Annotated in this window: 55 protein-coding genes and 1 tRNA gene (2 of these 56 running past the window's edge); 30 read left to right on the plus strand and 26 right to left on the minus strand. The window is 70.6% G+C overall.

Features of this window, described 5'->3' with window-relative positions:
• Positions 1-1,379 carry the 5' portion of an SUKH-4 family immunity protein gene (locus ACF1DX_RS18545; protein ID WP_391792232.1) on the minus strand. 1,342 nt of this gene lie to the left of the window's left edge, so the window shows 1,379 of its 2,721 coding nt (coding positions 1-1,379); its start codon is at positions 1,377-1,379; the stop codon falls past the left edge of the window.
• A 9-nt stretch (positions 1,380-1,388) separates the two neighbouring features.
• Positions 1,389-2,378 (minus strand): SMI1/KNR4 family protein, encoded by a 990-nt coding sequence (locus tag ACF1DX_RS18550; protein WP_391792233.1) that lies wholly within the window; start codon positions 2,376-2,378, stop codon positions 1,389-1,391.
• A 343-nt stretch (positions 2,379-2,721) separates the two neighbouring features.
• Between ACF1DX_RS18550 and ACF1DX_RS18555 the strand changes: the two genes are divergently transcribed.
• Together ACF1DX_RS18555 and ACF1DX_RS18560 are read left to right on the plus strand one after the other, a co-directional pair.
• The gene (locus ACF1DX_RS18555; protein ID WP_391792234.1) at positions 2,722-3,246 is read left to right on the plus strand and encodes a YwqJ-related putative deaminase; all 525 of its coding nucleotides are present in this window, start codon (positions 2,722-2,724) and stop codon (positions 3,244-3,246) included.
• A 44-nt stretch (positions 3,247-3,290) separates the two neighbouring features.
• Positions 3,291-3,785, plus strand: a complete 495-nt coding sequence (locus tag ACF1DX_RS18560; protein WP_391792235.1) for an SUKH-3 domain-containing protein — start codon at positions 3,291-3,293, stop codon at positions 3,783-3,785.
• 52 nt (positions 3,786-3,837) lie between these two features.
• Here ACF1DX_RS18560 and ACF1DX_RS18565 read toward each other — a convergent pair whose 3' ends face one another.
• Positions 3,838-5,148, minus strand: coding sequence for a sensor histidine kinase (locus ACF1DX_RS18565; protein ID WP_391792236.1), 1,311 nt, complete (start codon positions 5,146-5,148; stop codon positions 3,838-3,840).
• 167 nt (positions 5,149-5,315) lie between these two features.
• Between ACF1DX_RS18565 and ACF1DX_RS18570 the strand changes: the two genes are divergently transcribed.
• From ACF1DX_RS18570 to ACF1DX_RS18600, 7 genes are all read left to right on the plus strand, one after another.
• A complete protein-coding gene (locus ACF1DX_RS18570) occupies positions 5,316-6,188 on the plus strand; it encodes a hypothetical protein (protein ID WP_391792237.1) in 873 nt (290 codons plus the stop codon).
• An 8-nt stretch (positions 6,189-6,196) separates the two neighbouring features.
• A tRNA-Gln gene (locus ACF1DX_RS18575) sits at positions 6,197-6,269 on the plus strand.
• Between the two features lie 116 nt (positions 6,270-6,385).
• Positions 6,386-7,831 carry a bifunctional UDP-N-acetylglucosamine diphosphorylase/glucosamine-1-phosphate N-acetyltransferase GlmU gene (glmU, locus tag ACF1DX_RS18580; protein WP_391792238.1) on the plus strand — a complete coding sequence of 482 codons (1,446 nt, stop codon included), beginning with the start codon at positions 6,386-6,388 and terminating at the stop codon, positions 7,829-7,831.
• 88 nt (positions 7,832-7,919) lie between these two features.
• Entirely contained in the window at positions 7,920-8,900 is a 981-nt protein-coding gene (locus tag ACF1DX_RS18585; protein ID WP_391792239.1) for a ribose-phosphate diphosphokinase, read from the plus strand.
• Positions 8,901-9,118: 218 nt separating this feature from the next.
• On the plus strand, positions 9,119-9,709 hold the full coding sequence (locus ACF1DX_RS18590; protein ID WP_391792240.1) for a 50S ribosomal protein L25/general stress protein Ctc: 591 nt from the start codon (positions 9,119-9,121) through the stop codon (positions 9,707-9,709).
• A 72-nt stretch (positions 9,710-9,781) separates the two neighbouring features.
• Positions 9,782-10,384 carry an aminoacyl-tRNA hydrolase gene (gene pth, locus ACF1DX_RS18595; RefSeq protein ID WP_391792241.1) on the plus strand — a complete coding sequence of 201 codons (603 nt, stop codon included), beginning with the start codon at positions 9,782-9,784 and terminating at the stop codon, positions 10,382-10,384.
• A gap of 123 nt (positions 10,385-10,507) precedes the next feature.
• On the plus strand, positions 10,508-10,993 hold the full coding sequence (locus tag ACF1DX_RS18600) for a hypothetical protein (protein ID WP_391792242.1): 486 nt from the start codon (positions 10,508-10,510) through the stop codon (positions 10,991-10,993).
• Between the two features lie 77 nt (positions 10,994-11,070).
• Here ACF1DX_RS18600 and ppc read toward each other — a convergent pair whose 3' ends face one another.
• The gene (ppc, locus tag ACF1DX_RS18605; RefSeq protein ID WP_391792243.1) at positions 11,071-13,803 is read right to left on the minus strand and encodes a phosphoenolpyruvate carboxylase; all 2,733 of its coding nucleotides are present in this window, start codon (positions 13,801-13,803) and stop codon (positions 11,071-11,073) included.
• Positions 13,804-14,094: 291 nt separating this feature from the next.
• Here ppc and ACF1DX_RS18610 point away from each other — a divergent pair, with 291 nt between their 5' ends.
• From ACF1DX_RS18610 to ACF1DX_RS18620, 3 genes are read left to right on the plus strand one after another with little or no spacing between them, the layout of a single operon-like run.
• Positions 14,095-15,108 carry an acyl-CoA desaturase gene (locus ACF1DX_RS18610; protein ID WP_391792244.1) on the plus strand — a complete coding sequence of 338 codons (1,014 nt, stop codon included), beginning with the start codon at positions 14,095-14,097 and terminating at the stop codon, positions 15,106-15,108.
• Positions 15,105-15,782, plus strand: coding sequence for a TetR family transcriptional regulator (locus tag ACF1DX_RS18615; protein ID WP_391792245.1), 678 nt, complete (start codon positions 15,105-15,107; stop codon positions 15,780-15,782). Before ACF1DX_RS18610 ends, ACF1DX_RS18615 begins: the two co-directional genes overlap by 4 nt.
• 41 nt (positions 15,783-15,823) lie before the next feature.
• Positions 15,824-16,066, plus strand: a complete 243-nt coding sequence (locus ACF1DX_RS18620; protein WP_391792246.1) for a type II toxin-antitoxin system prevent-host-death family antitoxin — start codon at positions 15,824-15,826, stop codon at positions 16,064-16,066.
• A gap of 14 nt (positions 16,067-16,080) precedes the next feature.
• On the opposite strand, the gene ACF1DX_RS18625 is transcribed toward ACF1DX_RS18620, so the two are convergent.
• Positions 16,081-16,443, minus strand: coding sequence for a VOC family protein (locus ACF1DX_RS18625; RefSeq protein WP_391792247.1), 363 nt, complete (start codon positions 16,441-16,443; stop codon positions 16,081-16,083).
• Complete coding sequence (locus ACF1DX_RS18630) at positions 16,443-17,246, minus strand: trans-aconitate 2-methyltransferase (RefSeq protein ID WP_391792248.1); 804 nt, start codon at positions 17,244-17,246, stop codon at positions 16,443-16,445. The genes ACF1DX_RS18625 and ACF1DX_RS18630 overlap by 1 nt, the downstream gene beginning before the upstream one ends.
• A gap of 114 nt (positions 17,247-17,360) precedes the next feature.
• On the opposite strand from ACF1DX_RS18630, the gene tamR reads away from it, so the two are divergent.
• Positions 17,361-17,858 (plus strand): MarR family transcriptional regulator TamR, encoded by a 498-nt coding sequence (gene tamR, locus ACF1DX_RS18635; RefSeq protein WP_391792249.1) that lies wholly within the window; start codon positions 17,361-17,363, stop codon positions 17,856-17,858.
• Here tamR and ACF1DX_RS18640 read toward each other — a convergent pair.
• Complete coding sequence (locus ACF1DX_RS18640) at positions 17,817-18,584, minus strand: response regulator transcription factor (protein ID WP_030870331.1); 768 nt, start codon at positions 18,582-18,584, stop codon at positions 17,817-17,819. The genes tamR and ACF1DX_RS18640 overlap by 42 nt on opposite strands.
• Positions 18,585-18,886: 302 nt before the next feature.
• On the opposite strand from ACF1DX_RS18640, the gene ACF1DX_RS18645 reads away from it, so the two are divergent.
• Complete coding sequence (locus tag ACF1DX_RS18645) at positions 18,887-19,327, plus strand: GNAT family N-acetyltransferase (protein ID WP_391792250.1); 441 nt, start codon at positions 18,887-18,889, stop codon at positions 19,325-19,327.
• A gap of 7 nt (positions 19,328-19,334) precedes the next feature.
• Here ACF1DX_RS18645 and ACF1DX_RS18650 read toward each other — a convergent pair whose 3' ends face one another.
• Both ACF1DX_RS18650 and ACF1DX_RS18655 read right to left on the minus strand, forming a co-directional pair.
• Positions 19,335-19,940, minus strand: coding sequence for a Uma2 family endonuclease (locus tag ACF1DX_RS18650; protein ID WP_391792251.1), 606 nt, complete (start codon positions 19,938-19,940; stop codon positions 19,335-19,337).
• Positions 19,941-20,044: 104 nt separating this feature from the next.
• Positions 20,045-20,743, minus strand: coding sequence for an ATP-binding protein (locus ACF1DX_RS18655; protein ID WP_391792252.1), 699 nt, complete (start codon positions 20,741-20,743; stop codon positions 20,045-20,047).
• A 671-nt stretch (positions 20,744-21,414) separates the two neighbouring features.
• Here ACF1DX_RS18655 and ACF1DX_RS18660 point away from each other — a divergent pair.
• The 3 genes from ACF1DX_RS18660 (at position 21,415) to ACF1DX_RS18670 (ending at position 22,869) form a co-directional block, all read left to right on the plus strand.
• Complete coding sequence (locus ACF1DX_RS18660; RefSeq protein WP_391792253.1) at positions 21,415-22,275, plus strand: helix-turn-helix transcriptional regulator; 861 nt, start codon at positions 21,415-21,417, stop codon at positions 22,273-22,275.
• Positions 22,253-22,486 (plus strand): DUF397 domain-containing protein, encoded by a 234-nt coding sequence (locus ACF1DX_RS18665; RefSeq protein ID WP_391792254.1) that lies wholly within the window; start codon positions 22,253-22,255, stop codon positions 22,484-22,486. Before ACF1DX_RS18660 ends, ACF1DX_RS18665 begins: the two co-directional genes overlap by 23 nt.
• Before the next feature lie 68 nt (positions 22,487-22,554).
• Positions 22,555-22,869 (plus strand): hypothetical protein, encoded by a 315-nt coding sequence (locus tag ACF1DX_RS18670; RefSeq protein WP_391792255.1) that lies wholly within the window; start codon positions 22,555-22,557, stop codon positions 22,867-22,869.
• Positions 22,870-23,016: 147 nt separating this feature from the next.
• Here the strand turns inward: ACF1DX_RS18670 and galK are convergent, their stop codons facing one another.
• Genes galK through galT form a run of 3 tightly spaced genes read right to left on the minus strand, consistent with a single transcriptional unit; the run spans position 23,017 to position 26,256 of the window.
• Positions 23,017-24,189 (minus strand): galactokinase, encoded by a 1,173-nt coding sequence (gene galK, locus ACF1DX_RS18675; RefSeq protein WP_391792256.1) that lies wholly within the window; start codon positions 24,187-24,189, stop codon positions 23,017-23,019.
• Positions 24,190-24,217: 28 nt separating this feature from the next.
• Entirely contained in the window at positions 24,218-25,198 is a 981-nt protein-coding gene (galE, locus tag ACF1DX_RS18680; RefSeq protein ID WP_391792257.1) for a UDP-glucose 4-epimerase GalE, read from the minus strand.
• Positions 25,195-26,256, minus strand: coding sequence for a galactose-1-phosphate uridylyltransferase (galT, locus tag ACF1DX_RS18685; RefSeq protein ID WP_391792258.1), 1,062 nt, complete (start codon positions 26,254-26,256; stop codon positions 25,195-25,197). The genes galE and galT overlap by 4 nt, the downstream gene beginning before the upstream one ends.
• Positions 26,257-26,432: 176 nt before the next feature.
• On the opposite strand from galT, the gene ACF1DX_RS18690 reads away from it, so the two are divergent.
• The gene (locus ACF1DX_RS18690; protein ID WP_391792259.1) at positions 26,433-28,112 is read left to right on the plus strand and encodes a sodium:solute symporter family protein; all 1,680 of its coding nucleotides are present in this window, start codon (positions 26,433-26,435) and stop codon (positions 28,110-28,112) included.
• A 21-nt stretch (positions 28,113-28,133) separates the two neighbouring features.
• A complete protein-coding gene (locus tag ACF1DX_RS18695; RefSeq protein WP_391792260.1) occupies positions 28,134-28,445 on the plus strand; it encodes a hypothetical protein in 312 nt (103 codons plus the stop codon).
• Positions 28,446-28,570: 125 nt separating this feature from the next.
• On the opposite strand, the gene ACF1DX_RS18700 is transcribed toward ACF1DX_RS18695, so the two are convergent.
• The 4 genes from ACF1DX_RS18700 to ACF1DX_RS18715 form a co-directional block, all read right to left on the minus strand.
• Positions 28,571-29,251 carry a LuxR C-terminal-related transcriptional regulator gene (locus tag ACF1DX_RS18700; protein WP_391792261.1) on the minus strand — a complete coding sequence of 227 codons (681 nt, stop codon included), beginning with the start codon at positions 29,249-29,251 and terminating at the stop codon, positions 28,571-28,573.
• A 206-nt stretch (positions 29,252-29,457) separates the two neighbouring features.
• Positions 29,458-31,311 (minus strand): PQQ-binding-like beta-propeller repeat protein, encoded by a 1,854-nt coding sequence (locus tag ACF1DX_RS18705; RefSeq protein WP_391792262.1) that lies wholly within the window; start codon positions 31,309-31,311, stop codon positions 29,458-29,460.
• A 69-nt stretch (positions 31,312-31,380) separates the two neighbouring features.
• Positions 31,381-33,126, minus strand: a complete 1,746-nt coding sequence (locus tag ACF1DX_RS18710) for a PQQ-binding-like beta-propeller repeat protein (protein WP_391792263.1) — start codon at positions 33,124-33,126, stop codon at positions 31,381-31,383.
• A gap of 237 nt (positions 33,127-33,363) precedes the next feature.
• Entirely contained in the window at positions 33,364-35,178 is a 1,815-nt protein-coding gene (locus tag ACF1DX_RS18715; protein ID WP_391792264.1) for an ABC-F family ATP-binding cassette domain-containing protein, read from the minus strand.
• Between the two features lie 156 nt (positions 35,179-35,334).
• Between ACF1DX_RS18715 and ACF1DX_RS18720 the strand changes: the two genes are divergently transcribed.
• The gene (locus tag ACF1DX_RS18720) at positions 35,335-35,931 is read left to right on the plus strand and encodes a Uma2 family endonuclease (protein ID WP_391792265.1); all 597 of its coding nucleotides are present in this window, start codon (positions 35,335-35,337) and stop codon (positions 35,929-35,931) included.
• A 5-nt stretch (positions 35,932-35,936) separates the two neighbouring features.
• On the opposite strand, the gene ACF1DX_RS18725 is transcribed toward ACF1DX_RS18720, so the two are convergent.
• The 5 genes from ACF1DX_RS18725 to rsmI form a co-directional block, all read right to left on the minus strand.
• On the minus strand, positions 35,937-36,839 hold the full coding sequence (locus ACF1DX_RS18725) for a 4-(cytidine 5'-diphospho)-2-C-methyl-D-erythritol kinase (protein ID WP_391792266.1): 903 nt from the start codon (positions 36,837-36,839) through the stop codon (positions 35,937-35,939).
• Positions 36,836-37,708, minus strand: a complete 873-nt coding sequence (gene rsmA / locus ACF1DX_RS18730) for a 16S rRNA (adenine(1518)-N(6)/adenine(1519)-N(6))-dimethyltransferase RsmA (RefSeq protein ID WP_391792267.1) — start codon at positions 37,706-37,708, stop codon at positions 36,836-36,838. The genes ACF1DX_RS18725 and rsmA overlap by 4 nt, the downstream gene beginning before the upstream one ends.
• 34 nt (positions 37,709-37,742) lie before the next feature.
• A complete protein-coding gene (locus ACF1DX_RS18735; RefSeq protein WP_391792268.1) occupies positions 37,743-38,633 on the minus strand; it encodes a TatD family hydrolase in 891 nt (296 codons plus the stop codon).
• A gap of 30 nt (positions 38,634-38,663) precedes the next feature.
• Entirely contained in the window at positions 38,664-39,071 is a 408-nt protein-coding gene (locus ACF1DX_RS18740; RefSeq protein WP_391792269.1) for a hypothetical protein, read from the minus strand.
• 246 nt (positions 39,072-39,317) lie between these two features.
• A complete protein-coding gene (rsmI, locus tag ACF1DX_RS18745; protein ID WP_391792270.1) occupies positions 39,318-40,166 on the minus strand; it encodes a 16S rRNA (cytidine(1402)-2'-O)-methyltransferase in 849 nt (282 codons plus the stop codon).
• Between the two features lie 85 nt (positions 40,167-40,251).
• Here rsmI and ACF1DX_RS18750 point away from each other — a divergent pair, with 85 nt between their 5' ends.
• The 3 genes from ACF1DX_RS18750 to ACF1DX_RS18760 all read left to right on the plus strand — a co-directional run bounded on the left by ACF1DX_RS18750 (position 40,252) and on the right by ACF1DX_RS18760 (position 45,584).
• A complete protein-coding gene (locus ACF1DX_RS18750; RefSeq protein WP_391792271.1) occupies positions 40,252-42,012 on the plus strand; it encodes a dolichyl-phosphate-mannose--protein mannosyltransferase in 1,761 nt (586 codons plus the stop codon).
• Between the two features lie 148 nt (positions 42,013-42,160).
• On the plus strand, positions 42,161-43,804 hold the full coding sequence (locus ACF1DX_RS18755) for a penicillin-binding transpeptidase domain-containing protein (RefSeq protein ID WP_391792272.1): 1,644 nt from the start codon (positions 42,161-42,163) through the stop codon (positions 43,802-43,804).
• Positions 43,805-43,910: 106 nt separating this feature from the next.
• The gene (locus ACF1DX_RS18760; RefSeq protein ID WP_391792273.1) at positions 43,911-45,584 is read left to right on the plus strand and encodes a penicillin-binding transpeptidase domain-containing protein; all 1,674 of its coding nucleotides are present in this window, start codon (positions 43,911-43,913) and stop codon (positions 45,582-45,584) included.
• Positions 45,585-45,799: 215 nt separating this feature from the next.
• On the opposite strand, the gene ACF1DX_RS18765 is transcribed toward ACF1DX_RS18760, so the two are convergent.
• Entirely contained in the window at positions 45,800-46,156 is a 357-nt protein-coding gene (locus ACF1DX_RS18765; RefSeq protein WP_391792274.1) for an SsgA family sporulation/cell division regulator, read from the minus strand.
• Between the two features lie 189 nt (positions 46,157-46,345).
• On the opposite strand from ACF1DX_RS18765, the gene ACF1DX_RS18770 reads away from it, so the two are divergent.
• The 4 genes from ACF1DX_RS18770 (at position 46,346) to ACF1DX_RS18785 (ending at position 50,192) form a co-directional block, all read left to right on the plus strand.
• Complete coding sequence (locus ACF1DX_RS18770; protein ID WP_391792275.1) at positions 46,346-47,407, plus strand: energy-coupling factor ABC transporter permease; 1,062 nt, start codon at positions 46,346-46,348, stop codon at positions 47,405-47,407.
• Position 47,408: 1 nt separating this feature from the next.
• On the plus strand, positions 47,409-48,170 hold the full coding sequence (cbiQ, locus tag ACF1DX_RS18775; RefSeq protein ID WP_391792276.1) for a cobalt ECF transporter T component CbiQ: 762 nt from the start codon (positions 47,409-47,411) through the stop codon (positions 48,168-48,170).
• Positions 48,158-48,928 (plus strand): energy-coupling factor ABC transporter ATP-binding protein, encoded by a 771-nt coding sequence (locus ACF1DX_RS18780; protein ID WP_391792277.1) that lies wholly within the window; start codon positions 48,158-48,160, stop codon positions 48,926-48,928. Before cbiQ ends, ACF1DX_RS18780 begins: the two co-directional genes overlap by 13 nt.
• A 103-nt stretch (positions 48,929-49,031) precedes the next feature.
• A complete protein-coding gene (locus ACF1DX_RS18785; RefSeq protein ID WP_391792278.1) occupies positions 49,032-50,192 on the plus strand; it encodes a serine hydrolase domain-containing protein in 1,161 nt (386 codons plus the stop codon).
• Here ACF1DX_RS18785 and ACF1DX_RS18790 read toward each other — a convergent pair.
• Positions 50,189-50,464: a DUF1876 domain-containing protein gene (locus ACF1DX_RS18790; RefSeq protein WP_391792279.1), complete on the minus strand. Its 276-nt coding sequence runs from the start codon at positions 50,462-50,464 to the stop codon at positions 50,189-50,191. The two genes, ACF1DX_RS18785 and ACF1DX_RS18790, sit on opposite strands and share 4 nt — an antisense overlap.
• Before the next feature lie 85 nt (positions 50,465-50,549).
• Complete coding sequence (locus tag ACF1DX_RS18795) at positions 50,550-51,395, minus strand: EamA family transporter (RefSeq protein WP_391792280.1); 846 nt, start codon at positions 51,393-51,395, stop codon at positions 50,550-50,552.
• Positions 51,396-51,488: 93 nt separating this feature from the next.
• On the opposite strand from ACF1DX_RS18795, the gene ACF1DX_RS18800 reads away from it, so the two are divergent.
• Positions 51,489-51,755: a type II toxin-antitoxin system Phd/YefM family antitoxin gene (locus ACF1DX_RS18800; protein WP_391792281.1), complete on the plus strand. Its 267-nt coding sequence runs from the start codon at positions 51,489-51,491 to the stop codon at positions 51,753-51,755.
• On the plus strand, positions 51,748-52,014 hold the full coding sequence (locus ACF1DX_RS18805; protein WP_391792282.1) for a type II toxin-antitoxin system RelE/ParE family toxin: 267 nt from the start codon (positions 51,748-51,750) through the stop codon (positions 52,012-52,014). The genes ACF1DX_RS18800 and ACF1DX_RS18805 overlap by 8 nt, the downstream gene beginning before the upstream one ends.
• Positions 52,015-52,109: 95 nt before the next feature.
• On the opposite strand, the gene ACF1DX_RS18810 is transcribed toward ACF1DX_RS18805, so the two are convergent.
• A complete protein-coding gene (locus ACF1DX_RS18810) occupies positions 52,110-54,317 on the minus strand; it encodes an MMPL family transporter (RefSeq protein ID WP_391792283.1) in 2,208 nt (735 codons plus the stop codon).
• A gap of 103 nt (positions 54,318-54,420) precedes the next feature.
• On the minus strand, positions 54,421-55,020 hold the full coding sequence (locus ACF1DX_RS18815) for a TetR/AcrR family transcriptional regulator (protein WP_391792284.1): 600 nt from the start codon (positions 55,018-55,020) through the stop codon (positions 54,421-54,423).
• A gap of 174 nt (positions 55,021-55,194) precedes the next feature.
• Between ACF1DX_RS18815 and ACF1DX_RS18820 the strand changes: the two genes are divergently transcribed.
• Positions 55,195-55,971 carry the beginning of a S41 family peptidase gene (locus tag ACF1DX_RS18820; RefSeq protein ID WP_391792285.1) on the plus strand. 2,478 nt of this gene lie beyond the right edge of the window, so only the first 777 of its 3,255 coding nucleotides appear in the window; it begins with the start codon at positions 55,195-55,197; the stop codon falls past the right edge of the window.

Consider the following 55,971-nt stretch of genomic DNA (forward strand, 5'->3'; position numbering starts at 1 on the left):
GCCGCGTGGTGGGCGCCACCGGGCGGCAAAGGCGGAGCCGGCGTCCCCGGCGGCGGAGTCGGACCAGCCGGCGCCCCCGGCCCGTCGGGACCGAGCGACGACACCATCTGCGTCGGCACGTACCCGCCCGCCGGAGCCGACGGCGGCGCGGGCGTACCACCCGGACGCGCACCCGGAGCCCCCGGAGCGGACGGCGGAGGCGGAGGCGTCGCACCCGAGCCGCGCCGCGGAGGCGGAGCCGCCTTGCTGGTCACGGCGTCCGCGATGTCCCCGGCGTGCGGCGCGAGCGGACGCTCCGGCGCACCCGGACCCGCCGGCGGAGGCGTGGGCACACCACCGGGCCCCTGCGGACGACCGTACGACGCACCACCCTGCGCGGGCGGCGGTGTACCCGGCGCCCCCTGCGGCGCACCGGAATCCTGGACCGCCGGCGCGACAGCCGTCGGCGGAAGCCCGCTGCCACCCGACATCAGCGCCGTCATCGCCTCCGGCGGAGCCGCAGGCGGAGCCGCAGGCGGAGCGCCCTCACCGGACTCGCTCAACTGCGGCGCGAACACGGTCTCCGGCAACGGCACGGAACGGTCCTCACCGGCATCGGCGTTGGTGTCCGTACCGGCCCACGGAGTCGCCCCGACCGGCGCACCGGCCCCCGCGCTCCCCCCGGCGGCGGGCCACACGGCACCGCTCCCCGCACCCGGCGCGGAAGCCCCCGCACCCTCCGACCCCGGAGCGGAACCCGCGGACGGGGCCGAACCCGCACCACCGGCACCCGAAGCCCAGCTCGCGTCCGGAGCCGCGGACGGCCCCGAAGCGGGAACCGCATCCGACACCGCGGACGAACCGGAACCCGGAACCGAACCCGACACCGGATCCGCGGACGAACCCGCACCCGGTCCCGAACCCGACGCCGAAGCCGAACCCGACGCCGACGCCGACGCCGACGCCACAGACGAACCCGAAGCCGCCCCCGCGGACGAACCCGACCCCTCACCCCGCCGATCCGGAATCCCCAGCCGGTCCGCCGCCTCCTGCAACCACTCCGGCGGACTCAGCAAGAACGACGTCTGATTCAGATCCACCCGCGCCGCAGGCGCCGGCACCGGCTCGGGCGCCGAGCCGTCACGGCCGTACTCCTCCTCGTACCGGCGGATCACCTCACCCACCGGCAACGCCGGCCACAACGTCGCCTCACCACTGTCACGGGCGATCACCAACCGCTGCGCGCCCCCGTCCGAACGAGGACCGTCCGCACGGTCCTCCGCCCACACCACGAACCCGAGGCCGAACTCCCGCACCCGCACCTCACGATGCTGGTACGACGGCACATCCCCGTTGACCCACTCCTCCGCACGCTCCTGCGCCTGCGCGAACGTCACCATCGCCGAAGCTCACTCCCCCGCGGAAGAAACCGGAACGGCACGCGCGAACCCGCCGTCCACCATCAGATTCGCCACCGTGTCCAGCTCCGGCGGAGACCCCGCCAGCCGGGACAGGAACACATCGAAATCGTCCCCGCACGGCAACAACAGCCGCTCCACCCGCTCGGCCTGCGACCACGACGGATCCACGTCCCGCGCGTCGTCGTACGCGCAGAACCACACCGAACCCTGCCGCTCCCCCCGCACCTTCACCGCCAGCAGACCACCCTGCACGAAACCGACGCACAGATAGTCCTTGGTCAGATGATCCCGCAGACACTTGTTGACGTACACGAGGTCATTGACCGCCGCCTCGTCCCGCACCGTGAAGAACGGCTGGTCCACCAGCAGCCCCAGCCCCGCGTCCAACGCCGTCCCCACCGGCGCACAACCACCCGCCGCCTTCAGAAACGACCGGTACGCACCCGGCAACCGGTACCCGAGCTCCTCCTCGACCCCCAGCACCTGCGACTCCGTCACCGCCACACCCGACTTCGGCAACCCGAAATGCGCCGGACGCGTCTCCTGCAACGGCCGCGTACCCCGCTTGTCATGATCCACCGCCGACGTCACCACACCACCGTGATGCCGCAACAACGCCTTCACCTCGACCGGCACCAACTCCAGCCGCCGCGACCCCACCACGTGATGCCACGTCCAGCCGTGCGGCGTCGCCACCGCCGGCACCGTGTCCCACAACTCATGACCGCTCGCCGACAACGCCGCGTTCGCCGACACATAATCCGTCAGCCGCAACTCGTCCACGCCGAAACCCTCCGGCGGCTCCGCCACCTCCGCGGCCGCACGCGCATAGGGCGAGAAATCGGGATAACCACCCTCATCCACCCGCACCCCCCTCGGGTGACGGGCCGCCCGCACCGGATCCGGGAAAAACACGACCTGCCCCGCATAGGCCGCGTTCGGCGGCGCGGCCTTCTGCCCGAGCCGACCTGTCGTCATGGCGGTTGCCCCCTGCGGCACTCTGTACGCCCCGCACCGCCCACCTTCGGACCACTACGGAACGTATTCGACTGTCACGTCTGTCTCGACTACTTACCGCCACGACCCCCACGGCGCCCGCACACACCATCACGCGGATCACCGCACGGATCGCGGTGCCGACAGCCTATGCGGTACGACTCCAACGGTCACCGGCACCGGTCATCCACCCCTCCGCTTCCGTGACCAGCCGTCACCCTCCCGTGACAGCCCGCCCGAACCCGGGCGTGTCACCCCGACCCAGCTTCCCCATCAGCCACGCCATTTGGCACCCTGTGACCTCCAGGGGGATGCCGGGGAGGGGATGACGATCATGAACGTGACGCAGCAGACGGGGCCGCACACCGGCCCATCCGGCGACCCCCGCATCGGCTGGAGCGCCACCGACACCCCCCACACCCCCACCCTCCACCACCGCCGCGACGGCATCCTCCCCACCATCGCCGCCGCCCTCTCCGTCCGCGGCGCCACCCTCACCGGCACCGCCGCACGCGGCGACACACCCCCCGCCCTGCACCCCCTCGTCCAGGACTTCCTCGACACCCTCACCAGCGACCAACGCGACCGCTTCACCGGCCGCTGCGCCGAAACCATCCTCATCTCCCGGCACATCACCACCGCCGACGCCGCACGCAGCAAACGCGCCGCACGCCGACCCATGACCAACGGCGAAGCCCGCAAAACCCTCAAACACGCCAAACTCACCACCCGCCGCATCCGCGAGGACGGCGACCCCCTCCACGGCGCCTACGCCACCCCCTGCCGCGCCTGCACCGCCCTCATCGCCCACTTCGGCGTCCGCATGATCGACCCCGCCACCAACGGCTGACCCCCACCCCCGCACCACCCACGACCCCGACGAACAAAAGGCAGATGCACACCGACCGCACCTCCACCACCCGCTTCGCCGTACCCGTCGACGCAGCCCTGCGCACCGCCGGCTGGCAACCCGGCCGCTGGAACATCAAACAAGCCGAAACCTGGGCCGACACCCTCCGCGACCACACCTCACCCGCAGGACACCGCCACACCGTCTTCCCCGCCGCCATCGAAGCCTGGGCCGAATTCGGCGGACTCCACATCACCCCCGGCGGCCCCGGCCGCCAGATCGCCCCCGCCACCCTCCACCTCGACCCCCTCCACGGCCTCCACCTCGCCCGCACCCTCGGCGACCTCGGCCGCGCCCTCGACACCGAGGTCTGCCCCCTCGGCACCGAAACCGACACCCAAGCACTCCTCGCCATCGACGCCCAAGGCCGCACCTACGCCCTCGACCACACCGGCGACTGGTACCTCGGCCCCGACATCGACCACGCCCTCACCACCCTCGTCACCGGCATCCAGCCCACCCGCCTCACCACCGGCTGAACACAACAGGACGACCGGACCGCAACCGCACCGCAACCGGACGACAGCCGGACTACGACGCCGGAATCACCGCCGACACCCGAAAACCCCCCGCATCCGTCGGCCCCGACACAAACACCCCACCCAACGCCGACACCCGCTCCTTCATCCCCACCAGACCATTCCCCCCCGACGGCAACCCCGCCGACGCCCCCGCCCCAGCCTCCGGCGGCGGCTCGTTCTCCACCTGCATCGCGATCTCCGACACCCGGTACGCCAGACGCACATACGTCTTCGCACCCGCCGCATGCTTGTGCACGTTCGTCAACGCCTCCTGCACCACCCGGTACGCCGTCGACTCCACCTCCCGCGCACACGACCGCGCCTCCCCCACCACCGACAGATCCACCACCATCCCCGCAGCCGCCGACTGCCCCACCAACTCCTCGATCTCCGACAGACAAGGCCCCTCCCCCTCATCCACCGCACGAGACGCCGCAGCCGCCGCAGCCACCCCCACCGCCGCCAACGGCACCGACGCCCGCTCCCGCCGCTGCCCCCCATCCCCACCCGAGCGCAACACCCCGAGCATCTCCCGCAACTCCGTCAACGCCTGCCGCCCCATGTCCCCCACCAACGCAGCGTTCCTCACGGCCTTCTCAGGATCCTTCCGCGCCACCGCCTGCAACGCCGCCGCATGCACCACCATCAGACTCACCCGGTGCGCCACCACGTCATGCATCTCACGCGCGATCCGCGTCCGCTCCTCACCCCGCGCCCACTCCGCACGCTCCTCAGCCCGCTCCGCAAGCAGCTGAAGCTCCCGCTCCAGACTGTCCGCCCGCTCCCGCAGACTCTCCATCAACCGCCGCCGCGCCCCCACGTACAGCCCCAGCAACAACGGCGGCGCCGTCACCCCGATCGCCATCGTGACCGACGCGAACGGCACGATCCAGTCCCCGACGTCCAGCTCCCCCCGCGCCAGGTTCTGCCGCATCCGCACGAACATCACGATGAGCACGCCCACCGACTGCATCCCGGCCAGCGACGCGATGATCCGGCGCGGCACCTCGGACGCGGCCAGCGAATACAGACCGACGACACCCATCAGGAAACCCATCGCGGCCGGCGTCACCGCGATCGCCACCAGCACCACCGCGATCGGCCACCGCCTCCGCACCAGCAGCACGGAACCGGCCAGCACACCGAACACGACCCCCACGGCCGCCGGAACCCCCGCCTCCCGCGCGAACGGGACCCCCTCCAGCCCGCACTCCAGCGCGGACACCACCGCGAGGCCCACATCGAACACGGCACTACGCCGTCTGTCCCACCACCACGGCCCTCCCCGGGCCGTCACCAGCTCTTCCCCCGTCGTGGTCATGCGTCCAGCCTACGGGCGCGATGCTCCGCTTTTCCGGCGAGTTTCCGCGTCCGGACCACACCACACAGGGTGACCGTTCGGATGCGATACGGCCCGAAATCCCTCGAACTGCTGAATCGGACACCGTTCGAGAGGGGAACCGACCATTCCGCCCGGACGGTATGCGTGTGACACATGCACCCGGCAAATACGCCGACTTCGAAGGCCTGCGGGAGCAGGCGGTGGCGCTGCGACGGGCGGGACTGAGCCGACGCCAGATCCGCGACCGGCTCCACGTCGACAACAACGACATCCTCAACCGCCTCCTCCAGGGCGAGCCGGCCCCGGAATGGACCAAACGACCGAACGCCAAGGACGACCTACGGGACAAGGCGAGGGAGCTCCGGCTCCAGGGCTGGACGTACGACCAGATCCAGGTCGAGCTCGGCTGCTCGAAGAGCTCTATCTCGCTGTGGGTACGGGATCTGCCGAAGCCGGAGCGACGTGACCCGACGGAACAGGCGCGGCTGGCGAACCGAAAGCGCTGGGAACACGAACTGGCGGTCCGGGATGAGCAGCGACGACGGACCAAGGCGGCCGCCGCCCAAGAGATCGGCGCCATGTCCGACCGCGACCTCTTCCTGGCGGGAGTGGCGCTTTACTGGGCTGAAGGCGCGAAGGACAAACCGTACGCCCGGCGGGAGAACGTCCTCTTCGTCAACAGTGACCCCGGCATCATCAAGCTGTACCTCGCCTGGCTCGACCTGCTCGGCGTAGAACCCGAACGCCTGCGGTACCGCGTCATGATCCACATGACGGCGGATGTGGAGGGCGCGAAGAGGTACTGGGCCGATCTGGCCGGTCTGGACGTCTCCCAATTCCAGAAAACCACGATCAAAAAGCACAATCCGACGACCATCCGCAAGAATGTCGGCGACACCTATCGTGGCTGCCTGGTCATCCGGGTGTCACAAGGTGCCGACCTGTACCGACGCATCGAAGGCTGGTGGACAGGAATGGTCTCCGGGATCACGACACCGCGCACCTCAGGTATGGTCTGACGCAGCCATCCGCCATGGGGTAACTGGTAGCCCGCGGGCCTTTGAAGCCCTGTAGTGCTGGTTCGAATCCAGCTGGCGGAGCTGCTCGGTTCGGGCCCTGACTGCACAGTCAGGGCCCGCTCTCATGTCCCCCCCGAAACCACCCCGGTATCCTGCGGATGTCACCCCCCTCCCCCATCACAGCCGAAGGGCATCCCGTGAGCACCAGTCGCCCGGCAGCCGTCGTCGTTCTCGCAGCGGGTGAGGGCACCCGTATGAAGTCGGCCACACCGAAGGTCCTGCACGACATCTGTGGCCGTTCCCTGGTGGGCCATGTGCTCGCCGCAGCCGGCGAGCTGGAGCCGGAGCATCTGGTCGTCGTCGTGGGTCACGCCCGCGAGAAGGTGACCGCGCATCTCGCCGAGGTCGCCCCGGACGTGCGTACCGCCGTGCAGGCGGAGCAGAACGGCACGGGTCACGCCGTGCGGATGGGGCTGGAGGAGCTGGGCGGTTCCGTGGACGGGACGGTGGTCGTCGTCTGTGGTGACACCCCGTTGCTGACGGGTGAGACGCTGCGGCAACTGTCCGCCACGCACTCCGCCGACGGCAACGCGGTGACGGTGCTGACGGCGGAGGTGCCGGACGCGACCGGTTACGGGCGGATCGTGCGGGACGACGGTGGTGCCGTGACGGCGATCGTGGAGCACAAGGACGCGTCGGAGGCGCAGCGGGCGATCCGGGAGATCAATTCGGGTGTGTTCGCGTTCGACGGGGCGTTGTTGGCGGATGCGTTGAAGAGGGTGCGGACGGACAACAGTCAGGGTGAGGAGTATCTGACGGATGTGCTCGGGATCCTGCGTGAGGCGGGGCATCGGGTGGGTGCGTCGGTGGCGGGGGATCATCGTGAGATCGCGGGGATCAACAACCGGGTGCAGTTGTCGGAGGCGCGGCGGATTCTCAACGACCGGTTGCTGACGGCCGCCATGTTGTCGGGTGTCACGGTGATCGATCCGGCGACGACGTGGGTCGATGTCACCGTGACGTTCGAGCAGGACGTGGTGGTTCATCCGGGGACGCAGTTGCACGGGGTGACGCATCTCGCCGAGGGGTGTGAGGTGGGGCCGAATTCGCGGCTGACGGACACGCGTGTGGGTGCGGGTGCGCGGGTGGACAACACGGTGGCGGTGGGTTCCGAGGTGGGTCCCGAGGCGAGTGTGGGGCCGTACGCGTATCTGCGTCCGGGGTCGCGGCTGGCGCGCAAGGCGAAGATCGGTACGTATGTGGAGACGAAGAACGCGTCGATCGGTGAGGGGTCGAAGGTTCCGCATTTGTCGTATGTGGGGGATGCGACGATCGGCGAGTTTTCGAACATCGGTGCGGCGAGCGTGTTCGTCAATTACGACGGGCAGGACAAACATCACACGACGGTCGGGTCGCACTGCAGGACGGGTTCGGACAACATGTTTGTGGCGCCTGTCACGGTCGGGGACGGTGCTTATACGGCTGCCGGGTCGGTGATCACGAAGGATGTGCCGCCGGGTTCGCTGGCTGTGGCCCGTGGCCAGCAGCGGAATATCGAGGGTTGGGTGGCTCGTAAGCGTCCGGGGAGCGCTGCCGCGAAGGCGGCGGAGGCGGCTTCGCGGGAGCCGGCTGCCGAGGACTGACCGGATTCGCCCCTGTCGGACAGGGCGTACCGTGATAAGTGCGTTTCCGCACCGCCATCAGCTGCGACACCTCTGAGGAGACTGTGCTGTGACCGGGATCAAGACGACCGGCGAGAAGAAGATGATGTTCTTCTCCGGCCGCGCCCACCCCGAGCTTGCCGAGGAGGTCGCCCAACAGCTGGATGTCGGGGTCGTGCCGACGAAGGCGTTCGACTTCGCCAATGGTGAGATCTATGTGCGGTATCAGGAGTCGGCTCGTGGTGCCGACTGTTTCCTGATCCAGAGCCACACTGCTCCGATCAACAAGTGGATCATGGAGCAGTTGATCATGATCGATGCGTTGAAGCGTGCGTCGGCCAGGTCCATCACGGTGATCGTGCCGTTCTACGGTTACGCGCGGCAGGACAAGAAGCACCGGGGTCGTGAACCGATTTCGGCGCGTCTGATCGCGGATCTGATGAAGACGGCGGGTGCGGACCGGCTGCTGGCCGTGGATCTGCACACGGATCAGATCCAGGGTTTCTTCGACGGGCCTGTCGACCATCTCTTCGCGCTGCCGCTTCTCGCGGACTACGTGGGTGCGAAGGTGGACCGTTCGAAGCTGACGGTGGTGTCTCCGGACGCGGGCCGGGTGCGGGTGGCGGACCGTTGGTGCGACCGGCTGGGTGCGCCGCTGGCGATCGTGCACAAGCGGCGTGACAAGGATGTGGCGAACCAGGTCACGGTGCACGAGGTCGTGGGTGACGTGAAGGGCCGTATCTGTGTCCTCGTCGACGACATGATCGACACGGGTGGCACGATCTGTGCCGCGGCGGACGCGTTGTTCGCGCACGGTGCGGAGGATGTGATCGTGACGGCGACGCACGGTGTGCTGTCGGGTCCGGCGGCGGACCGGTTGAAGAACTCGCGGGTGAGTGAGTTCGTGTTCACGAACACGTTGCCGACGCCGGGTGAGCTGAGTGAGTCCCTGGACAAGATCAAGGTGTTGTCGATCGCGCCGACGATCGCGCGTGCGGCGCGTGAGGTGTTCCGGGACGGTTCGGTGACGAGTCTGTTCGACGAGCAGTAGTCCGGTGCGGTCCGTGCAGTAAGGGTTCTGCGCCGGGCCTTCCGGTGATCGTTTTGGGTGCGGCCTCCTGGTCCGAGTAGACTGTCGAAGTTGCTCGGCGAGGGAGGCCGTTCCGCTTTTCGTGAGGCGGGTTCGGTGGTCCGTTATCGACGCGCTCTTCGTAGCAGGCCGTTCGTGGCCGGGTGACCACGTCCGTTTCTGACTTTCGAGGAGTGACCATGTCCGAGGTGAAGATCTCCGCCGCGACGCGCACCGAGTTCGGCAAGGGTGCCGCGCGCCGTATCCGTCGTGACAACAACGTTCCGGGTGTGCTGTACGGGCACGGTTCGGACCCGCTGCACCTGACCCTTCCGGGCCACGAGCTGCTGCTCGCGCTGCGTACGCCGAACGTGCTGATCGCGCTGGACATCGACGGCAAGACGAACGAGCTGGCGATCCCGAAGTCGGTGCAGCGTGACCCGATCAAGGGCTTCCTGGAGCACGTCGACCTGCAGCTGGTGCAGCGCGGCGAGACCGTCACGGTGGAGATCCCGGTCCTCACCGAGGGCGAGCTGGCCGCGGGCGGCAACCTGCTGGAGCACGTGCTGAACACCCTGACGGTCGAGGCCGAGGCCACCCACATCCCCGAGTCCGTCACGGTGTCCGTCGAGGGCCTGGCGGCCGGTTCCTCCATCCTCGCCAAGGACATCACCCTCCCGAAGGGCGCCAAGCTGGCCGTCGACGAGGACGCGGTCGTCATCCAGGTGCTGGCCGCGCAGGCGGAGGAGGCTGCGGAGGGCGAGGAGGCCGCCGAGGCCGCCGAGGCCTGATCCGCACCGACGCCGTTTTTGTCAGCCGCTGCTTCCCTTCGGGGGCAGCGGCTGGCGCGTATCGAGGGAGACATGCAGGTGACGACCGATGCCGGTGCCCCGTGGCTGATCGCGGGGCTGGGCAATCCGGGGCCCGAGTACGCGATGAACCGGCACAACGTGGGGTTCATGGTGGCGGATCTGCTGGCGGAGCGGATGGGGGGCCGGTTCAAGCGGGCCGGCAAGGCTCAGGCGCAGGTCGTGGAGGGCCGGATCGGTCCGCCGGGGCCGGCGAACCGGCGGGTGATCCTGGTGAAGCCGATGTCGTACATGAATCTGTCGGGCGGGCCGGTGAACGCGCTGCGGGAGTTCTACAAGGTGCCGGCGGAGCGGGTGGTCGCGGTCCATGACGAGCTGGACATCGATTACGGGACGCTGCGGTTGAAGCTGGGTGGCGGGGACAACGGTCACAACGGGCTGAAGTCGCTGACGAAGGCGTTCGGGCGGGAGTACCACCGGGCGCGGTTCGGGATCGGGCGGCCGCCGGGGCGGATGCAGGTGGCGGACTTCGTGCTGAAGGACTTCTCGTCGGCGGAGCGCAAGGAGCTGGACTACTTCGTGGACCGGGCGGCGGACGCGGTGGAGTGTCTGGTGATCGAGGGGTTGGAGCGGGCGCAGAGTACGTACAACTCGTGAGGTGCTGAGGGGTGCGTCGGTGGGCTTGTCTCCCCGGCCGAGCCCCGCCGGAGCCCCGCCGGAGCCCCGTCGGAGCCCGCCCGGAGTTGACCGACCGCACGGTCATGGCCAAGGATCTCGGCCATGTCTCGCGCTGCCCGCTCCTCCCGTGGCTCCGCCGCCCTGCGGTTCGGCCGGTTCGCGGCGATGGGCACGGTCGCCGTGCTGATCCTGATCGCGGGTGTGTGGGCGTCGTGGGGCACGGCGCAGCACGCGATGCTGACGAAGGGGCGTGAGCGCGGCACGGTGGCGGTGGCGCGGTGCGGCGCGACGGCGTGTACGGGGCCGTACGCGCCGCTGTCGCAGGGGTCGCAGCCGCGTGCGGAGGTCGTGCTGGAGAAGTCGGTGGCCGTGGCGGAGGGGCGGACGTACACGGTGGTGCTGAAGCCGGGTGGCACGGACGCCGTGCGTGCGGGTCCGGCCGGGATCCTCTACGCGTGGGTTCCGCTGGGCGGTGCGCTGCTGCTGGCGTCGGTCGTCGTGGCCGGTGGTCTGCTGCGGACGCGGGCGGCGTGGGTGCTGGCGCTGTCGGGGACGGCGCTGCTGACGGCGGCTTTCCTGGCCGTGTAGGACGGAGCAGCACAGGACGAGGACGAAAGGGGTGCCCCGGCCGTACGAGGCCGGGGCACCCCTTTCGTCGCGTCGGGTCAGCCGGTGTTGCGCAGTCCGGCCGCGACACCGTTGACGGTGAGCAGCAGGGCGCGGGAGAGGAGCGGGTCGGGTTCCTCGCCGGCGCCGGCGGCGTCGCGCTGGCGCTTGAGGAGGGCCACCTGGAGGTAGGAGATGGGGTCCAGGTAGGCGTCGCGGATGGTGAAGGTCTGCTTGAGGACCGGGTCGGCGTCCAGGAGTTCCTGTTCGCCGGTGACGCGCAGGACCTCGGTGACGGTGAGCTCGTGTTCGGCCTTGATGGCGTCGAAGACGTGCTTGAGCTCGTCGGGGACGAGGGTGTCGACGTAGTGCTGGGCGATGCGCAGGTCGGTCTTGGCGAGGGTCATCTCGACGTTGGAGATGAAGTTGCGGAAGAAGTGCCACTGCTGGTGCATCTCGTCGAGGACGGTGTCGAGGCCGGCCTCGCGCAGTGCCTTGAGGCCGGAGCCGACGCCGTACCAGCCGGGGACGATCTGCCGGGACTGGGTCCAGCCGAACACCCAGGGGATGGCGCGCAGTCCGTCGAGGGAGACGCCGGAGCCGGGGCGGCGGGAGGGCCGTGAGCCGAGGTGGAGGTCGGCGAGCTGGTCGACGGGGGTGGAGGCCAGGAAGTAGGTCGGCAGGTCGGGGTCCTCGACCAGCTTGCGGTAGGCCGTGTGGGCGGCGTCGGAGACGACGTCCATGGCGGCGTCCCAGCGGGCGAGGGCCTCGACGGACTGGCGGGGGGCGGTGTGCAGGGCGGACGCCTGGAGGGTGGCGGCGACGGAGAGTTCCAGGTTCTCGCGGGCGAGGGAGGGGATGAGGTACTTGTCGGAGATGACCTCGCCCTGTTCGGTGACCTTGATCTCGCCTTCGAGGGTGCCCCAGGGCTGGGCGAGGATGGCGTCGTGGGTGGGGCCGCCGCCGCGGCCGACGGTGCCGCCGCGGCCGTGGAAGAGGCGCAGGCGTACGCCGTAGCGGTGGGCGACGTCGCGCAGGCGGCGCTGGGCGCGGTGGATCTCCCACTGGCTGGTGGTGATGCCGCCGAACTTGGAGGAGTCGGAGTAGCCGAGCATGACCTCCTGGACGTCGCCGCGCAGGGAGACGAGGCGCCGGTAGGAGGGGTCGGCGAGCATGTCCTCGAGGATGGTGTCGGCGGACTTGAGCTCGTCGGTGGTCTCCAGGAGGGGGACGATGCCGATCTTCGCCCAGCCGGCGTGCAGGTCGATGAGTCCGGCCTCGCGGGCGAGGACGGCGGCGGCGAAGACGTCGTCGGCGCCCTGGCACATGGAGATGATGTAGGACTCGACGACCTCGGGTCCGAAGACCTCCAGGGCCCGCTTGACGGTCTGGAAGACGCCGAGGGTCTTCTCGCCGGCGGCGTCGACGGGTGCCGGGGTGGGGGCGAGCGGGCGGCGTGACCTGAGTTCCTTGGCGAGGAGCTTGGACCGGTACTCGCGGGGCATGTCGGCGTAGCGCCAGGATTCCTCGCCGAGCCGGTCGAAGAGCTGGCCGAGGGCGTGGTGGTGGGCGTCGGCGTGTTCGCGGACGTCCATGGTGGCGAGCTGGAGGCCGAAGGCGGCGAGGGTGCGGATCGTACGGGCGAGGCGGCCGTCGGCGAAGAGTCCGCCGCGGTGTTCGCGCAGGGAGGCCTGGATGATGCGCAGGTCGGCGAGGAGCTGGCCGGTGCCGAGGTAGTCGCGGCCGGGCTCGTGGGGGGTGCCCTTGGCGAGGCGGAGCTTGGTGTTCTCCAGCTTCTGGCGGATGCAGGTGGCCTTGAGCCGGTAGGGCTCCTCGGCGTTGAGGCGCTTGTAGCGGGGGCTGATCTCGGGGAGGGCGTCGAGGTCGGTCTGGAGGGAGGCCAGCAGCTCCTCCGTCGCACCCGTGTAGCGGATGGAGTTGGAGAGGAAGCCGCGCAGTTCGTCGATCATCTCCAGGGCGTCGTTGATGCCGTGTTCGTGCTGGAGGATGAGGACGTCCCAGGTGACCTGGGGGGTGACGTTGGGGTTGCCGTCGCGGTCGCCGCCGATCCAGGTGCCGAAGGTGAGGGGGCGGGTGTCGTCGGGGAGGTGGACGCCGACGCGCTCCAGCTCCGCCGTGAGGTCCTCCAGGACGTCGCCGACCGCGCCGGCGTGCAGCTCGTCGAGGTAGTAGATGGCGTTGCGGGCCTCGTCGGCGGGTTCGGGGCGGACCACGCGCAGTTCGTCGGTCTGCCAGACGAGGTCGATGTTCTCGGCGAGGCGGGTGTCCAGGCGGCGCCGGTCGGAGGCGATGACCGGGGTGTCGAGGAGGGCGGCGATGCGGCGGAGCTTGTTGAGGACGGAGCGGCGGGCGGCCTCGGTGGGGTGGGCGGTGAAGACGGGCCGGATGTTGAGGTTGCGGACCGTTTCGCGCAGGTGCTCGGGATCGGCGTCCTTGAGGCGGTCGGCGGTGCGGGAGAGCAGTCCGCCCTCGGCGGCGCGGCGGGCGCGCAGTTCGCGGCCGCGGTGCACCTGCTCGGTGACGTTGGCGAGGTGGAAGTAGGTGGAGAACGCGCGGACCAGCTTGGCCGCGGTCTGCAGTTCGGTGCCCCGCAGCAGCTCGGCGGCGGCCTCGCCGTCCTCACGGGTGAGTCGGCGGACCTTCTCGACGAGGTCGAGCAGCTCCGGGCCCTCCTGCCGGACCAGGGTCTCGCCCAGGAGATCACCCAGTCGGCGGATGTCGGCGCGCAGTTCGCTGCTCGTCGTGGTGGTCTGGTCGTCGGCACTGCTCACAGGTGCGGCTCCTTGCAGTGTTGAAGCTCGTCTGGGAGGGAACCCGGACGGCGTCTCGCGCGGCGTACGCCGCTTGCGGGCCGGACGTCCGGGAAGAAATCAGAGCGGACCGCGCTGTCCGACCGACTTCAAGGATAGGTGTCACCCCGGACGCGCAGGCTCACGGGCTCTTGCCGCCGGGCGACGCACTGCCATACTTACGTTGCCGTAGGTTACGGAAGCGTAGGTATACAGTGCGTTTCCGGCGGCCGGGCACCCACCCTCAATCCACATACCCCACAGGGGACACGCATGACCTCAGGCTCCGACGTGCTGCACGAAGCTCCGAAACAACCCGGGTCCGACGACGCGGCGCCCTCCGCCACGCTGGGCGGTGAGCGCAAGCGCTCCATCGAGCAGATCACGCTGCTGCTCTTCATCACCGTCCCGTTCCTCGCGCTGGTGGCGGCGGTGCCGCTGGCGTGGGGGTGGGGGGTGAGCTGGCTGGACCTCGGTCTGCTGGTCTTCTTCTACTACCTCGGCTGCCACGGCATCACCATCGGTTTCCACCGTCACTTCACCCACGGTTCGTTCAAGGCGAAGCGGCCGTTGAAGGTCGCGCTGGCGATCGCCGGGTCGATGGCGGTGGAGGGTCCGCTGGTGCGGTGGGTAGCCGATCACCGCAAGCACCACAAGTTCTCCGACGACGAGGGCGACCCGCATTCGCCGTGGAAGTACGGGGAGACGGTCCCGGCGCTGATGAAGGGCCTGTGGTGGGCGCACATCGGCTGGATGTTCGACGAGGAGCAGACTCCGCAGGACAAGTACGCGCCGGACCTGATCAAGGACCCGACGCTGCGGGCGATCTCCCGGCAGTTCGTCCTGTGGACGGCACTGTCGCTGGCGCTGCCCGCGCTGATCGGCGGTCTGGTCACCCTGTCCTGGTGGGGCGCGTTCACCGGCTTCTTCTGGGGGTCACTCGTCCGGGTGGCGCTGCTGCACCACGTGACGTGGTCGATCAACTCGATCTGCCACGCGGTCGGCAAGCGTCCGTTCAAGTCGCGGGACCGTTCGGGCAACGTGTGGTGGCTGGCGATCCTGTCCTGCGGTGAGTCCTGGCACAACCTGCACCACGCCGACCCGACCTCGGCGCGGCACGGTGTGGAGCGCTGGCAGTTGGACTCCTCCGCCCGGCTGATCCGCTGGTTCGAGCAGCTGGGCTGGGCGTACGACGTGCGGTGGCCGTCACGCTCGCGTATCGATTCGCGCCGCACCACCTCGGAAGGCGGCGCCCGGCGCGGGAAGGAACCCGTCGAGGCGGCATGATGGTCGCCGTGGCGACCGACTCCAGCAGCACCCCGAGCAATGACAAGCCGCGGCGTGCGCGTCGCACCCGGATGACCGGTGCGGAGCGCCGCCAGCAGCTGCTGGAGATCGGCCGCACCCTGTTCGCGGCGAAGGGCTTCGAGGCCACGTCGGTGGAGGAGATCGCGGCGAAGGCCGGGGTCTCCAAGCCGGTGGTGTACGAGCACTTCGGCGGCAAGGAGGGCCTGTACGCGGTGGTGGTGGACCGCGAGATGCGGCGCCTGCTGGACATGGTGACCGGCTCGCTGACGGCCGGCCATCCCCGCGAACTGTGCGAGCAGGCGGCGTTCGCGCTCCTCGACTACATCGAGGAGTACACGGACGGTTTCCGCATCCTGGTCCGTGACTCCCCCATCCCCCAGTCGACGGGCTCCTTCGCCTCGCTGATCTCGGACATCGCCACCCAGGTGGAGTACATCCTGGTCCGTGAGTTCAAGAGCCGCGGCTTCGACCCCAAGCTGGCCCCGCTGTACGCGCAGGCCCTGGTCGGGATGGTGGCGCTGACGGGCCAGTGGTGGCTGGACGTGCGCAAGCCGAAGAAGGCGGAGGTGGCGGCCCACCTGGTCAATCTGGCCTGGCACGGGCTGGACGGGCTGGAGCCGAAGCCGCGGCTGATAGGTCACCGGAAGAGCTGAGGGCACGGACCGCCGTGTGGGATGGCGCGGGTGTGATCGAAATGAGCATCACCGAGGCCGCCGCACAGCTCGATGAGCTGGTCCGTCGGCTGGCCGGCAGCCGCGGGCCCATCGCTCTCACCGACGGAGGCCGCGTGACCGCACTGCTCGCCGCTCCTCAGGTGATCGAGGACTTGGAGGACTCCTCGGCCGTCGCCGGCCACCGGCGCCGCAAGGCCGAGGGAACGCTCGGGGAGGGCATCCCGCGCGCGGAGGTGCGGCGCATCCTGGGCCTGCGTCCGTAGGCCGGCCAGGCGCGTCAGCCGACCGACTCCAGGAACTCCAGCCGGTTGCCCACCGGGTCCTCGGAGTAGAAGCGTCTGTGGTCCGGGAGGTTGTCGTCCCAGGTGACCGGGGCGCCGTGGGCGGCCAGGCGGGCGGCGTAGGCCTCGACGCCGGTCACCCTCAGGCCGGGGTGGGCTTTCCTCGCGGGTCGGAAGCCGTCCTCGATGCCCAGGTGGAGCCGTACGTCCCCGGCCTCGAACCAGCAGCCGCCGCGCGCCGCCAGGGTGGGCGGTTTCGGTGTCTCGATCATGCCGAGGACATCCACGTAGTACGCGCGCAGCCGTTCCTCGGAGCCGGGTGGGGCGGCGAGCTGCACATGGTCGACGGCCGCGAGCATCACGCCTCCCTGACGGCGACCGCGAAGACGCGGCGGAAGGGGAACGGGGTGCCGTGGGGGCCGGGCGGATAGGCGGCGCGCAGGGCGGTGCGGTACTCGGTGACGAAGGCGTCCCGTGCCTCCGGGTCGTCGGCGAGGGCGGTGAGGACGGGACGCAGGCCCGTGCCCTTGACCCAGTCGAGGACGGGGTCCTCCCCGGTCAGCAGGTGGACGTACGTCGTCTCCCAGGCGTCGGTCGTGCAGCCGAGGGCGGTCAGCTGCTCCAGGTAGGCCTCGGGGCGGAGGACGGCGTCGTCGTGGCGCAGGACGCCGGCCAGGCGGGCCCGCCAGCGCGGGGAGGCGGCCAGTTCACGCATCAGTACATGACTGGGGGCGCCGAAGTTGCCGGGCACCTGGAAGGCGAACGTACCGCCGGGGACGAGCCCGTCGATCCAGTCGCGGAACCGCTCCGCGTGCCCCGGGACCCACTGCAGCGTGGCGTTGCTGACGATCAGGTCGTACGGCCCGTCCGGCACCCAGCTACGGACGTCGGCGTGGGCGAAGCCGAGGCTGCCGCCCTCGTGGTCGGCGCGGGCCCTGTCGAGCATCTCGGGCGAGTTGTCGTAGCCGGTGACGCGGGCGGCGGGCCAGCGGTCGGCGAGCAGGGCCGTGACGTTTCCGGCGCCGCAGCCGAGGTCGGCGATGCGGGGCGGATCCCCCGGAAGTTCCGGGACGCGGGCGAGCAGGTCGGTGAAGGGCCGGGTGCGGTGACCGGCGTGACGCAGGTACTGGGCGGGGTCCCAGAGGGGGGTCGCTGCGGACATGGGGCCTCCCGATGGCTGGCGGACGGGTACCCAGCGTCACCCACCACTCATCTCGACGTCAAGAGACTCGACATCAAGAGACTTCACATCGACACAACCACTACACTGATCGTCATGGAGGACGAGGTCGATCGGCTGGTCGCAGCGTGGCGCCGGGAGCGCCCGGACCTCGACGTGGAACCGCTCGAGGTGCTCAGCCGGGTGAGCAGACTGGCCCGGCACCTGGACCGGGCGCGCCGGCTCGCCTTCGCCGAGCACGGCCTGGAGTCCTGGGAGTTCGACGTCCTGACCGCGCTGCGCCGCGCGGGCGCCCCGTACCAGCTCTCACCGGGCCAGCTCCTCACGCAGACGCTGGTCACCTCGGGCACGATGACCAACCGCATCGACCGCCTCGCCAAGAAGGGCCTGGTGGAGCGGCTGCCCGACCCCAGTGACCGGCGCGGTGTCCTGGTCCGGCTCACGGACGAGGGCCGCGACCGCGCCGACCAGGCACTGGCCGGGCTGCTGGCGCAGGAGCGGGCGATCCTCGGGGAGCTCACCCGCGCCCAGCGCAGCGAACTGGCCGGGCTGCTACGCCAGTTGACCGCCCCGTTCGACAACGTCCCTGGTTAGGTCGACGGGTCCGACACCCGCCCGTCGGGCGAGGGCCACCGCGGCGAGGGTGGAGTGCACGCCCAACTTCCCGAGGACGTTCTGCATATGGGTCCGTACGGTGTGCGGGGACAGATACAGGCGCTCGGCGACCGCCTTGCGCCCCAGCCCCGCGACCATGCACCGCAGCACCTCCCGCTCGCGCGGCGTCAGGGACTCCACGAGCCGTTCGCTCTCCGTGCGGTGCCGCCGGGCGGCGGTCAGCTCCCGCAGGACGCCGGTGAGCAGCGCGGGCGGCAGATGCGTCTCGTCGCGCAGCACCCCCCGTATGACGGTGAGCAGCCGGCTCAGCGAGCAGTCCTTGGCCACCCATCCGGAGGCTCCGGCCTGGAGGGCGAGCGCGGCCCGGGCCGGGTCGTCCTTCTCCGCGAGGACGACGATCCGTACCTGCGGCTGTACCGAACGCACCCCGGTGACCAGCGATATCCCGTCGACGAGCCCGTCCTCGTCACCGGCCTGCACGGGCACGGCCGGCCGGCCGCCCGGCACCTTGCCGCCCAGGTCGGCGTCGACGAGCAGCACGTCGAACCGCCGTCCCTCGGCGGCCGCCCGTTCCAGACAGCGCAGCGCGGCCGGGCCGCTGCCCGCCGCGGACACGTCGACGTCCGGCTCCGCGGCCAGGGCCGCGGCCAGTGACTCGGCGAAGATGCGATGGTCGTCGACGACCAGGACTCGAACGCGAACCACGAAACCCCCCTTCCCCAAGCTCTCTTCAGAGCAGGGGACTACCCCATCGTCGGAGGACGACACCGGCGCGGGTACGACGCCGAGGCCCTGTCACCTCACTCACCGGACACGGGACGGGCCGCCGCGACCGTACGGCCGCCGCCGCGCGACCACCGCCACCCCACCTCGGACGCCGTACCCGACCGTCTCGCCCCCTGAACGGCGCCGGCCCCCACCGGCGCTGTTCATCAGGGTACGGGCGGGGACCCGGAGCGGAAGGTTATTTGCAGAACTTGCGGCCTTCCGCGTTTATGGTGTGCCGCATGTTTCGTCTTGAGACAGAAGTCGACAAGGCCCGACGTGATCTGCTCCGCAGGCGGCTGAGGGACACCAATACGGCGGCCTCACCGGTCCTGCGCGCCCTGCGCGGAACCCCGGACGAACGTGAAGCGCCTTTGCACGTGTGGGCATCGGACGCGAACGGTGATCTCGCGGGCGGGCTGGTCGGCCACACCTGGACCACCTGGCTGCACGTGACCTACCTCTGGGTCGACGCCCGTCACCGGGGGGCGGGCCTGGGCTCCCGCCTGCTGACGGAGGCGGAACGCCTCGCCGCCGGCCGCGCCTGCACGGCCTCCCGCGTGGAGACCTGGGACTTCCAGGCCCCCGACTTCTACCGGAAGCACGGCTACGAGGTGGTGTGCGTGATCCCCGACTACCCGCCGGGGATCACGGAGTACACCCTGACGAAGCGGCTGGGCTGACCGGGCCCTACCGCTGTTCCTCGCCCAGCCCCATGTCCTTGGCGCTGTACCGGGGCAGGTCAGTGGTGTCGATCGTCCAGTCCCCCAGGTCGGTGGAGACGGTCACCGGCTTGCCGTACGGGAGATGCAGCCGGTTCTCGTAGGCGGGCCGACCCTCCGCCCTGCCGATACCCCATTGGTAGGTCCAGGTACCCTCACGCGGATCGAGGATCAGGTAGTGCGGGATCCCCATGGCCGGGTAGTCACGGGTCTTGGTCTCGTAGTCGTTCTCGGGGTTCGACGGCGAGATGATCTCGATCGCGACGACGATCTCGTGAGGATCGAGCGGGTCGTCGGTCTCCATGGCCTCACTGGAGCACACCAGGATGTCCGGGATGCGCAGCTTGCCGAGAGCCTCGTCGTCCGTGTCGGTCGCCTCGAAGGCGAAATAACCCTGTGGCAGCTGTGTGTCGAGTTGCCGGGAGACCAGCTTCGCCGTGAGCTGGTGGCGAGGCCGGGGGCTCATCATCATCACAAGCTGTCCGTCACTGATCTCGGGCCAGGCGAAGCCGGGCGGCGGAGTGATGCGATCGCGGCGTTCCCGCAGCCGCCGGTACAGGGTCTGCTGAGTCATGGGTCCTCCCGCCCCCAGTATGAGGTCGACGCGCCCGCTCGTCGCCTGCCCATGGCCGAGAGGGGCGAACAGACCCGGCCTCCCCTTCCCGCGCCGACGGGCCCTCACGAGCCGCACCGCGGCTCTGCCGAACCTCTGCCGACGGCCACCTCGGCCCAGACGGTCAGTCCGTCGCCTGTCCGCCGCGTCCCCCACCGGGCGGCCAGGGCGTCGGTGATCAGCAGGCCACGCCCGTGTTCCTGCTCGATCCCCGGCGCACCGGGCACCAAGGTCTCGCCACCCTCGCCCTCGTCGGTCACGCCGGCCGTCACAACTTCGGCGGTCAGACCGCAGGTGACGGTGATGACACGGCTGCCGCTGTGCTCCAGGGCGTTCGCGGCCAGTTCCCCGGTGATCAGCTCCAGGTCGTCCACGGCCTCCGACGGCAGGCCCCACGACCGGACGGTGTCCCGCACATGGCGCCGGGCGGCCCGGGCGGAGGCGAGGTCGTGGCCGGGAAAGGTGAGCATGCTGTACGCGTGGAGCCCGGAGGGCGGGTATGCCGGTACGTGCTCGGCCGGCCCGAGTCGCCGGCCCCGTGACTCGGCGACGAACAGGACGTCCGCCAGGGCGTCCGCCAACTGGCTGGTCAGCAGCCTGAGTTCCCCACCAGCGGTCTCCCCTGTCCCCAGCAGATCCCGGCTCCGCCCGAGCAGGCGTCCCGCGAGGCCGAGCTGCACGCTCTCGATCCGGTCGGCGAGCCGGGAGACGGGACCGTCCCCCTCCGTGAGAAGGAGACAGGTCCGGCCGTGGGTCCCGGTCATGGGCAGGAGCCGCACGCGAGGCGCGTCCTCGTTCACGATGCGGCCCCCAGACGGGCGTGGATGTCGCGGAGGTCGAGGTCGACGCCGTACGCGGCACACCCGAGGATGTCGCGGCGCAACCGCTGGACACGGGCCTTCTCCTCGCGTTCGTGGGCGGAGAGGTAGGGGCGGACGAGGGGGGTGGAGGTGCCATCGATGGGCTCCTACCAGGCACAGACGGTCGGAGCGTTGCGGGAGTGAGGCGTTACGGGATCCGGGGACGGCAGATAGGCGGCCGGTGGGAGGCAGCACGCTTCCCGGGGTCGGACAGTCGGCTTGATGAGCAAGCGTGTCCATTCGGTGAGTCGTTGGATCAGTCGGCGCATGGAAACTCCTCTGGCGAGACGCGGTGTGCATGGCAAACGCGCATTCGCAACCCAGACCCGTACGGACGGCATCCACTCCAACACGCGCTGCTTTCATCGATTACGCTGCCATTGAATTTCAACCTTCGATAGTCGGTTGGCTCAACTCTCGCTCGACCGAGTGAACTTTGGGGCAGTCGCTTCGTCGCACGAGGCACGTACGGTCTGCTCTGCGCACGGTCCCTCAAACGAGAGATCAGCCACGGCGACATCCGAGTGGGAGACAGAACGGTGACGGTACGAGGATCAGCGGGGCCCGCCGGCCGCATGCAGATCGCCCGTGGGCTGAAAGCACTTCGCGCCCGGGCCGGACTCACGCAATCCGAAGCAGCCAAACGTGCTGGAGTGTCCGTCGGGACTGTGAACCGGTATGAGACCTGGCAGGACCGGGCCAAGCTCCGGATCCCCACCGTGAGGGCGATCGCCGACACGTGCGGCGCGACACCCCAGGAGCTGGACACCCTGGTCAAACTCGTACGCAATCAGGAGAACGGCTGGTGGATGGACCACCCAGCCGTACCCGAGGTCATGGACCCGCTGATGTCGTTCGAGGATGTCGCCGAGTACGAACACGTCTTCGCGAACGCTCTTGTACCGGGTCTGCTCCAGACCCCGCGCTACGCGCTCGCGCTGCACGAGGCGCAAGACGTCCGGACCGAAGCCGACGTCATCGCAAGCAAAGTGGACGCCCGCCTCAAGCGCCAGGCGATTCTTGACCGTTCCCCCGCACTGCACCTGTGGGTGGTCCTTGACGAGGCTGTTCTCAGGCGGCGCGTCGGCGGCATCGACGTGATGGTCGAGCAGATCAACCACCTGCACGCCATGGCTCAGCGCCCGAACATCGATATCCAGGTTCTTCAGTTCGCCGTGGGGGCCCACGCAGCCGGCTCGGGCGGCCACTTCCTGATCCTCGGTCGCGACGACGAAGGCGACCCACACGGCAGCATGAACGTGATCTACCTCGAGCTCCACAGGCGGGGTCTCTATCTGGACGCCCCTGCCGATGTGCAGAACTACAAGCTCATGTTTGACTACCTGCGATCCCAGGCGGCCGACACATCGGTCAGCCTTGAGATACTTGCGGATGTCCGACAGGAGCTCACCGATGAACGAGGCACCGACCGCTGACCACTTCGCGACAGCCGACTGGTACAAGAGCAGCTACAGCGCGGCAGACAACGAATGCGTCGAAGTGGCCCACACCCTTCGAGGCATAGGCATACGCGACTCCAAAGGCTCTGGGCAGCACGGATTCGCCGTGAGTCCGGGCGCGTTCGCCACGTTCGTCAACGGCTTGAAGGACAGCCCCAGCAGCCACCGGCTCTCGCCTCATCACTGACTGTTCCCGCATCGGCACCCGCATGCAGCCGTCTACTACAGACACCGTGAAAGGGGGCCGCGACGGCCATGCCCACGAACCCGGCCGACTCCGAGCCGTCCCGGCTTCCCCTCATGCTCACCATCGGCGAGCTGCGCGCCGCCCTTGCCAGGGGTTACGGCTTTCCCGGCGATGCCGACGACTTCGAGGCCGAGCTGGCCCGTGAGATCAACCATGCCGACCCCGCCGACCTCTCTGGTGTCGTCCGCCTCGTCGAGGAGTTCCGCAGCCGGATCGTGGCCCGGCAGGACCCGGCCTTCGGCACCGCCGTCGCCGCGGCCATCACCGAGATCCGAACGGCCCGCGGGACTGCGCGGACGCCCCTGTACCCAAACCCGGTCTGATCCGTATCACCCTGGTGCCGCCTACACGCTCAGCGGGTGGTGACACCGCGCCCTGCCCGCCGCCGCCCCGCCTCAGCGCACCGCCGGGCACAGGACCTGCCGAGTCACGGACCCACCCGTTTTACGCCCGGCGGTTTCCAGGGACCGTCAGCGCACCCGCCGCGCCCCCGCCGCCGGGACCGCCTCGAACACCCGCGGGGTCTTGAATCCGGCCGCCGCGAAGGCCTCCTCCACCGCCTTGGTGATCGTCGGGACGTCGGCCTCCTCCGCCAGGACGATGGCCGAGCCGCCGAAGCCGCCGCCGGTCATGCGGGCGCCGAGGGCGCCCGCGCCCACCGCCGTCTCCACCACCAGGTCGAGTTCGGGGCAGGAGACGCGGAAGTCGTCACGCAGGGAGGCGTGGCCCTCGGCCAGGACGGGGCCGATGGCCCGGGTGTCGCCCGACTCCAGCAGGGAGACGACCCGTTCGACCCGCTCGTCCTCCGTCACCACGTGACGGACCAGCCTGCGGACCTCCTCCTCGTCGCCGAGCCGCTGAAGCGCCGCGTCCAGTTCGTCGTACGGGAGGTCCCGCAGCGCGTCGACGCCCAGCAGGGCCGCGCCCTTCTCGCAGCCCGCGCGGCGCTTGCCGTACTCGCCCTCGCTGTGGCTGTGCTTGACCCGGGTGTCGACGACGAGCAGGCGCATGCCCTCGGCGGCCAGGTCGAAGGGGATCTGGCGCTGGGAGAGGTCACGGGTGTCGAGGAACAGGGCGTGGCCGGTCTCACAGCAGGCGGACGCCGTCTGGTCCATGATGCCGACGGGGGCGCCGACGTAGACGTTCTCCGCGCGCTGGCACAGGCGGGCCAGCTGCCAGCCGCGCAGACCGAGGCCGAACAGGTCGTTCAGCGCGAGCGCGACCACGACCTCCAGGGCGGCCGAGGACGACAGGCCCGCGCCCGCCGGGACGCTGGAGGCGAGGTGGATGTCGGCGCCGGTGACGGTGTGTCCGGCCTCGCGCAGCGCCCACACCACGCCCGCCGGGTAAGCGGTCCACCGCTTGTCGGACTCGGGGGTCAGGGCGTCGACCGTCAGTTCCACGACGGGCCCGTCCACGTCGGCGGAGTGCAGCCGCAGGACGCCGTCGTCGCGCCGGGACACCGCCGCGACCGCGGTGTGCGGCAGGGCGAACGGCATGACGAAGCCGTCGTTGTAGTCGGTGTGCTCGCCGATGAGGTTGACCCGGCCCGGTGCCGCCCACACCCCGTCCGGCGCGGCCCCGTACAGCTCCTCGAACCGCTCGGCGACGGACCCCGCGACGGCCTCGCTGGACTCGCTCATGCCCTGACCCCTGCCCCTTCGTGATGTTCTACTCGGCCTGTTCGGCCTGCTTGGCGCGCTGCTGCGCGAACTCCCACGCGTCCGCGACGATCCCCGTGAGGTCGGCGCGCGACGGGTTCCAGCCCAGTTTCTCGCGGGCGGTGTCGGCCGACGCGACCAGGACCGCCGGGTCGCCGCCCCGGCGGGGTGCCACGACCTCGGGGATCGGGTGGCCGGTGACCTGACGGACCGTCTCGACGACCTCGCGGACGGAGAAGCCGTTGCCGTTGCCGAGGTTGCAGATCAGGTGCTCGCCGGGCGCGGCGGCCTTCAGGGCGAGCAGGTGGGCCTCGGCCAGGTCGGCGACGTGGATGTAGTCGCGCACGCAGGTGCCGTCGGGCGTCGGGTAGTCGTCGCCGTAGACGGAGATCGCCTCGCGCCGCCCCTGGGCCACCTGCAGCACGAGCGGGATGAGGTGTGACTCGGGGTCGTGCCGCTCGCCGTGCTGCCCGTAGGCGCCGGCCACGTTGAAGTAGCGCAGGGAGACCGCGCCAAGACCGTGGGCGGCCGCCTCGCCGGTGATCATGTGGTCGACGGCGAGCTTGGAGGCGCCGTAGGGGTTGGTGGGGCGGGTGGGCGCGGTCTCGACGATCGGGACCTGCTCGGGTTCGCCGTACGTCGCCGCCGTGGAGGAGAACACGAGCCGGCGCACGCCCGCCTCGCGCATCGCGGTGAGCAGCGCCATGGTGCCGCCGACGTTGTTGTCCCAGTACTTCTCCGGCTTCACCACCGACTCGCCGACCTGGGAGGAGGCGGCGAAGTGCAGGACGCCGTCGAACGACGGGTCCAGCCATGTGGCGGCGTCGCGGATGTCGCCCTCGATGAACGACGCGCCCGCGGGGACGCCCTCCCGGAAGCCGGTGGAGAGGTTGTCGAGGACGACGACCTCGTGGCCGGCCTCCAGCAGGTGCTGGGCGACGACCCCGCCGACGTAACCGGCCCCGCCCGTCACCAGGTACTTCCCGCTCATGAACTCGCTACCTCTCGCAGTCGCTCGGCCGCGCGCTCCGGCGGCACGTCGTTGATGAACACGTTCATGCCGGACTCGGAACCCGCGAGGAACTTCAGCTTGCCGGTCGTACGGCGGATGGTGAAAAGCTCGAGGTGGAGCGCGAAGTCGTCACGCGTGACGCCGTCGAACTCCTCCAGCGCGCCGAACGGGGCCTGGTGCCAGGCCGCGATGTACGGCGTCGGGGGCTCACCCTCCCCGAAGATCCGGTCGAAGCGCTTCAAGAGTTCCAGATACACCTGGGGGAACTCTGTGCGCGCCGCCTCGTCCAGTCCGAGCAGGTCGGGCACCCGGCGCCTGGGGTAGAGGTGGACCTCGTAGGGCCAGTGCGCCGCGTACGGCACGAAGGCCACCCAGTGTTCACCCTCAAGGACGATCCGTTCGCCGGCCCGTTCCCGCTCCAGCACGGCGTCGAAGAGGTTCTCGCCGCCCGTCGCCTCCTTGTGTGCGGCCACTTGGCGCAGCATCAGGGCGGTGCGGGGGGTGGTGAAGGGGTAGGCGTAGATCTGCCCGTGCGGGTGCTGGAGGGTGACACCGATCTCGGCCCCCCGGTTCTCGAAGCAGAAGACCTGTTCGACGGAGGGCAGATGCGACAGCTCGGAGGTCCGGTCGGTCCAGGCGTCGAGCACCAGTCGCGCCTGCCGCTCGCTCAGACCGGCGAAGGACGCGTGGTGGTCGGAGGTGAAGCAGACGACCTCGCACCGGCCCGAGTCCCCGGCCAGCGAGGGGAAACGGTTCTCGAAGACCACCACGTCGTACGACGAGTCCGGGATCTCGCTCAGCCGGTCACCCTCGGAGGGGCACAGCGGGCACTCGTCGGCCGGCGGGTGGTACGTACGTCCCTGCCGGTGCGAGGCGACGGCGACGGAGTCGCCCAGCAGTGCGTCGCGGCGGATCTCGGACGTGGTGACGGTGGCGTCCAGCGGACGGCGGTCGACGGCGTCGCGGACGGTGTCGTCGGCCAGGTCGTAGTAGATGAGCTCGCGGCCGTCGGCCAGCCGGGTCGAGGTCTTCTTCACTGCCGCACTCCTCTGCACCCGTCCATCACTCAACACAATCAAACATAACACATCACAACTCACCAGCGAGCTTTATTCATCACGATCAAACAAAGAACGCCATGGGAAGTGTTCAGTCACTGAACACAGAGGCATAGGTTCCGCACCGGATCAGTTCGCGAACGAAGCGAGTGTGTATGCAAACCCCCACATACCTGGCCGCAGAGCTTCGACTCCCCACCAACTGGCTGGACTACACGATCCTCGGGATCTACTTCGTCGTCGTGCTGGGCATCGGCCTCGCCGCCCGCCGCTCGGTCAAGACCAGCCTCGACTTCTTCCTCTCCGGCCGCTCCCTGCCCGCCTGGGTCACCGGCCTGGCCTTCATCGCGGCCAACCTCGGCGCCACCGAGATCCTCGGCATGGCGGCCAACAGCGCCCAGTACGGCGTCTACACGACCCACTGGTACTGGATCGGCGCCATCCCCGCGATGGTCTTCCTGGGCCTGGTGATGATGCCGTTCTACTACGGCAGCAAGGTCCGCTCGGTCCCCGAGTTCCTGCTGCTGCGCTTCGACAAGGCGGCCCACCTGCTCAGCTCGATCCTCTTCGCGGCGGCGGCCATCCTGATCGCCGGCGTGAACCTCTACGCCCTCGCGATCGTCGTCGAGGCCCTCCTCGGCTGGCCGCAGTGGGTGGCGATCGTCGTCGCTGGCTTCTTCGTCCTGGCCTACATCACCCTCGGCGGCCTGTCCTCGGCCATCTACAACGAGGTCCTGCAGTTCTTCGTCATCCTCGCCGCGCTCATCCCCATCACCGTGCTCGGCCTGAAGAGCGTCGGCGGCTGGGACGGACTGTCCGACTCCCTGACCGCGTCACGCGGCGACAACTTCATGACCGCCTGGGGCGGCACCGGCATCGGCAGCGACAACCCGCTCGGCGCCAACTGGCTGACCATCGTCCTCGGCCTCGGCTTCGTCCTCTCCTTCGGCTACTGGACGACGAACTTCGCCGAGGTGCAGCGCGCCCTGTCCGCCAAGAACCTCTCGGCGGCCCAGCGCACCCCGCTCATCGCCGCGTTCCCGAAGATCTTCATCGTGTTCCTGGTGATGATCCCGGGCCTGGTCGCCGCCGTGATGGTCCCGCGGATCGGCACGGGCGACTCGGACCTGCAGTACAACGACGCGATCCCGTACCTGATGCAGCAGCTCCTGCCCAACGGCGTCCTGGGCATCGCCGTCACCGGCCTGCTGGCCGCGTTCATGGCCGGCATGGCGGCCAACATCTCCTCCTTCAACACCGTCTTCACCACCGACATCTGGGCGAAGTACGTGGTGAAGCACCGCGAGGACGACTACTACGTCCGCTTCGGCCGCCTGATCACCGCGGTCGGCGTCCTCGCCTCCATCGGCACGGCGTTCCTGGCCAGCTCCTTCTCCAACATCATGAGCTACCTCCAGACGCTGTTCTCCTTCTTCAACGTGCCGATGTTCGTGGTCTTCATCATCGGCATGTTCTGGAAGCGGGCGTCCATGAAGTCCGGCTTCTGGGGCCTGATCGCCGGCACCACCGCCGCGATGATCAACTACTTCGTCATCTACAAGCAGGGCATCATCGACATCCCCTCCGACCAGGGCGCCAACTTCGTCTCCGCGATCGCCGGCTTCGTCGCGGGCGCGGTGGTCATGGTCGCGGTGTCGCTGTTCACCGCGCCCAAGCCGGCCGAGGAACTCCAGGGCCTGGTCTACGGCACGCGCTCGCCCGGCATGGCGGAGCCGCCCGCCGAAGGCGACGACGCGTGGTACCGCAAGCCCGCGCTGCTGGGCTGGGGTGCGGTGATCCTGGCCGCCGCCTGCTACATCCCGTTCTCGTTCTGACCGCGGGAGGATGGAGAGACCATGTCCGAGCACTTTTCCGAGCGTGAGCTTCAGCAGGAGGTCTCCGAGCTGGAGACCAAGTCCGCCACGGCCGCGCGGCTGTTCGACATCCGGCGGATCATCGGCGGGTTGTTCGTCGTGTACGGCGTGATCGTCACGATCGCGGGGTTCGCCGCGTCCGATGCGGACATCGACAAGGCCGAGGGGGTCAACATCAACCTCTGGACGGGGCTGGGGATGCTGATCCTGGGCCTGCTGTTCCTCCTCTGGCTGAAGCTGAGGCCGACGGCTCCGCCGCCGCCGGACGTCGTTCCAGGGGAACGGAAGGAGTAGGGGGGCGCTGTACGGGGCTGTGCGGTCCGGTGTCGTGCGGGGTACCCCAGCCGCACAGGCGCCACGGGCATCCCACCCACCGGACCGCACACCGCACCACGGGCATCCCCCACCCGGCGCAGGGCCTAGGCTCCGCCCCCCGCCGGCCCCGCGCGGTCCAGGAGGCCCGTTCGGGCGGCCAGGGCCGCCGCCTCCAGGCGGGAGCCCACGCCCAGTTTCATCAGGACCCGCTGGACATGCGTCCGGGCCGTGGACGGTGCGATGCCCATGCCCGCCGCGATCAGCCGGGTGTCCTCCCCGTCGGCGACCCGCACCAGCACCTCCACCTCCCGGGGCGTCAGCATCTGCAACAACCGCGCACCCTCGTCATCCGGCTGCGCCGCGGGGTTCAGCAGCTCCCCGAACGCCCCCTGCAGCAACTGCGGCGCCACCGCGGCCTCCCCCGCCCGCGCCTTCATGATCGCCCGCTCGACCCCCTCGATGCGCTCGTCGTGCCGCACGTACCCCGACGCCCCCGCCGCGAACGCCGCCGCGATCCCCCGCGGCGACGGCACCGGCCCCAGCACGACCACCGCCACCTGCGGCCGCTCCCGCTTGATCTTCACCACCGGATCGAAGGCCCCCGCATTCGCCGGCGCCGCCGTCCCCAGCAGACACACCTCCGGCGCCCTGCTGATCACCAGATCCGCCGCCCCGGAAGCCGGCGCCGCGGCCGCCAGCACCCGGTGCCCCCGCAGCTTCAACGCCGAGGCCAGCGCCTCGGCGAGCAACCGGTGGTCGTCGACCACCATCAGCCGCACTCCCATCGAACAACCAACCCCCCACGACAACGCACCCCAAGATGCCCCCGGAAGCTACACGCTTGTTCGACATCGCGCTCCCCCTACCGGCGAGAATCGCCCCGGATCGCCGAGATTCTCGCATTCGACGGCGATGGGCCCATGATGAGCGATACGCCCGCGGCCCCGTCCCTGACCAGGGACGGGGCCGCGAAAAGCAGGAATCCGAACGATCAGCTCGTACCGAAAGCGATCACGAGATACTCCTTCTCGTCCGAAGCCGACGAGAAATCACTGGCGTAGATATCGGACATGTACAGGCCGCCCTGTGAGAACAGGATCTCCGAGTATTCCGGGGACATCCGCGCCTCCACGTCCCGCACGGTCTCCGTCGCCGGGTTCTCCATCAGCGTCGTCTGCTTGAAGGTCCCCCCGTCGATGCTGACGATCTGCCCGCCCCTGTCGTACGGCGGACGCTTGTACGCCAGGAGGTTGCCGCCGTCCATCCGCAGCGGGACGATCGTGTAGTCGTCCCCCGCGTCGGCCCGCTGACCGGTCTGCTTGCCGGTCGCCAGGTCGAAGGCGACAATCTCGTTGGTCTGGCTGTACGACTCCCCGCCGGCCTCGTGCTCCTCGGTGGCGATGTACAACCTGTCGTCGCCGACCACCAGCCCGCTGCACTCCTCGATCTTGGAGATGCCGTCGCAGCGGGCCCCGAACTCGTCACCCGGCGCGGAGACGCGCGCACGCAGCTTGCCGGACTTGTTGTCGATGGAGAAGAAGTCGGAGATCCCGCTGCCGTCACCCGCGGACTCGTTGACGTCGGCCGCCACGACCAGTGGGTCGGTGGAGACGACGGCGGCGTACTCGATGCCCTCGTCCATCTTGTACTCGGAGATCACCTTCCCGCTCTTCGGGTCGATGTTCTGGATGTGCAGCTGCCGCTGGTCGTACGAGCCGCACTTGCGCACCGCGACGAGCTTCTCGCCGCCGCCGTACCCGGAGTCGTAGCAGGAGTCGGACGTCTTGGGCGCCCACAGCTGCTCACCGGAGGCGATGTCCCAGGCGGCGCCGCCGCTGGTGCTGCCCGCCGCGACGGTACCGCCGCTGATCGTGACGTTGTTGAAGCTGATCGGCATGGTGCCGGACTTGGCGGTCTTGGTCCACAGCTCCTTGCCCGCCTCCAGGTCGATCACCGCGACCTGCGTGCAGGCCTGCGGGTTCCCCTTGGTCGGCATGGCGGGCTTGAAGGTGATCGCCGTCTTGTTGTCCTCGGTGACGCGGTCGGTGGCCTCGCACACCGGTCCGGGCAGGTCGATCGTCCACTTCTCGGTGCCCTTGGCGCGGTCGTAGCCGACGATCTCGGCGATGCCGCTCTTGGCGTACACCGTGTCGGTCAGCCAGGAACCGGAGGTGGAGATGACCGTGACGTCCTTGGGGGCCTTGGGCGCGGGCACCTGGAACAGCACCTTGGAGCCGGTGTCGGCCGGTGCCTTCTCCTTCGCTTCGGAGGAACCGCCCCCTCCTTCCCCACTGCCACCGTTCGTCTTGTTCTTGCCGTCGCCGGAATCCGCGGTGGTCTTCTTGTCGTCGTCCTTGCCGGACGAGGACGCGTACCAGACACCGCCGCCGACGATCAGGGCGATGGCCACGACCGCCGAGACGATGATGGCGGCCTGCGCGTTGAACTTCTTCCCGCCACCCCCCGGCTGCGGCTGCATCGGCATGGTCGGCGGCTGCGGATACCCGTACCCGGGCTGCCCGTACGGCCCCGGCTGCCCGTACGCCCCGGGCTGCTGCGGCTGCCCCGGATACCCGTACCCGGCGGCGGCCGGCGGCTGCTGCGGGTATCCGTACCCGGGCCCCTGCGGGGTGGCCGGAGGAGCCTGCGGATACCCGTATCCGGGCCCCTGCGGGGCGGCCGGAGGAGCCGCCGGAGCCTGCGGGACCGGCGGATTCTGCGGATACCCGTACCCGGGCTCCGGGGCCTTGTCGGGACCGGGCCCGCCAGGAGCGGCCGGCGGCTGCGGCGGACCGAACCCCGGCTGCTGCGGGGGCTGGTTGGGCGGCGGAGGCGGTTGGGTCATGACGTGAGTACCTCGGAGAAGAAGGGGACGGCGGACGACGGACGGCGAGAAGAGGACGAACCGCGGCTCTCACTTGCCGTAGGCGAGCATCAACTTCTCCTTCGCATCGTCATTGCCGGTCAGCTGTGTGGTCGAGATGTAGAAGCGTCCGTCGACCCAGTCGATCGACTTGCTGAAGAAGCTGTTCTCGATGTCCGCGACGCCCTGCGGGTTCCGCATCAGTCCGGCCGGCTTGTGGTCGCTGCCGCCGACCGGGATGGCCACGACCTGGCCGCCCGCGTCGTACGACGGCTTGACATAGGCGATGAGCTTGCCGCCCTCGATCTTCACGGGCTGCATGGACTCCTCGGCGGGGGACTTGACCCGCCACCGCTCCTTGCCGTTGTCGAGGCTGATGGCGACGATCTCGTTGGCCCCGGTGGTCGCCTCGGTGGGCAGGTAGAGGGTGTTCCCGTCGACGACGGCGCCCTCACAGCCCTGGAGGTCGCGCGCGAGGACGGCCCAGTCGCAGCCGGGGGCGAAGTCCTCGTCGACGGTGACCTCGGAGCGGAACTTACCGCTGCCGCCGGTGAAGGCGGATATGTTCCAGGCCTTCTTCTCCTCGTTGGTGCTGTAGACGACCACCGGGTCGACGGAGTAGGTGCGCTCGATGCGCCACCCCTTGTCGAACTTCTGGGTCCACTTCACCTTGCCCGTCTTCGGGTCGAGCTCCTGGAGCTCGTCGTGCTCGTTGGTGCCGCCGGCGCCGCAGGACGCGACCTGGAGGAGGCGCTCACCGCCCGCGAAGGCGGTGGGGAAGCAGGGGGCGTCGCCGTACTTCCTCGCGTCGAACAGCTTCTTGCCGTCGGTCACGTCGTACGCCGTGCCGGACTGCGAGCGGCCCACCATCAGCGTGTTGCCGGTGAGGGTCATCTCGATGGTGAGCGCGGAGTCGAACAGGGCTCCGTCGGGGACCTCCTGCTTCCAGCCCTTCTGGCCGGTGTCGAGGTCGACGAGCTGGAGCTGGTTGCACTTGGCGCTGTCGCTCCTGCCGCTCTTGTAGGCGATGACGACCTTGCCGTCGGCCGTCCTCCCCCGTGTGACCGCGCAGATCTCCTGCGGGAAGGTGATGGTGTCCCAGGTGGGCCTGCCGTCACCGACGTTGTAGGCGACGAGCTCCTTGTAGGCGGCCTTCACGGCCGTCTTGTCGGTGATCCACATGCCGGGGGCCTCGGCGCCGGAACCGGGCGCGTCGGGCGCCTCCTTGTACCAGAGCACCTTGGACTCACCGGCCTGGCGGCCCTCGTTGAGGTTCTCCGGGGCCTCGCCGCCGTCGCCGCTGCCGTCGCCCGGGTTGACCGGGGCGCCGGAGTCGTCCGGCTTGGGGTCGTCGGTCTGCTTGGCGACCGGCTTCTCGTCCTTCTTGCCGTCGTCACCGGAGACGGCCCACACGGTGCCGCCGACCACCAGCAGCGCGGCGACCGCCGCACCGATGATCATGGCGGGCTTGCCCGTGAAGGGGTTGCGGGAGCCGGACCCGCCGGGCGGCGGCGTGCCGGGCGCCCCGGGGAACTGCGGCTGCGGCGGGTATCCGTACCCGGGCTGCTGCCCGTACGGTCCCGGCTGCTGCGGCTGCCCGTAGGGACCGGAGGCGTACGGCCCGGAGTTGTACGGCCCCGGCTGCTGCGGAGGCTGCTGCGGATACCCGTATCCGGGCTGCGGCGGACCCTGCGGGGGCGGAGGGGGCGTCTGCGGAGCCCCGAAGCCACCCCCCGGCGGCGGATCCTGCGGCGCTCCGAAGCCTCCCTGCGGCGGCTGGTTCGGCGGCTGCGTCATCAGCGCGTTCCCCCTTACATCACTGACTTCTAGCCACGCCCTGAGGTGTGCGATGAACCCAGAGCCGTATGCAGACGTTTCTCAGACCGGGCCCTTTCTATCACCCGGTACGGACACACCACCGGGCCGCGTTCTCCCCTGTTCCCAAGGGAGGACCGGCCCGTGATGCCCCCGTTACGCGCCCTCACGCCCTCTTCACACCACGCGCGCCCCGCGCGCGGACGGGGCAGGGGAGGCTCAGGCGTCCTCCGCCAGTTCCAGCCAGCGCAGCTCCAGCTCGTCCCGCTGTCCGGCCAGTTCCCGCAGCTCGGCGTCGAGTTCGGCGACCTTCGCGAAGTCGGTGGCGTGCTCGGCGATGGCGGCGTGCAGCCTGGTCTCCTTCTCGGAGACCTTGTCGAGCTGCCGCTCGATCTTCTGCAGCTCCTTCTTGGCGGCGCGCTGGTCGGCGGCGCTCCTCTCCGGCGCGGAACCCTGCGGCGCCGCGGCGGGTACGGAGGCCGCCGCGGCGGCGGCCTCCTCCATGCGCTTGCGGCGTTCCAGGTACTCGTCGATCCCGCGCGGCAGCATCCGCAGGGTGCCGTCGCCGAGGAGGGCGAACACGCGGTCGGTGGTGCGCTCGACGAAGAACCGGTCGTGGGAGATGACGATCATCGAGCCGGGCCAGCCGTCGAGGACGTCCTCGAGCTGGGTGAGGGTCTCGATGTCGAGGTCGTTGGTGGGCTCGTCGAGGAAGAGGACGTTGGGCTCGTCCATCAGCAGCCGCAGCAGTTGCAGCCGCCGCCGCTCACCGCCCGACAGATCGCCGACCGGAGTCCACTGCTTCTCCTTGTTGAACCCGAACGTCTCGCAGAGCTGCCCGGCGGTCATCTCGCGCCCCTTGCCGAGGTCGACGCGCTCGCGCACCTGCTGCACGGCCTGGAGCACCCGCCAGGTGGGGTCGAGTTCGGCGACCTCCTGGGAGAGGTAGGCGAGCTTGACCGTCTTGCCGACCCGGACCCGACCGCCCGCGGGCTGCACCTCCCCCTCGCTCCGGGCGGCCTGGGCGAGCGCCCGCAGCAGGGACGTCTTGCCCGCGCCGTTGACCCCGACCAGACCGATGCGGTCCCCGGGGCCGAGCTGCCAGGTGATGTGCTTGAGCAGCACCTTGGGCCCGGCCTGGACGGTGACGTCCTCCAGGTCGAACACCGTCTTGCCGAGCCGGGACGACGCGAACTTCATCAGCTCGCTGCTGTCGCGCGGCGGCGGAACGTCCTTGATCAGCTCGTTCGCGGCCTCGACCCGGAACCGCGGCTTGGACGTCCGCGCGGGGGCGCCGCGCCGCAGCCAGGCCAGCTCCTTGCGGACCAGGTTCTGCCGCTTGACCTCCTCGGTGGCGGCGATGCGCTCACGCTCCGCGCGGGCGAAGACGTAGTCGGAGTAGCCGCCCTCGTACTCGTACACGTCACCGCGCTGCACGTCCCACATGCGGGTGCAGACCTGGTCCAGGAACCAGCGGTCGTGGGTGACGCAGACGAGCGCGGACCGGCGGTTCCGCAGGTGCTCGGCGAGCCAGGCGATGCCCTCGACGTCGAGGTGGTTGGTCGGCTCGTCGAGGACGATCAGGTCCTGCTCCTCGATGAGCAGCTTGGCGAGCGCGATCCGGCGCCGCTCACCACCGGACAGCGGCCCGATGACGGTGTCGAGGCCCTTGGGGAACCCCGGCAGGTCCAGTCCGCCGAACAGTCCGGTCAGTACGTCCCTGACCTTGGCGTTCCCGGCCCACTCGTGGTCGGCCATGTCGCCGATGACCTCGTGCCGGACGGTGGCGGCGGGGTCGAGGGAGTCGTGCTGGGTGAGCACCCCGAGCCGCAGCCCGCCCGAGTGCGTCACGCGCCCGGTGTCGGCCTCCTCCAGCTTGGCCAGCATCCGGATGAGGGTGGTCTTGCCGTCCCCGTTGCGCCCCACGACCCCGATCCGGTCCCCCTCGGAGACGCCGAGGGAGATCCCGTCGAGCAACGCGCGCGTCCCGTACACCTTGCTGACGTTCTCGACATTGACCAGATTGACGGCCATTACTCTCCTGCCCGGTGGGTCGATCAGCTTTCAAGCGTAGGCCCTCGCGAGACACGCCCGGGACGCGAGGAGACAGTCACTCTTTGTAATGACGTGATCGGAAACGGGCGGCTACCGTAGGGGGCAGGCAGCAGGATCCCGTCCATGGGAGGAACCATGACCGCCGAGTCCGTAGAGCACCGCCGTCACTGGCCGGTGCCGCCCGTGAACGGCTACACCGTGGACGACCTGTTCACCCTGCCCGATCTCCCGCCGCACACAGAGCTGATCGACGGGAGCCTGATTTTCGTGAGTCCGCAGCGTCGCTTCCACTTTCTTGTGATCGACCTCTTGGTCAACGGGCTACGTAGCTCTCTCGGTCCGGACTTCAGTGTCGAGCGAGAGATGACCGTCGTCCTGGACGAACGCAACGGCCCTGAACCCGATGTCAGCGTGGTTCGAGCCGACGCGGTCACAGGGTTGGACCAGACCAGCTTCCGGCCTGAGGACGTTCTGCTCGCCGTGGAGGTCGTCTCGCCCGACTCGGAATCCCGCGACCGTACGACCAAACCGCTCAAGTACGCCCTCGCGGGAATCCCCAACTACTGGCGCGTCGAGCAGGAAGGAACCACCGGCCGTCCTCTCATCCATGTCTACGAGCTCGACCCGATGACGCAGTCCTATGTACACATGGGTTGGCACCGCGACCGGATCAAGGTCGACAAGCCTTCCGCCATCGCCATCGATCTGGGCCCGGTCGATACGCGGTCCTGAGTTCTTCAGACGACCGTCGCACCTGGCACCGGGCCTGCCGCCGTACGCACCGTGCGGCAGGTGCCGGAAGCCCGCAGCGCGCCCGCGATCCCCTCCGCCGCCTCCGCGTCCCGGGCGAGGAACGCCGTGGTCGGTCCCGAACCCGAGACCAGGGTGGCAAGCGCCCCCGCCGCCCGCCCCGCGGCGAGCGTGTCCGCCAGTTCCGGGAACAGCGACAGCGCCGCCGGCTGAAGGTCGTTGGAGTCGGAGACGGCGGCGGCGAGCGCGTCGACGTCACCCTTGGCGAGCGCGTCGAGCAGTTCCTGCGAGGCCACGGGCCCGGGGATCTCCCGCCCCTCCCCCAGCCGGTCGAACTCCCGGAACACCGCCGGTGTGGACAGCCCCCGTGAGGCCATCGCGAACACCCAGTGGAAGGTCCCCCCGACCTCCAGCTCCGTCAGCTTCTCCCCGCGCCCGGTACCGAGCGCCGCCCCTCCCACCAGGCTGAACGGCACGTCGCTGCCCAGCTCGGCGCAGATGTCGAGGAGCTCTTCGCGCGAGGCACCCGTCCCCCACAGCGCGTCGCACGCCAGCAGGGCACCCGCGCCGTCCGCGCTGCCCCCGGCCATACCCCCGGCGACGGGGATGTCCTTGGCGATGTGGAGGTGGACGTCCGCGTCCCGGCCGTACCGCTCGGCGAGCGCCAGGGCGGCGCGGGCGGCGAGGTTCGTACGGTCGAGGGGGACCTGGCCGGCGTCGGGGCCGGCGCAGGTGATGCGCGGCCCGTCGGCGGACGGGGTGGCGGTGACCTCGTCGTACAGGCCCACCGCGAGGAAGACGTTGGCGAGGTCGTGGAAGCCGTCGGGGCGGGCCGCGCCGACCGCGAGCTGGACGTTGACCTTGGCGGGGACGCGGACGGTGACGCTCACTGCTGGCCCTGCTCCTTGTTCTCGGCGATGCGCGCGAACTCCTCCACCGTGAGGGACTCACCCCGCGCCTGCGGCGACACTCCCGCCGCGACCAGGGCGGCCTCCGCCGCGGCCGCCGAACCCGCCCACCCGGCGAGCGCGGCCCGCAGCGTCTTGCGGCGCTGGGCGAAGGCGGCGTCGACGACGGCGAACACCTCGCGCCGGGAGGCGGTGGTCTTCAGCGGCTCCGCGCGGCGGACCAGCGAGACCAGCCCGCTGTCGACGTTCGGGGCGGGCCAGAAGACGTTCCGCCCGATGGCACCCGCCCGCTTGACCTCCGCGTACCAGTTGGCCTTGACCGAGGGCACGCCGTACACCTTCGAGCCGGGGGCGGCGGCGAGCCGGTCGGCGACCTCCGCCTGGACCATGACCAGGGTGCGCTCGATGCTCGGGAAGGTCTCCAGCATGTGCAGCAGCACCGGGACGGCCACGTTGTAGGGCAGGTTCGCGACCAGCGCGGTCGGAGCGGGTCCCGGCAGTTCGGTGACGTGCATCGCGTCGGAGTGGACCAGCGCGAACCGCTCGGCCCGCCCGGGCATGCGGGCGGCGACGGTGGCGGGCAGCGCGGCGGCCAGGACGTCGTCGATCTCGACGGCGGTGACCCGGTCGGCGGCCTCCAGCAGCGCCAGGGTCAGCGAGCCGAGCCCCGGACCGACCTCGACGACCACGTCGTCGGGGCGGACCCCGGCGGTGCGCACGATACGGCGGACCGTGTTGGCGTCGATGACGAAGTTCTGGCCGCGCTGCTTGGTGGGCCGTACGCCGAGGGCGGCCGCCAGTTCACGGATGTCGGCGGGGCCCAGGAGGGCGTCGGGGGTGGGGCTGGTCACGGGACAAGGGTACGGGGCGCGGCGACCGGGCAGGTCACGCCTGTGGATAACCGAAGGCGCGGGCCGTGTTCGCCCCGAGGGCGGTGGCGAGGGTGTCCTCGTCGACGCCCCGGACGGCCGCCATGGCGCGCACCGTCACCGGCACCAGGTAGGGGGCGTTCGGCCGCCCCCGGTACGGCGCCGGCGTCAGGAACGGCGCGTCGGTCTCCACCAGGATCAGCTCCAGCGGGGCCACGGCGAGCGCGTCCCGCAGGTTCTGCGCGTTCTTGAAGGTGACGTTGCCGGCGAACGACATGTAGTACCCGGCGCCCGCGCAGATCTCCGCCATCTCGGCGTCCCCGGAGTAGCAGTGGAAGACGGTGCGCTCGGGGGCGCCCTCCTCCTTCAGTACGCGCAGGACGTCGGCGTGGGCGTCGCGGTCGTGGATGACGAGGGTCTTGCCGTGCCGTTTGGCGATCTCGATGTGGGCGCGGAAGGACCTCTCCTGCGCCTCCTTGCCCTCCGGTCCGGTGCGGAAGTAGTCGAGACCGGTCTCGCCGACGCCCTTGACCTGGGGCAGCGCGGCCAGCCGGTCGATCTCGGCGAGCGCCTCGTCCAGGCCCGCGTCCCCGCCGGGCTGCCTGGCCCCCTGACGGGACCAGCCGTCGGGATCCCCGTGGACGATGCGCGGCGCCTCGTTGGGGTGCAGCGCGACCGTCGCGTGGACGGCGTCGTACGCCGCCGCCGTCTCGGCCGCCCACCGGGACCCCTTGAGGTCGCAGCCGACCTGCACCACGGTCGTCACCCCCACCGACGCGGCCTTGGCGAGCCCTTCCTCCACGGTGCCGGACTGCATGTCGAGGTGGGTGTGCGAGTCGGCGACCGGCACCCGCAGGGGCTCCGGGAGCGGCGGGGCGGCGTTCTTGTCGGGGGCGTTCGCAGGCATGCCCCCGATCCTACGGAAGCGGCGCGGGCGTCAGGTCGCCCGGCGGAAGGGGCGGAGGAGGTCGGGCAGATGCCAGTGACGGTGTTCCACCGCCGGGTGGGTTCCCTCGGGCTCCCGCACCGCCTCGACGGGCCCGGCGGACGGCACCCGGCGCTCGCGGTGGGCGGCGTCCCGCGCGGAGGCGACCCGGCCCGGCCGCATGATCCGTACGACATGGCCGTCGCAGTTCTGGCACGTCGGCCGGCTCAGCGGGGAGGGGACGATCCGGCCGTCCGCCACGTACATCACGAAGTCGTGGCCGTCGGCGGCGGTGTGGTGCTCTATCTCGTACGACTGTTCCCAGCCGTATCCGCATCGCATGCAGGCGAAGGAATACGACTCGTTGACCACGGCGGTGGCGCCCGCCCGCAGCCCGCTGTGCCCCGAGATCTCAGTCATGCCGGCTCCTGTCGGTCCACTGACGGAACGGATCACATCCGATCCTTCTCCTCCAGTGGACTCCTCCGCGGGCCGGAACGCAGGAGGGGCAGCCGAGTATTGGCGACGATTTGGTGTCCCCTTGCCCGACCGCCGCGCGGACGGCGCCGGAGCTTTGCCTTCCGCCGGGCCGCTTTACTCGTCCGTGGGGCGCCCGCTCACCGGAGAAGCGACGTGCTCAGAGGCCGTTTCGCGCCCCGGAGCCGTTCACGCCTCCGTGTTCTTCGCGGCCACCACCGCGTCGAACACCTGCCGCTTGGGAAGCCCCGCCTCCACGGCCACCGCCGCGATCGCCTCCTTGCGGCGCTCCCCCGCCTCCTCCCGCACCCGCACCCGGCGCACCAGCTCGGCCGCGTCGACCTCCTCGGCCCCCTTCTCCGGCGCCCCCTCGACCACCACCGTGATCTCCCCGCGCACGCCCTCCGCCGCCCACGCGGCCAGCTCCGCCAGCGGGCCCCGCTTGACCTCCTCGTACGTCTTGGTCAGCTCCCGGCAGACGGCGGCCCGCCGTTCCCCGCCGAACACCTCGGCCATCGCGGCGAGGGTGTCGTCGAGGCGGTGCGGGGCCTCGAAGTAGACGAGGGTGCGCCGCTCCTCGGCCACCTCGCGCAGCCGCCCCAGCCGTTCGCCGGCCTTCCGCGGCAGGAACCCCTCGAAGCAGAACCGGTCCACGGGCAGCCCGGACAGGGCGAGCGCGGTGAGCACGGCGGACGGGCCGGGCACGGCGGTGACCTTGACGTCCCGCTCGACGGCCGCGGCGACCAGCCGGTACCCGGGGTCGGACACGGACGGCATCCCGGCGTCGGTCACCAGCAGCACGCGCGCGCCGCCCGCCAGTTCCTCGACCAGTTCGGGCGTGCGGGCGGACTCGTTGCCCTCGAAGTACGACACGACCCGGCCCCTGGGGGTGACGCCGAGCGCCTGGGTGAGGCGCCGCAGCCGCCGCGTGTCCTCGGCGGCGACGACGTCGGCGCCCGCGAGTTCCTCCGCGAGCCGGGGCGGGGCGTCGGAGATGTCGCCGATGGGGGTGCCTGCGAGTACGAGGATTCCGGTCACGCCCCCATCCTCCCAGTACGGAACGGAGGCGGGGCATACCGGTCATGCGCGGGACTCACACAGTCCCGTTCCCTACGATGGCGCGGTGACCAGTACCGCGTCCTCCACGGACACCCGGCAGGATCGGCCGCCGTACGAAGAGCGGCCGTCGTGGCAGCAGCGGCTGCGCCGTTTCGGCTACCGGGCGCCGGGCCCGGCCAGAGGCGATGTCCACAGGGACGACGTGTACGACCGCCTGGTGCCGCCGTACACGGAGCCGTCGAAGCGGCTGTGGGACACGCTGGGGGTGCCGCCGCTGCTCGCCGGGCGCATCGCCCGCTGGTCGGGGTGGGGCGGCCCGCTGCTGGTCACCCTGCTGGCGGGGGTGCTCCGGTTCTGGAACCTGGGCAGCCCGAAGGCGGTGATATTCGACGAGACGTACTACGCCAAGGACGCGTGGGCGCTGGTCCACCGCGGGTTCGAGGTCAACTGGGACAAGAACGCCAACGACCTGATCCTCTCGGGCGGTGCCGTCCCCATCCCGACGGACGCGGCGTACGTCGTGCATCCGCCGGTCGGCAAGTACGTGATCGGGCTGGGCGAGCTGATGTTCGGCTTCGACCCGTTCGGCTGGCGGTTCATGACGGCCCTGCTCGGCACGGTCTCCGTGCTGATGCTGTGCCGGATCGGCCGGCGCCTGTTCCGCTCCACGTTCCTCGGCTGTCTCGCGGGCGCGCTGATGGCGGTGGACGGGCTGCACTTCGTGATGAGCCGGACCTCGCTGCTCGACGGCGTGCTGATGTTCTTCGTGCTGGCGGCGTTCGGCTGCCTGGTCGTCGACCGGGACCGGGCGCGCGAGAGGCTCGCCGCCGCGCTGCCCGTGGACGCCGACGGCCGGGTCCGCCCGGACGCGTACGTCGCCGAGCACACCCGGATCGGCTTCCGCCCGTGGCGCCTGGCGGCGGGTCTGATGCTGGGCCTGGCGATCGGCACGAAGTGGAACGGCCTCTACATCATGGCCGCGTTCTGTGTGATGGCGGTGCTGTGGGACGTCGGCGCGCGCCGGGTCGCCGGCGCGCACCGGCCCCGCGTCGCGGTCCTGAGGCGCGACCTGGGCTGGGCGTTCCTGTCGACCGTGCCGGTGGCGGTGGTCACCTACTTCGCCTCCTGGATCGGCTGGATCCTCTCCCCGGCCGACGGCACCGGCGGCTACTACCGCGACTGGGCGGCGAAGGACGGCAAGGACAGCGACTGGTCGTGGCTGCTGCCCGACTGGTGGCGCAGCCTGTGGCACTACGAGAACCAGGTCTACGACTTCCACGTGGGCCTGTCCTCGCCGCACACCTACGAGTCCAACCCGTGGAGCTGGATCGTCACCGGCCGCCCGGTCTCCTACTTCTACGAGTCCCCGGCCCCCGGCATGGACGGCTGCCCGGCCGACGCGGGCGAGAAGTGCGCCCAGGAGGTGCTGGCCCTCGGCACCCCGATGCTGTGGTGGACGGCCTGCTTCGCGATCCTCTACGTCCTGTGGCGCTGGCTGCTGCGCCGCGACTGGCGGGCCGGTGCGATCGCCTGCGGCATCGCGGCCGGTTACGCGCCCTGGTTCCTCTACCAGGAGCGCACGATCTTCTTCTTCTACGCCGTCGTCTTCCTCCCCTTCCTCTGCCTGGCCGTGGCGATGCTCCTGGGCGCCCTCGTCGGCCCGCCCCGCTCCACCGACACCCGCCGCGTCGCGGGCGCGACGGCGGCGGGCGTACTGACCCTGCTGATCGCCTGGAACTTCATCTACTTCTGGCCCATCTACACCGGCACCCCGATCCCCATCGAGGACTGGCGGGCGCGGATGTGGCTGGACACCTGGGTTTGAGCCGTTCCGGTGTCCGGGCGGATCTCTGTTCGGACAACAAACGGAAACAGTCGGCCCGGTGGTCACCCTCTGCGCATAGAGTGCTCACGCACCGGGCTTTTTGAACACGTTCATAAGGCGTGGGGGTCCGGCGGAGGGGGAACGTCCGATGGGCAAGGGGGTCAAGACCGCCGTCATCGGCGGTGTGTTCGCGGTGATGCTGGGCGGGGCCGGGTACGGCGCCTACAACATCGTGTCGGCCGTGAGCGGCGGGGGCGGTGGTGCGAGCGCCGCGGGGACGAAGGAGACCGGGCCGCCGGACGCGGGGGAGGTCGAGGAGACCACCAGGAGTTTCTTCGCAGCTTGGGAGAAGGGGGAGGTGTCGCAGGCGGCGTCGTACACGAACAACGCGCAGGAGGCCGGCGCGCTGCTGACGGCGTACGGCGACGACGCGCACATAGGCGAGGTCGGCATCACGCCCGGCAAGGCCACCGGCACCACCGTGCCGTTCACGGTGAAGGCGACCGTCACCTTCGACGGGAAGTCCGAGGCGCTGAGCTACAGGAGCGAGCTGACCGTCGTGCGCGGGAAGACCACCGGGCGGGCGCTGGTCGACTGGCAGCCGTCCGTCGTCCACCCGGATCTGAAGGAGGGCGACACCCTCGTCACCGAGGAGTCCGCGCAGCCGCCCATCGAGGCGGTGGGCCGGAACGGCACGGTGCTGACGAAGGAGAAGTACCCCTCGCTCGGGCCGATCCTGGACACCCTGCGCCAGAAGTACGGCGAGAAGGCGGGCGGCACCCCCGGCGTCGAGCTGGTGATCAGGCACTCCGCGGGCACCACGGGCGAGGCCGCCGCCGACACCCCGCTGCTGACCCTCGCCGAGGGCGAGCCGGGCAGGCTGCGCACCACCCTCAGCGCCACGGCGCAGGCCGCGGCCGAGCAGGCGGTGCGGCAGTACCCCGAGTCGTCGGTGGTGGCGGTCAAACCCAGCACCGGTGAGGTGCTGGCGGTGGCCAACCACCGTGACGACGGGTTCAACGCGGCCTTCCAGGGCCAGGTCGCCCCCGGCTCCACCATGAAGATCATCACCGCCGCCATGCTCATCGACAACGGCGTGACCTCGATGAACGGCCCCGCCCCCTGTCCGCCCAGCGCCATGTGGAAGGGGCAGACCTTCAAGAACCTCACCGGCATGGAGCCGAACGAGGGCGCCAGCCTCGCCAACAGCTTCCTGCGGTCCTGCAACACGGCCTTCATCAAGCTCGTCGACGAGAAGCCGCTCGGCGAAGCCTCGCTCACCCAGGAGGCGCAGGAGCGGTTCGGGCTCGGCCGCGACGACTGGAAGACGGGCATCGCCTCCTTCGACGGCCGTGTTCCCGCCGTCAGCGGCCCGGACCAGGCGGCGAACGCCATCGGCCAGGGCCAAGTGCAGATGAACCCGCTGAACATGGCCTCCGTGACGGCCACCGCCATCACCGGTGCCTTCCGCCAGCCGTACCTGGTCCCCTCCGACCTCGACGGCCGGCAGTTCGCGCAGGCCAAGGGGCTCCCGGCGGACACCGCCTCCCAGCTCAGGCAGATGATGCGGCTCACCGCCACCCAGGGCACCGGCCGGCAGGCCATGTCCGGGCTCCGCGGCGACATCGGCGCGAAGACCGGTTCCGCCGAGGTCGACGGCAACGCCACCTCCGACAGCTGGTTCACCGGCTTCCGCGACGACGTCGCGGCGGCGGCCATGGTCCAGCGAGGCGGTCACGGCGGCGACGCGGCCGGGCCGATTGTCGCAGCCGTGCTACGAGCGGCCGGCTGATCGCGCCGGGCGCGCGGCGGGACTCTAGTGTGGTGGCCGTCGTCGGCACACGTGAGCGCCACGAGGGCCACGGGGAGTCCGGCGGACAGTGGAGGAACGGGAAGCAGTGGGGAACAGAAGGAACGCCGCCGAGGGGCGCAGGAGACGACCCGTCGTGCTCGGCGGGGTGATCGCCGTGGTCGTCGGGGGCGCCGGGTTCGGCGCCTACGCGCTGCTCGGAAGCGGTGCCGCGGCCGAGGACGGCACGCGGACGTCGTCCACCACGCAGGCGGAGGACGCCAGGACCGGGCCCCTGTCCGCCGCCGAGGTCACCGGCACGGCCGAACGCTTCCTCACCGCCTGGCAGGCCGGGAAGGTGAAGGAGGCCGCCGCCGCCACCGACGACCCCGAGGCCGCGGCCGCCCTGCTCACCGCCTACGCCGAGGACGCCCGGATCAAGGACGTCACCCTCACCGCCGGCACCCGCACCGGCGGCAAGGTCCCCTTCGCCGTCAAGGGCACGGTCTCGGCCGAGGACGTCAGCAAGCCGCTGGCGTACGACAGCACGCTGACCGTCGTACGCCGGGCCGGGGACGGTGAACCGCGGGTGGCCTGGCAGCCGGCCGTGGTGCATCCCGAACTCAAGGAGGGCGACGCCCTTGTCACCGGCGAGGCGGGCACCCCGCCCGTCAAGGCGCTGGACCGGGACGGCGACGAACTGACCACCGCCGCGTACCCGTCCCTGGGGCCGGTGCTGGACGGGCTGCGCGAGAAGTACGGCGAGAAGGCGGGCGGCGAGGCCGGCGTCGAGCTGCGGATCGTGCGCGGCAAGGCGTCGAAGAAGGCGGAGCTGTCCGACAAGACGCTGCTGGAACTGAGCGAGGGCACGCCCGGCACGGTGAAGACCACGCTGAGCCCGTCCCTGCAGGCCGCCGCCGAGGCGCAGGTGGCGCAGAAGGAGCGGGCGTCGGTGGTGGTGCTGCGCCCGTCGACCGGCGAGATCCTGGCGGTGGCGAACTCCTCGCACGGGTTCAACACCGCGTTCTCGGGTTCGCTGGCCCCGGGCTCCACGATGAAGGTGATCACCGCCTCGCTGCTGATCGAGAAGGGCCTCGCCTCGGTGGACGAGCGGCACCCGTGCCCGAAGTACTTCACCTACGGCGGCTGGAAGTTCCAGAACGACGACAAGTTCGAGATCAAGGACGGCACGTTCAAGGCGAGCTTCGCCCGTTCCTGCAACACGGCCTTCATCAGCCAGGCGCCCGAGCTGGCGGACGACGACCTGACCAAGCAGGCGCAGCAGGTCTTCGGGCTGTCGATGAACAACTGGCAGGTCGGCGTGCCGACCTTCGACGGCTCGGTGCCGGTGCAGTCGAAGGCCCCGATGGGGGCCTCGCTGATCGGCCAGGGCGGGGTGCGGATGAACCCGCTGAACATGGCGTCGGTGTCGGCGACGGTCCAGTCGGGCGTCTTCCGCCAGCCGTACCTGGTCTCCCCGGAGGTCGACGGGCGGAAGCTCGCGACGGCCTCGCGCACCCTGTCGGCCGGCACGCTGGCGCAGCTCCGGGAGCTGATGTCGTACACCGCCTCCTCCGGCACCGCCGCGGAGGCGATGGCCGGGGTGAGCGGGCAGAAGGGCGCGAAGACCGGGTCGGCCGAGGTCGACGGGCAGAAGAAGCCCAACGGCTGGTTCACCGCGTACCGCGGGGACCTGGCGGCCGCGGGCGTGGTCCAGCAGGGCGGTCACGGCGGCTCGACGGCCGGCCCGATCGTGGCGGCGCTGCTGAAGAGCGCCGGCTGAGCGGCCCGGGGCCGAGAGTCAGGCCCGGGCCGGGCGTCACTCTCGGAGGCCGGGGGTCTGACCCGGAGGCCGGGGGTCTGACCCGGAGGCCGCGGGTCCGGCCCGGAGGCCGCGGGTCCGGCCCGGAGGCCGCGGGTCCGGCCCGGAGGCCGCGGGTCCGGCCTCAAGGCCGGACGCCGCCCCCGGAGGCCGAGGACCGGCCCCAAGGCCGGGCGTCAGTGCGGGACGGGTTCGGCGGCGGCCGCGTAGGTCCGCCGTAGGAACCGGGTCAGGGTCTTGGTCTCGAACTGCACCACCGACACGCCCTGCGCGGTGTGGAACTCGACCACGGCCTGGACCCGGCCGCACGGCCACACCCGTATCTCATCCCGGCCCGCGGGGGCGCGCAGACCCTGCTCCAGCAGTTCCCGTGCGACGGTCCATTCGCGGGGCGTGGCGCCCGGGAGCGCCATGTGGACGCAGCGGGGGTCCTGCTCGGAGTCGTAGCGCAGTACCACGGGTACCGCTCCGCGGTCCTCTTCCAGGACGTCGGTGACGATGTGGGCTCGCGCGTACTGCTCTACCACGGACATCGGTGGCCCCTTACGCTGCGTCAATCTGCATGAAAGCCGTCTAAGCCGTATACCCACCCCCCGCTCCATCGTGCACCCGATCCGGAATTCGCGCGTCCGAGAGGCGCATATCACAGCCGGGCTGTGTATGAGGTAAAACAAGCGGCTCGCTCTTGCGCAACGTTTGCAACAGGCCACATCATCGAGTCCGTGCACGCACCTGACGGATTCATCAACGCCCCCGTGTCCGCCGCGGCCGGAATCGTGGCCGCCGGCGCCATCGCCGTGAGCCTGCGCGGCGCCCGCCGCGAACTCGACGAGCGCACCGCGCCCCTGGCCGGACTGGTGGCGGCGTTCATCTTCGCCGTGCAGATGCTGAACTTCCCCGTCGCGGCGGGGACCAGCGGCCATCTGCTCGGCGGCGCCCTCGCCGCGATCCTCGTCGGCCCCTTCACCGGGGTCCTGTGTGTCTCCGTCGTCCTGCTGATGCAGGCCGTCCTCTTCGCCGACGGCGGGCTGACCGCGCTCGGCGTGAACATCACCGACATGGCGATCGTCACCACGGTCGTCGCCTACGCGCTCTTCCGCGGCCTGGTGAAGGTGCTGCCGCGCACCCGCCGCTCGGTGACCGCCGCCTCCTTCGTCGCCGCCCTGGTCTCCGTCCCGGCCTCCGCCGTCGTCTTCACGCTGCTCTACGCGATCGGCGGCACCGCCGACGTCTCCCTCGGCAAGGTCGTCACCGCCATGGTGGGCGTGCACGTCCTCATCGGCATCGGCGAGGCCGTGATCACCGCCCTGACCGTCGGCGCGGTCATCGCCGTCCGCCCGGACCTGGTGCACGGGGCGCGCGGCCTGACGCACAAGCTCAAGCTGCGGGTGAACGGCGAACTGGTCGACGCCCCGGACGCCCCGGAGCCGGAGCCCGTCCCCGCCCGTTCCCCGCGCAAGGTGTGGATCACCGGCCTGGTCACCTCGCTGGTCCTCGCCGGGTTCGTCAGCTTCTACGCCTCCGCCGACCCGGACGGCCTGGAGAAGGTCGCCACCGACCACGGCATCGACGAGAAGGCCGAGGAGCACGCGATCGCCGACTCCCCGCTGGCCGACTACGGCGTCGAGGACGTCGACGACGCCCGCCTCTCCGGCGGTCTGGCCGGTGTGATCGGCGTGGGCGTGACGGTCGTCGCGGGCACCGGCGTGTTCTGGGTGGTCCGCAGGCGCCGTACCGGCGAGGAGGCCGAGGCCGCCGTCTCCCCCACCGGCACGAGCGTCTGACGTGGGGGCCGGTCACGCGCACAGGCTCTACCGGCACGGGCACTCCCCCGTGCACGCCCTGCCGCCGCACACCAAGCTCACCGCGGTCTTCGCCTTCGTCCTGGTCGTGGTGTCCACCCCGCGCGAGGCGATGTGGGCGTTCGCGGTGTACGCCGGACTGCTCGCCCTCGTCGCGTACGCCGCCCGCGTCCCGGCCGGCTTCCTGCTCAAGCGGCTGCTGATCGAGGTCCCGTTCGTCGCCTTCGCCGTCCTCCTGCCGTTCGTCGCGGAGGGCGAACGGACCGGTGTCCTCGGGCTGTCGCTGAGCGTGAACGGACTGTGGGGCGCCTGGAACGTGCTGGCCAAGGGCACCCTGGGCGTGGCCGCCTCGGTCCTCCTCGCCTCCACCACCGAACTGCGCGAACTCCTGCTCGGCCTCCAGCGGCTGAGGCTGCCGCCGCTGCTGGTGCAGATCGCCTCCTTCATGATCCGCTACGGCGACGTCATCACCGACGAGATGCGGCGCATGCGGATCGCCCGCGAGTCCCGCGGCTTCGAGGCGCGCGGGGTGAAGCACTGGGGCGTGCTCGCCAAGTCGGCGGGCGCGCTGTTCATCCGCTCCTACGAACGCGGCGAGCGGGTGCACCTGGCCATGGTGAGCCGCGGTTACGCCGGTTCGATGCCGGTGATCGACGAGGTGACCGCGGACCGGGCGCAGTGGTCGCACGCCCTCGCCCTCCCCTCGGCCGCCCTCGTCGTCTGTCTGCTGGGATGGACCTTGTGAGTACTGCTTCCCTCGAGGTCTCCGGCCTCGCCTTCGCCTACCCCGACGGCCACCAGGCCCTGTTCGGCGTCGACTTCTCGATCGCGCGCGGCGAGCGGGTCGCGCTGCTCGGCCCGAACGGCGCCGGCAAGACCACCCTCGTCCTCCACCTCAACGGCATCCTGACCGGCGGCACCGGCACGGTGACGGTGGCCGGGCTGCCCGTGGGCAAGAAGCACATGGCGGAGATCCGGCGCCGGGTCGGCATCGTCTTCCAGGACCCGGACGACCAGCTCTTCATGCCGACGGTGCGCGAGGACGTGGCGTTCGGTCCGGCGGCGGCCGGGCTCCGGGGGCCCGAGCTGGAGGAGCGGGTGGACCGGGCGCTGGGCCTGGTCGGCATGGCGGAGTTCAAGGACCGCCCGCCGCACCACCTCTCCTTCGGCCAGCGGCGCCGGGTGGCCGTGGCGACCGTCCTGGCGATGGAGCCGGAGATCCTGGTCCTGGACGAGCCGTCCTCCAACCTGGACCCCGCCTCCCGCCGCGAACTCGCCGACATCCTGCGCTCCCTGGACGTCACCGTCCTGATGGTCACCCACGACCTGCCCTACGCCCTCGAACTGTGCCCGCGCTCGCTGATCCTCAGCGACGGCGTGATCGCGGCCGACGGCACCACGGCCGACCTGCTCGCCGACGACGAGCTGATGCGCGCCCACCGCCTTGAGCTGCCGTACGGCTTCGATCCGCGCTCGGTGCCGGCCGCGCCCGGCCGTTCGTAACGATCGCGCACAGTCGCCTCCGCCCAGGAATCGCAGGCGGACCGGCACTGTTGCACGCACTGTCACAGGCGGGTGTCACAGGCGAGGGGAAGGACCGAGGGACGTGGACGTGCACGGCACGGTGACCGGGGGTTTCGAACCGGTCCGGGAGGCGTTCGCGCGGAACTTCGAGGCGCTCGGGGACCGGGGCGCGGCCGTCGCCGTGTACCGGGACGGGCGCAAGGTCGTCGACCTGTGGGCCGGGGTGAAGGACGTCGACGGCACGCGGCCCTGGGAGCGGGACACCGCGCAGGTCGTGCGCTCGGCGACCAAGGGCGTCGCCGCCGCCGTACTCCTGCTGCTGCACCAGCGCGGCGAACTGGACCTGGACGCGCCGGTCGGCCACTACTGGCCGGAGTCCAAGGCGCACGGCAAGGAGCGGCTGCTGGTCCGGCACGTACTGAACCACCGCGCGGGGCTCCCCGTCCTGGACCGTCCGCTCACCCTGGACGAGGCGGCCGACCCCGTACGGGCCGCCGAGGCCCTCGCCGCGCAGACCCCCGCGTGGGAGCCGGGCACCGACCACGGCTATCACGCGCTGACCTACGGCTGGCTGGTCGACGAGCTGGTGCGCCGCGTGACCGGTCGGGGGTCCGGCGAGTGGATCGCGTCGGAGATCGCCGGCCCGCTGGGCCTTGACCTGTGGGTGGGGCTGCCGGACGCGCAGGCCCACCGCGTGGGCACGGTCGGCAGGATCGAGGGGCCCGAGCCGTCCGGGACGCTCCGCGCCCGCCCCAAGCGCTCGGTCACCGACGCCTACGCCGACCCGTCCTCCCTCACCCGCCGCGCCTTCGCGGCGATCACCCCCTTCCCGGACCAGAACGACCCGGCCTTCCACGCGGCGGCCCTGCCCGCCGCGGGCGGGATCGCGACGGCGGACGGACTGGCGCGCTTCTACGCGTCACTGACCGGCCCGGTCGACGGCGTACGCCTCCTCGACCCGGCCACCGTGGAACTCGCCCGCGCCGAGGAGTCGGCCGGCCCCGACCGGGTGCTGGTCGTGAACACCCGCTTCGGGCTCGGTTACATGCTGCACGGCGGCGCCTCCCCCCTCCTGGCCCCGGGCTCCTTCGGCCACCCCGGCCGCGGCGGCTCCCTCGGCTTCGCCGACCCGGAGTCGGGCATCGGCTTCGGCTACGTCACCAACGGCTTCCGCAGGACGGTGACGGCGGACCCCAGGGCCCAGGCGCTGATACGGGCGGTACGGCAGGTTCTTTCGGCCTAGACGTGGATCGGGTGCGAGACGCGGCCCGACGCGTCGTCGATCTCGCCGTGCGCCTTGGTCAGCATCTGCATGGCGAGTTCGTTCAGCGCGCGTGCGCCGGCGATCTCCTCCCCGACCCGTGGCTGATTGGGGTCGGTGTGGTGCCGGTTCGCGTGGCCGTGGGCCCGCACCTCGCTCCCGTCGGGCAGCCGGACCAGCGCGGCGGCGCGCGTCTGCCGGTCGTCCTCCTCGAACTCCAGGTCCACGTGCCATCCCACTGCGGTGTGCATCATGAGGATCACCTCCGGAATTCCTCTCATTCCAGAGTGCCCCTCGCACCGCACCCGCGCACCCGCCCGTACGGCGGCGCGTGCCGCGCTACCCCGCGCGGAGCATCAGCCCGATCCCGACGACCAGCAGCCCGGCCGCGGCGATCCGCGGGGTACCGAACCGCTCCTTGAAGAACAGCGTCCCGATGGCCGCACCCACGATGATCGACGACTCGCGCAGGGCCGCGACGGGGGCGAGTGCAGCGCGGGTCTGGGCCCACAGGACGAGCGCGTACGCGGCGACGGACAGCGCGGCGCCGAGCAGCCCGAGACCGGCGTGCGGACGGAGCCGGGCGCCCGCCTCCCGCCGCCAGCGCCAGAGGGCGTACGCCGGGATCACCGTGCCCTGGACCGTTATCAGCCAGGCGATGTAGCCGAACGACGACCCCGCTGCGCGTACGCCGAGCCCGTCGACCACGGTGTACACGGCGATGGTCAGGCCGGTCGCCAGGGCCGCCCCGATCGCCGCCCAGTCGGGCCGGCGCCCGCGCAGCCCCCACAGGGCGACGCCGGTCAGGCCCGCGCAGGACAGGGCGATCCCGGCGGCGGCCCAGCCGTCGGGCACCTCGTGCGCGAACACGGCGGCGAGGAGTGTGACCACCAGGGGCGCACTGCCCCGGGCGATGGGGTACGCCTGGCCGAAGTCGCCCAGCCGGAAGGACTTCATCAGCAGCGCGTAGTAGGCCATGTGGATCGCGGCCGAGCAGAACAGGTACGGCCACGCCCCGGCCACCGGGAACGGCACGAACGGCACCAGCGCCAGCCCGATCAGCAGCCCGCCGCCGGAGATCAGCGTGAACCCGACGAGCTTGTCGGTGATCAGGTGCGCGATGGCGTTCCAGCTGGCGTGGGTGACCGCGGCGAGCAGGACGGCCGCGGTCACCAGAGGGGTCACGGGGTGCGCTCGCGCACGTCGCCCCGGAGCGACCGGGAACACCGGCAACAACGAGCCAGTGTGTACACATGGAACACCATGTACCTTTGGTGCATGACGCAGATGCCCATAGAGTCCATCCGTGACGTGCGCGCCCACCTGGCCGAGGTGGTCGAGCGGGCCGACCGTGACGACACGCCCACGGTCATCACCCGGCGCGGCAAGCAGGTGGCCGCGGTCGTGTCGATAGAGGTCCTTCGCAGGTACCAGGAATGGGAAGAGCGCGAGATCAACCGGATCATCGACGAGCGCATGGCGAATCCGGCGGCCGGCATCCCGATCGAGGACGTCATGAGGGAGACGCTGGAGCGCGGTGAATAACACATATCGCACCGTCTTCCGGCCGGAGGCTCAGGCGGAGCTGCGCAAGATCCCCCGGGACATGGCGCTCCGGATTCTGGTCAAACTGACGGAACTGGAGACCGACCCGCTCGGTTTCAACACCACGGCGCTCGTCTCCCAGCCGGACCGGCGCCGGCTCCGTGTCGGCGATCACGGCGTCATCTACACGGTCGGCAACGGAGAGTTGGTGGTCTGGGTCGTTCACGTCGGACATCGCTCCACGGTATACGGCACCTGACACGGAGTCCCGGAACCCCCGCAGAGGGAAGCCGGTGAGGGCGCCCCGTCCCCACGGAGCCCTCACCGGCTGGTTCTGCGTACCCGCTCAGGCCGTCAGGCCCGTACGAGTTCCCGGTCCTCGTTCTTCCGGTCGTCCTCCGTGCGCAGGCCCTCGCCCTCGACGTCCACGTTGGGCAGGATCCGGTCCAGCCACTTCGGCAGCCACCAGGCCTTGTCGCCGAGCAGGGCCAGCACCGCAGGGACGATCGTCATGCGGACGACGAACGCGTCGAAGAGGACGGCGACGGCGAGGCCGAAGCCGATCATCTTGACCATCTGCTCGCTGGAGCCGATGAAGCCGGAGAACACCGCCATCATGATCACCGCCGCGGCGGTCACCACCCGGGCGCTGTACTTGAAGCCGGTCACCACGGCCTGGGCGGGCTTCTCCCCGTGGACGTAGGCCTCCCGCATCCGGGTCACGAGGAACACCTCGTAGTCCATGGCCAGGCCGAAGACCACGCCGACCATGAAGATCGGCATCATCGACATGATCGGGCCGGTCTCCTCGACGCCCATCAGGCCGGACAGCCAGCCCCACTGGTAGACCGCGACCACCGCGCCGAGGGCCGCGAGGACCGACAGCAGGAAGCCGAGGGCGGCCTTCAGCGGGACCAGGATCGACCGGAAGACGACGATCAGCAGCAGGAACGCCAGGCCGACCACCAGGACCAGGTACGGCACCAGCGCGTCGTTGAGCTTCTGCGAGACGTCGATGTTCATGGCCGTGGCGCCGGTGACCAGGACGTCGGCGCCGGTGTCGGCCTTGATGTCCGCACCGGTGTCACGGATGTCGTGCACCAGGTCCTCGGTGGTCACCGAGGAGGGCTTGGAGTCGGGGACGACGGTGATCGTCGCCGTGTCGCCGGCCTTGTTGGGGGCCGCCGGGGCGACGTTCACGACGTTGTCGAGGCCCTTGATGTCGTCGCCGGCCTGCTTGAAGACGGCCTGCGGGTCGTCACTGCCCTTGGCGTCGACCACGACCACGAGCGGGCCGTTGAAGCCGGGGCCGAAGCCCTCGGAGAGCAGGTCGTAGGCGCGGCGCTGGGTGGTGGACGTCGGCTGCGCGCCGTCGTCGGGCAGGCCCAGTTCGAGCGAGGCGGCCGGGACGGCCGCGGCGCCCAGGCCGACCACGCCGAGCAGCAGCACGGCCAGCGGACGGCGTACGACGAAGCTCGCCCAGCGGGTGCCCATGTTCGGGCGCTGCGGCTTCTTCGCGGCGCGGCCCCCGCCGAGCAGCTTGCTCTTCTCACCGGCGGGGCGGACCCGGCGGCCGGCGTAGCCGAGCAGGGCGGGGACCAGGGTGAGGGCGATCAGGACCGCGAGGGCGACCGTGCCGGCGGCGGCGATGCCCATCTTGGTCAGCATCGGGATGTTGACGACGGACAGACCGACCAGGGCGATCACGACGGTGAGGCCGGCGAAGACCACGGCGGAGCCCGCGGTGCCGACGGCCCGGCCGGCCGCCTCCTCGCGCCCGCGGCCCTCGGCCAGTTCGGCCCGGTAGCGGGAGACGACGAACAGCGCGTAGTCGATGCCGACCGCGAGGCCGATCATCGAGGCCAGGATGGAGGTGGTGGAGCCGAGGTCCAGGGTGCTGGCCAGGGCGGTGATGCTGGAGACGCCGATGCCGACGCCGACGATCGCGGTGAGCAGCGGCAGCCCGGCCGCGAGCAGCGAGCCGAAGGTGATGACGAGGACGACCGCGGCGACGCCGATGCCGATGATCTCGGCGGCACCGGTGTGCGGGACGGCCTGGAGGGCGTCACCGCCGATCTCCACGGTCAGCCCGGAGTCGCGGGCGTCCTCGGCGGCGCCCTCCAGGGCGTCGCGGGAGGAGTCCTCCAGCTCCATGCCGGAGACCTTGTAGCTCACCGAGGCGTAGGCGATGGTGCCGTCCTGGCTGACGCCGCCGCCCTGGTACGGGTCGGTGACGCGGGCGACCTCGGAGCCGTCGGAGAGCTCGTCGACGGTCTTCCGGACGGTCGCCTTGTTGTCGGCGTCGGTCATCTTCTCGCCGGCCGGTGCCTTGAAGACGACGCGTGCGGTCGCCCCGTCGGCACTGGAGCCGGGGAAACGTTCTTCCAGCAGGTCGAAGGCCTTCTGGGCCTCGGTGCCGGGGATGGAGAAGGACGAGTTGCCGGCCGCCGGGGCACCGGCCGCGCCGACGCCCGCGAGCGCCAGCAGCGCCACCCAGATGAGGGCTACGAGGTGCCGTCGCCTGAAGGCGAACCGGCCGATTCGATAGAGGAAAGTGGCCACGAGGGCGTACTCCCGGTCAGGTCGTGATTGCTTCGGGGCAGGGGTGATCAGCCCGACGACGTGAGCGGTGACGTCAGGTGGTGATGGCTGACCGCGGGGACGGTCAGTGAGGGGTCACGCCGAGGGCGGGGAGCACCACGGCGTCGATGTACGAGGTGAGGAACTCCCGCGTGGGCGGCAGGTCGTCGATCAGCGTCCGGGTGGCGAACGCGCCGACGAGCATGTGCACCATGTAGTCCAGCGCCGGGTTGTCGGGGCTGACCTCGCCCCGGTCGACCGCGCGCCGGATCATCCGCCGGAACTCCTCCATCTCCGGTTCGACCAGGAGTTCCTTGAACGCCTGACGGAGATCGTCGTTCATGTGCACGGCCATGGCGAGCGCGCGCATCAGGGCGGCGTTCTGCTCCATGACGCAGTCGTCCTCACGGCTGACGATGGTGTGCAGGTCGCCGCGCAGGGTCCCGGTGTCGATGTCGGCGATGCCGCCGGGCTTCTGGCTGCGCATCGCTCTCACCACCAGCTCGGCCTTGCCGCCCCACTGACGGTAGAGGGTGGCCTTGCTGGACCGGGTGCGGGCGGCCACGGCGTCCATGGTGACGGCGTCGTAGCCGACCTCGCGGAGCAGGGCGAGCACGGCGCCGTACAGCTCGGCCTCGCGCTCGGGGGTGATCCGGCTGCGACGCGTCGTCGCTGTCTCACTCATACCGCTCACCTTTCCGCTCCGCATCCCAGGTGTCAAAGAAACGACACCGTTTCGTACAAGAAGAAGGTACTCCACTCATCTTGCGAAACGAAACGGTTTCGTTCGTGGTCTGCGTCACGGTTGTCGGTTACTTATAAGTTGCCGGGCCCCAAACCCCGGCAAAGCATGGGAAAGGTGAGCTATCTGCGTCTGCCCCACCTCAAGGACGACCTGCTGTGCTTCGTGGCCGAGGACGACCTCTGGCTCGCCCCGCTCGACGGACCGGGCCGCGCCTGGCGGCTCACCGCCGACCGCACCAAGCTCGGCCACCCCCGCTTCTCCCCCGACGGCCGCCACATCGCGTACACGAGCTGGCGCAGCCTCGACCCCGAGGTGCACCTGATCCCGGTGGACGGCGGACCGGGCCGGCGCCTCACCTACTGGGGCAGCTCCGACACCCGGGTCTGCGGCTGGGCGCCCCCCGACGAGGGCGGCCACGCCGAGATCCTCGCCGTCGCCTCGCACGGCGAGCCCTTCTCGTACTTCACCTGGGCCTACAAGATCGCCTGCGACGGCAGCCCCGGCCGCAAACTGCCCTGGGGCCCGGTCTCCGACATCCAGGTCGCCGACATCGCAGGCGAGCGCAGGTCGCTGCTGCTCACCGGCACCCCGCCGCACGAACCGGCCTCCTGGAAGCGCTACCGGGGCGGCGCCACCGGCAGGCTCTGGCTGCACGGGCACCGGCTGCTGGACGGCCTCGACGGCCATCTGCACTCGCCCCTGTTCGTCGCCGGCCGGATCGCCTTCCTCTCCGACCACGAGGGCGTCGGCAACCTGTACTCGTGCGCGTACGACGGCTCCGACCTGCGCCGCCACACCGACCACGACGCCTTCTACGCCCGGCACGCCGCCAGTGACGGCGCCCGGGTCGTCTACCAGTGCGCCGGCGACCTGTGGCTCGTGGACGACCTG

It is taken from the genome of Streptomyces sp. NPDC014676, from assembly GCF_043084105.1.
Taxonomy (GTDB): Bacteria; Actinomycetota; Actinomycetes; order Streptomycetales; family Streptomycetaceae; genus Streptomyces.

Bases quoted from the DNA above. Each gene is read 5' to 3' on its own strand.
- ACF1DX_RS18550 (WP_391792233.1), bottom strand. From the start codon at position 2,378: ATGACGACAGGTCGGCTCGGGCAGAAGGCCGCGCCGCCGAACGCGGCC.
- ACF1DX_RS18555 (WP_391792234.1), top strand. From the start codon at position 2,722: ATGACGATCATGAACGTGACGCAGCAGACGGGGCCGCACACCGGCCCA.
- ACF1DX_RS18560 (WP_391792235.1), top strand. From the start codon at position 3,291: ATGCACACCGACCGCACCTCCACCACCCGCTTCGCCGTACCCGTCGAC.
- ACF1DX_RS18565 (WP_391792236.1), bottom strand. From the start codon at position 5,148: ATGACCACGACGGGGGAAGAGCTGGTGACGGCCCGGGGAGGGCCGTGG.
- ACF1DX_RS18590 (WP_391792240.1), top strand. From the start codon at position 9,119: ATGTCCGAGGTGAAGATCTCCGCCGCGACGCGCACCGAGTTCGGCAAG.
- pth (WP_391792241.1), top strand. From the start codon at position 9,782: ATGCAGGTGACGACCGATGCCGGTGCCCCGTGGCTGATCGCGGGGCTG.
- ACF1DX_RS18600 (WP_391792242.1), top strand. From the start codon at position 10,508: ATGTCTCGCGCTGCCCGCTCCTCCCGTGGCTCCGCCGCCCTGCGGTTC.
- ACF1DX_RS18610 (WP_391792244.1), top strand. From the start codon at position 14,095: ATGACCTCAGGCTCCGACGTGCTGCACGAAGCTCCGAAACAACCCGGG.
- ACF1DX_RS18615 (WP_391792245.1), top strand. From the start codon at position 15,105: ATGATGGTCGCCGTGGCGACCGACTCCAGCAGCACCCCGAGCAATGAC.
- ACF1DX_RS18620 (WP_391792246.1), top strand. From the start codon at position 15,824: ATGAGCATCACCGAGGCCGCCGCACAGCTCGATGAGCTGGTCCGTCGG.
- ACF1DX_RS18625 (WP_391792247.1), bottom strand. From the start codon at position 16,443: ATGCTCGCGGCCGTCGACCATGTGCAGCTCGCCGCCCCACCCGGCTCC.
- ACF1DX_RS18630 (WP_391792248.1), bottom strand. From the start codon at position 17,246: ATGTCCGCAGCGACCCCCCTCTGGGACCCCGCCCAGTACCTGCGTCAC.
- tamR (WP_391792249.1), top strand. From the start codon at position 17,361: ATGGAGGACGAGGTCGATCGGCTGGTCGCAGCGTGGCGCCGGGAGCGC.
- ACF1DX_RS18645 (WP_391792250.1), top strand. From the start codon at position 18,887: ATGTTTCGTCTTGAGACAGAAGTCGACAAGGCCCGACGTGATCTGCTC.
- ACF1DX_RS18650 (WP_391792251.1), bottom strand. From the start codon at position 19,940: ATGACTCAGCAGACCCTGTACCGGCGGCTGCGGGAACGCCGCGATCGC.
- ACF1DX_RS18655 (WP_391792252.1), bottom strand. From the start codon at position 20,743: ATGACCGGGACCCACGGCCGGACCTGTCTCCTTCTCACGGAGGGGGAC.
- ACF1DX_RS18660 (WP_391792253.1), top strand. From the start codon at position 21,415: ATGCAGATCGCCCGTGGGCTGAAAGCACTTCGCGCCCGGGCCGGACTC.
- ACF1DX_RS18665 (WP_391792254.1), top strand. From the start codon at position 22,253: ATGAACGAGGCACCGACCGCTGACCACTTCGCGACAGCCGACTGGTAC.
- ACF1DX_RS18670 (WP_391792255.1), top strand. From the start codon at position 22,555: ATGCCCACGAACCCGGCCGACTCCGAGCCGTCCCGGCTTCCCCTCATG.
- galK (WP_391792256.1), bottom strand. From the start codon at position 24,189: ATGAGCGAGTCCAGCGAGGCCGTCGCGGGGTCCGTCGCCGAGCGGTTC.
- galE (WP_391792257.1), bottom strand. From the start codon at position 25,198: ATGAGCGGGAAGTACCTGGTGACGGGCGGGGCCGGTTACGTCGGCGGG.
- ACF1DX_RS18690 (WP_391792259.1), top strand. From the start codon at position 26,433: ATGCAAACCCCCACATACCTGGCCGCAGAGCTTCGACTCCCCACCAAC.
- ACF1DX_RS18695 (WP_391792260.1), top strand. From the start codon at position 28,134: ATGTCCGAGCACTTTTCCGAGCGTGAGCTTCAGCAGGAGGTCTCCGAG.
- ACF1DX_RS18700 (WP_391792261.1), bottom strand. From the start codon at position 29,251: ATGGGAGTGCGGCTGATGGTGGTCGACGACCACCGGTTGCTCGCCGAG.
- ACF1DX_RS18705 (WP_391792262.1), bottom strand. From the start codon at position 31,311: ATGACCCAACCGCCTCCGCCGCCCAACCAGCCCCCGCAGCAGCCGGGG.
- ACF1DX_RS18710 (WP_391792263.1), bottom strand. From the start codon at position 33,126: ATGACGCAGCCGCCGAACCAGCCGCCGCAGGGAGGCTTCGGAGCGCCG.
- ACF1DX_RS18715 (WP_391792264.1), bottom strand. From the start codon at position 35,178: ATGGCCGTCAATCTGGTCAATGTCGAGAACGTCAGCAAGGTGTACGGG.
- ACF1DX_RS18720 (WP_391792265.1), top strand. From the start codon at position 35,335: ATGACCGCCGAGTCCGTAGAGCACCGCCGTCACTGGCCGGTGCCGCCC.
- ACF1DX_RS18735 (WP_391792268.1), bottom strand. From the start codon at position 38,633: ATGCCTGCGAACGCCCCCGACAAGAACGCCGCCCCGCCGCTCCCGGAG.
- ACF1DX_RS18740 (WP_391792269.1), bottom strand. From the start codon at position 39,071: ATGACTGAGATCTCGGGGCACAGCGGGCTGCGGGCGGGCGCCACCGCC.
- ACF1DX_RS18755 (WP_391792272.1), top strand. From the start codon at position 42,161: ATGGGCAAGGGGGTCAAGACCGCCGTCATCGGCGGTGTGTTCGCGGTG.
- ACF1DX_RS18765 (WP_391792274.1), bottom strand. From the start codon at position 46,156: ATGTCCGTGGTAGAGCAGTACGCGCGAGCCCACATCGTCACCGACGTC.
- ACF1DX_RS18780 (WP_391792277.1), top strand. From the start codon at position 48,158: ATGGACCTTGTGAGTACTGCTTCCCTCGAGGTCTCCGGCCTCGCCTTC.
- ACF1DX_RS18790 (WP_391792279.1), bottom strand. From the start codon at position 50,464: ATGATGCACACCGCAGTGGGATGGCACGTGGACCTGGAGTTCGAGGAG.
- ACF1DX_RS18800 (WP_391792281.1), top strand. From the start codon at position 51,489: ATGACGCAGATGCCCATAGAGTCCATCCGTGACGTGCGCGCCCACCTG.
- ACF1DX_RS18815 (WP_391792284.1), bottom strand. From the start codon at position 55,020: ATGAGTGAGACAGCGACGACGCGTCGCAGCCGGATCACCCCCGAGCGC.